At 40.2% G+C, this 54267-nt stretch carries 34 protein-coding genes and 2 pseudogenes; 8 read left to right on the top strand and 28 right to left on the bottom strand.

The window, feature by feature from the left end; all coding sequences use genetic code 11:
* Window positions 1-272 precede the first annotated feature (272 nt).
* Window positions 273-473 carry a heavy-metal-associated domain-containing protein gene (locus V7K42_RS17820; protein ID WP_094332697.1) on the top strand — a complete coding sequence of 67 codons (201 nt, stop codon included), beginning with the start codon at window positions 273-275 and terminating at the stop codon, window positions 471-473.
* A gap of 211 nt (window positions 474-684) precedes the next feature.
* Here the strand turns inward: V7K42_RS17820 and V7K42_RS17815 are convergent, their stop codons facing one another.
* Both V7K42_RS17815 and aroF read right to left on the bottom strand, forming a co-directional pair.
* Complete coding sequence (locus tag V7K42_RS17815; protein WP_334918323.1) at window positions 685-1647, bottom strand: general stress protein; 963 nt, start codon at window positions 1645-1647, stop codon at window positions 685-687.
* Between the two features lie 347 nt (window positions 1648-1994).
* The gene (gene aroF / locus V7K42_RS17810; RefSeq protein WP_334918321.1) at window positions 1995-3095 is read right to left on the bottom strand and encodes a 3-deoxy-7-phosphoheptulonate synthase; all 1101 of its coding nucleotides are present in this window, start codon (window positions 3093-3095) and stop codon (window positions 1995-1997) included.
* Window positions 3096-3153: 58 nt separating this feature from the next.
* On the opposite strand from aroF, the gene V7K42_RS17805 reads away from it, so the two are divergent.
* Window positions 3154-3294 carry a hypothetical protein gene (locus V7K42_RS17805; RefSeq protein WP_334918319.1) on the top strand — a complete coding sequence of 47 codons (141 nt, stop codon included), beginning with the start codon at window positions 3154-3156 and terminating at the stop codon, window positions 3292-3294.
* Window positions 3295-3353: 59 nt separating this feature from the next.
* Here V7K42_RS17805 and trpD read toward each other — a convergent pair whose 3' ends face one another.
* The 17 genes from trpD to V7K42_RS17720 form a co-directional block, all read right to left on the bottom strand.
* Complete coding sequence (gene trpD, locus V7K42_RS17800) at window positions 3354-4445, bottom strand: anthranilate phosphoribosyltransferase (protein ID WP_334918327.1); 1092 nt, start codon at window positions 4443-4445, stop codon at window positions 3354-3356.
* A 60-nt stretch (window positions 4446-4505) separates the two neighbouring features.
* Complete coding sequence (gene trpB / locus V7K42_RS17795) at window positions 4506-5735, bottom strand: tryptophan synthase subunit beta (RefSeq protein ID WP_334918317.1); 1230 nt, start codon at window positions 5733-5735, stop codon at window positions 4506-4508.
* A 71-nt stretch (window positions 5736-5806) separates the two neighbouring features.
* Complete coding sequence (locus V7K42_RS17790; protein WP_334918315.1) at window positions 5807-7039, bottom strand: tyrosinase family protein; 1233 nt, start codon at window positions 7037-7039, stop codon at window positions 5807-5809.
* Window positions 7040-7394: 355 nt separating this feature from the next.
* On the bottom strand, window positions 7395-8228 hold the full coding sequence (gene trpA / locus V7K42_RS17785) for a tryptophan synthase subunit alpha (RefSeq protein ID WP_334918314.1): 834 nt from the start codon (window positions 8226-8228) through the stop codon (window positions 7395-7397).
* Window positions 8229-8539: 311 nt separating this feature from the next.
* Window positions 8540-9367, bottom strand: coding sequence for an indole-3-glycerol phosphate synthase TrpC (gene trpC / locus V7K42_RS17780; RefSeq protein ID WP_334918313.1), 828 nt, complete (start codon window positions 9365-9367; stop codon window positions 8540-8542).
* Between the two features lie 45 nt (window positions 9368-9412).
* A complete protein-coding gene (locus V7K42_RS17775; protein ID WP_334918312.1) occupies window positions 9413-11617 on the bottom strand; it encodes an anthranilate synthase in 2205 nt (734 codons plus the stop codon).
* Window positions 11618-12217: 600 nt separating this feature from the next.
* The gene (locus V7K42_RS17770; protein ID WP_334918310.1) at window positions 12218-13402 is read right to left on the bottom strand and encodes a 3-dehydroquinate synthase; all 1185 of its coding nucleotides are present in this window, start codon (window positions 13400-13402) and stop codon (window positions 12218-12220) included.
* Window positions 13396-14043, bottom strand: coding sequence for a DsbA family oxidoreductase (locus tag V7K42_RS17765; RefSeq protein WP_334918308.1), 648 nt, complete (start codon window positions 14041-14043; stop codon window positions 13396-13398). Before V7K42_RS17765 ends, V7K42_RS17770 begins: the two co-directional genes overlap by 7 nt.
* 12 nt (window positions 14044-14055) lie before the next feature.
* A complete protein-coding gene (gene tyrA / locus V7K42_RS17760) occupies window positions 14056-15147 on the bottom strand; it encodes a bifunctional chorismate mutase/prephenate dehydrogenase (RefSeq protein WP_334918306.1) in 1092 nt (363 codons plus the stop codon).
* A gap of 14 nt (window positions 15148-15161) precedes the next feature.
* On the bottom strand, window positions 15162-16451 hold the full coding sequence (locus V7K42_RS17755) for a glycosyltransferase family 4 protein (RefSeq protein ID WP_334918304.1): 1290 nt from the start codon (window positions 16449-16451) through the stop codon (window positions 15162-15164).
* Window positions 16452-16604: 153 nt separating this feature from the next.
* Window positions 16605-17801: a scytonemin biosynthesis PEP-CTERM protein ScyF gene (gene scyF / locus V7K42_RS17750; RefSeq protein WP_334918302.1), complete on the bottom strand. Its 1197-nt coding sequence runs from the start codon at window positions 17799-17801 to the stop codon at window positions 16605-16607.
* 156 nt (window positions 17802-17957) lie between these two features.
* Entirely contained in the window at window positions 17958-19256 is a 1299-nt protein-coding gene (locus V7K42_RS17745; RefSeq protein WP_334918300.1) for a ScyD/ScyE family protein, read from the bottom strand.
* An 89-nt stretch (window positions 19257-19345) separates the two neighbouring features.
* Window positions 19346-20611, bottom strand: a complete 1266-nt coding sequence (locus tag V7K42_RS17740; protein WP_334918298.1) for a ScyD/ScyE family protein — start codon at window positions 20609-20611, stop codon at window positions 19346-19348.
* Between the two features lie 49 nt (window positions 20612-20660).
* Window positions 20661-21632 carry a scytonemin biosynthesis cyclase/decarboxylase ScyC gene (scyC, locus tag V7K42_RS17735; RefSeq protein ID WP_334918296.1) on the bottom strand — a complete coding sequence of 324 codons (972 nt, stop codon included), beginning with the start codon at window positions 21630-21632 and terminating at the stop codon, window positions 20661-20663.
* Between the two features lie 25 nt (window positions 21633-21657).
* Window positions 21658-22719, bottom strand: a complete 1062-nt coding sequence (scyB, locus tag V7K42_RS17730; protein ID WP_334918295.1) for a tryptophan dehydrogenase ScyB — start codon at window positions 22717-22719, stop codon at window positions 21658-21660.
* 299 nt (window positions 22720-23018) lie between these two features.
* On the bottom strand, window positions 23019-24890 hold the full coding sequence (gene scyA / locus V7K42_RS17725; RefSeq protein WP_334918293.1) for a scytonemin biosynthesis protein ScyA: 1872 nt from the start codon (window positions 24888-24890) through the stop codon (window positions 23019-23021).
* A 98-nt stretch (window positions 24891-24988) separates the two neighbouring features.
* Window positions 24989-25141 (bottom strand): hypothetical protein, encoded by a 153-nt coding sequence (locus V7K42_RS17720; protein WP_334918291.1) that lies wholly within the window; start codon window positions 25139-25141, stop codon window positions 24989-24991.
* Between the two features lie 1842 nt (window positions 25142-26983).
* Between V7K42_RS17720 and V7K42_RS17715 the strand changes: the two genes are divergently transcribed.
* The gene (locus V7K42_RS17715) at window positions 26984-28942 is read left to right on the top strand and encodes a scytonemin biosynthesis sensor histidine kinase (RefSeq protein WP_334918289.1); all 1959 of its coding nucleotides are present in this window, start codon (window positions 26984-26986) and stop codon (window positions 28940-28942) included.
* A 355-nt stretch (window positions 28943-29297) separates the two neighbouring features.
* The gene (locus tag V7K42_RS17710; protein WP_334918287.1) at window positions 29298-30167 is read left to right on the top strand and encodes a response regulator transcription factor; all 870 of its coding nucleotides are present in this window, start codon (window positions 29298-29300) and stop codon (window positions 30165-30167) included.
* 193 nt (window positions 30168-30360) lie between these two features.
* Here V7K42_RS17710 and V7K42_RS17705 read toward each other — a convergent pair whose 3' ends face one another.
* The 5 genes and pseudogenes from V7K42_RS17705 to V7K42_RS17685 all read right to left on the bottom strand — a co-directional run.
* Window positions 30361-31563 (bottom strand): AAA family ATPase, encoded by a 1203-nt coding sequence (locus V7K42_RS17705; RefSeq protein WP_334918285.1) that lies wholly within the window; start codon window positions 31561-31563, stop codon window positions 30361-30363.
* Window positions 31564-32331: 768 nt separating this feature from the next.
* Entirely contained in the window at window positions 32332-33495 is a 1164-nt protein-coding gene (gene argJ / locus V7K42_RS17700) for a bifunctional glutamate N-acetyltransferase/amino-acid acetyltransferase ArgJ (protein ID WP_334918283.1), read from the bottom strand.
* A gap of 147 nt (window positions 33496-33642) precedes the next feature.
* Window positions 33643-35160, bottom strand: a complete 1518-nt coding sequence (locus V7K42_RS17695; RefSeq protein WP_334918281.1) for a hybrid sensor histidine kinase/response regulator — start codon at window positions 35158-35160, stop codon at window positions 33643-33645.
* Between the two features lie 11 nt (window positions 35161-35171).
* A pseudogene (locus V7K42_RS17690) lies at window positions 35172-36185 on the bottom strand (sensor histidine kinase); the annotation flags it as partial.
* Between the two features lie 135 nt (window positions 36186-36320).
* Window positions 36321-37145, bottom strand: a pseudogene (locus tag V7K42_RS17685) (PAS domain-containing protein); the annotation flags it as partial.
* 716 nt (window positions 37146-37861) lie between these two features.
* On the opposite strand from V7K42_RS17685, the gene V7K42_RS17680 reads away from it, so the two are divergent.
* The gene (locus tag V7K42_RS17680; protein ID WP_334918279.1) at window positions 37862-38710 is read left to right on the top strand and encodes a hypothetical protein; all 849 of its coding nucleotides are present in this window, start codon (window positions 37862-37864) and stop codon (window positions 38708-38710) included.
* Between the two features lie 129 nt (window positions 38711-38839).
* Here V7K42_RS17680 and V7K42_RS17675 read toward each other — a convergent pair whose 3' ends face one another.
* Complete coding sequence (locus V7K42_RS17675) at window positions 38840-39244, bottom strand: hypothetical protein (protein WP_334918277.1); 405 nt, start codon at window positions 39242-39244, stop codon at window positions 38840-38842.
* A gap of 137 nt (window positions 39245-39381) precedes the next feature.
* Window positions 39382-40164, bottom strand: a complete 783-nt coding sequence (locus V7K42_RS17670; RefSeq protein WP_334918275.1) for a glucosamine-6-phosphate deaminase — start codon at window positions 40162-40164, stop codon at window positions 39382-39384.
* Window positions 40165-40578: 414 nt separating this feature from the next.
* Between V7K42_RS17670 and V7K42_RS17665 the strand changes: the two genes are divergently transcribed.
* The gene (locus V7K42_RS17665; protein WP_334918273.1) at window positions 40579-44718 is read left to right on the top strand and encodes a non-ribosomal peptide synthetase; all 4140 of its coding nucleotides are present in this window, start codon (window positions 40579-40581) and stop codon (window positions 44716-44718) included.
* 167 nt (window positions 44719-44885) lie between these two features.
* Window positions 44886-48140 (top strand): non-ribosomal peptide synthetase, encoded by a 3255-nt coding sequence (locus tag V7K42_RS17660; RefSeq protein ID WP_334918271.1) that lies wholly within the window; start codon window positions 44886-44888, stop codon window positions 48138-48140.
* Here the strand turns inward: V7K42_RS17660 and V7K42_RS17655 are convergent.
* The gene (locus V7K42_RS17655) at window positions 48137-48607 is read right to left on the bottom strand and encodes an alpha/beta fold hydrolase (protein ID WP_334918269.1); all 471 of its coding nucleotides are present in this window, start codon (window positions 48605-48607) and stop codon (window positions 48137-48139) included. The two genes, V7K42_RS17660 and V7K42_RS17655, sit on opposite strands and share 4 nt — an antisense overlap.
* A gap of 260 nt (window positions 48608-48867) precedes the next feature.
* On the opposite strand from V7K42_RS17655, the gene V7K42_RS17650 reads away from it, so the two are divergent.
* The gene (locus V7K42_RS17650; RefSeq protein ID WP_334918267.1) at window positions 48868-53580 is read left to right on the top strand and encodes an amino acid adenylation domain-containing protein; all 4713 of its coding nucleotides are present in this window, start codon (window positions 48868-48870) and stop codon (window positions 53578-53580) included.
* A gap of 323 nt (window positions 53581-53903) precedes the next feature.
* Here the strand turns inward: V7K42_RS17650 and V7K42_RS17645 are convergent, their stop codons facing one another.
* Window positions 53904-54104 (bottom strand): hypothetical protein, encoded by a 201-nt coding sequence (locus V7K42_RS17645; RefSeq protein WP_334918265.1) that lies wholly within the window; start codon window positions 54102-54104, stop codon window positions 53904-53906.
* Window positions 54105-54267: the final 163 nt, after the last annotated feature.

Raw genomic sequence — 54267 nt, 5'->3', positions numbered from 1 at the left:
ATCCCAGAGATAGTAAAAAATAATAGCTATACTTAAATTATTTTGGAGAAATTTTGTAGTCAGTGAATTTTCATAGATAACTTTATAGGTTTTGGCATTTTATTTCATTTCACTGCCTACAAAATTTCTCCAAAATAATTTAAGTATAGCTATTATTTTTTACTATCTCTGGGATGCTTCATTCCCTCACTATAGTAAGATGTGCGCTGATTATCTAAATCGTTATTATATTTATGAAATAGAAATTTTAGTCGAAGTAATGAGGTTAAGTAATGGCAATCAAATTGAAAGTTCCGAATATTAAAGGCGATGAGTGTGCCAAGAAAATAACTAAATCTATTTTGACTATGGAATCTGATGCCAAAGTAGATGTGAACGTTGATACTAAAACTGTAACTGTAGATACTGCGGCTTCTGAAGAGTCTATTAAACAGATAATTCAATCTGCTGGTTTTACAATAGAAGGCTATTAATTTTACTTCTAAATTTCTGAAGAGATTTAGATGAAGTAATTTAGCCAGGACAATTGCTTAGTCATATATTCGCCCGGTTTCCGGGCAGAATATTAATAAAGAGTATTTTCCTCTTCTGACGCGCTTGAATTATCAGCTGCAATATATACAGCATTGCTATATATTTGTTTGCTACGACAAAATTGTTAAATTTTCCGGTAATAGTTTTCAATCAAGAACGGATTAACATGGGGTCATAAATTTGATATTCCTGAACCCCAGAATTGCCTAAAATCAAGCTAGCTTGCTCAAGCTCTTTGTCTGTGCCACTAACAATGAATATGTAATTGCCTTGAGCAATTTGCTCGTTGTAAAAGCGTGCCCATTCATCTGCTATTCCTAGCCTCATCGCGTCAAAGCGCTCACTTAAATTAATACCATTTAACCCAATCAATTGAGAAAAATCTTTGCAAATTAAAGACATCTGATTTGCTGAAAACCCTGCGACATACATATCGTTAATTGCGGCTTTAGCGTTATCTATGTTATCAAAACAACTAATAGCATACTTGCTCAAAATCCCACTTTTATTAGGAGTGGCAGTTGTGGAAGTTGTCGTGGATAGATAATTTGCAGGTAATTGCTCACTATTGAGAGGCTCATAAATACCAAATTCTTCAATACCCCAACGGTGTAGAATTGCTTCTACTTTAGCAATTTCAAAAGATGTGCAATCTACGATTATGAAATAATGCCCATGCTCTACTCGCTCGTTATATGCTTTAGCTTGCTCTTCGGATATTCCCCAACCAACTAGCGCACCAGCAAAAGTCCCAGTAGCAGCACCAATACTTGCACCAACAAGGGTTGTAACCAAAGCAGTTGCAGCCGCGCCAGCCAGCATTATTGGCCCAACTCCAGGGATTGCTAAAGTCCCAAGACCTACTAATAAACCAGTCAACCCGCCAACCGCGCCCCCAGAAAGTCCTCCTACTGTTGCACCTTCGTCGGCTTTATCACCAGTGCGCTCTTTAATTTCATCATCGGTAATCTGATGATTGCGGTCTGCATTCTGTACAACTACAGATACTTTTTCCATCGCCAAGCCAGAATCTCTCAACTCATGTAGCGCCTGTTCTGCATCTCGACGATGAGTAAATACGCCTATAGCACGTTGATTTTGACTTAAAGCCATTATTACTCCTTAATAGCAGGGGAAATTAATTTCCCATAAATCTAGTTTTTTATTACCTGTAATCTTAAATACTACTTTATTTAACTCGAAACTATCCTAAGTAATAAAAATCATTACGGTTAAGGTAAGAGACGCGATGAATCGCCGTCTCTACAATAATTAGACTGATGAAAACCCGACCAACGGATTCTTTTGTTTAAAAAATCTGTCGATCGGGTTTAGGCATTCATACAGGACTTACGCAAGAGTTACAGAATAACGAACCACAGAGGACGCTGATTAATGAGGGTTTGAGAGTTTTTTTGCGTAAGTCCTATCATAAAAAATTAGCTGAGATTACACTCTGTCTACTTTGATAGTTCTGGCGTGAAGAGAATGCGCTTGTCATTTATGCTATTAAATGCAGGTGTAGGCCAGCGATCGCCTACTTTGCCCAGAATTGACATTTTCTGAACTAAGCGGTCAAATTTATCAGGGGTGAGAGATTGGGGGCCATCGGATAAAGCCTTAGCTGGATTGGGGTGAACTTCAATCATCAAAGCATCTGTACCAGCTGCGATCGCAGCCATTGCCATTGATGGAACATATTCTGACCTACCTGTACCATGACTAGGATCGATCATAATTGGTAAATGGGTCAGCGATCGCAATACCGGAAGCACTGATAAATCTAGAGTATTGCGGGCATATTTGCCATCAAAGGTTCTGATTCCTCGCTCACAAAGAATTACATTTGGGTTTCCTGATGCCAAAATATATTCTGCTGCCATCAACCACTCGTCAATTGTGGCAGACATCCCCCGCTTCAGCAGCACAGGTTTATCTTGAGCGCCTACCTTTTTCAGCAGCGAGAAGTTGTGCATATTCCTAGCACCGATTTGGATTATGTCAGCTGTTTTCGCTACTGCTGATAAGTCCGCAGCATCCATCAGTTCTGTGACGATACCCAAACCAGTAGCTTCCCGCGCTGCTGCTAATAAATCTAAAGCGCTTTCACCATAACCTTGAAAGGCATAAGGTGAAGTGCGAGGTTTGTATGCTCCGCCACGGAGAAATTGCGCTCCTGCTGCTTTGACGCGTTTTGCCGTTTCGACAATCATCGCTTCATTTTCAACAGAACAAGGCCCAGCTACGATTACAATCGGGTGATGTTCGCCAAAATACACATCACCGTTGGGTGTAGGTACGACAACTTCGCTAGCTTCTCCATCTCGGAATTCTCGGCTTACCCGCTTGAAAGGTTGTTGCACTCGTAATACTTGCTCAATCCAAGGGCTGAATTCTTGAACCTGCAATTTATCAATGCTAGAGGTATCGCCAATTAGCCCCAGCACAACTTTATGAGTGCCAATGCTTTTTTCTACTGTGACTTTCCAAGTTTCACTTAGTTCTTGGCTGATGCGAGTCATTTCCTCAACAGGCGTACCGCTTTTAAGTATGATAATCATCTGTTTTTCCTTGTGTATAGTTTGTGGGTGTAAAAGCTAATCATTACAAGTTGATGCATTGACATTGCAGGTCAATGCATTGGCATTACAAGTTGATGCATTGGCATTGCAAGTTGATGCATTGGCATTACAGGTCGATGCATTGGCATTGCAGGTTGATGCATTGGCATTGCAGGTCAAGGATATAAGGCAGCTTTAGAAAACTTGTCTGTAAATCGTAGCCTCGTAGAAGAGTGAGGCTGGGTGAAAAAGATTCGTCTAGCGCAGAAATTCAGCAAGTTGTTCTAGTTTTGTCCAAGCCGCGCCGCTTTGCAGAATTTCCTTAGCAAGGACAATACCTTTAACACAACCGACTAAAATATCCGTTTCTCCATGAATGGCTTCACCAACTTGGAGTGCCAGGGCTGTATTTAAAGCGACAACATCTTGCTGCGCTTGAGTGCCTTTACCTTGGAGAACTGCCTTCAAGATTTCGGCATTTTCTTGGACATCTCCACCGTGTAACGCCGCAGTGGGGGCAAAACTCAAACCAAGTTCTTGAGGGTTTAGCGTTAGAGAACGTACCTTTTTATCTTGGAGTACAGCTAAATCAGTGACATCTGCTAAACCAGCCTCATCTAAACGTTCGCGTCCATGAACTGCGATCGCTTGCTGACATCCCAATTGCGATAAAGCTTGCACAATCTCCTCTAATAAAAGCGGATCGTTCACACCAATAATTTGCCCTGTCGGCCGCATGGGATTTACTAACGGGCCGAGTAAGTTAAAAACAGTCCGCACCTTCAAAGTTTTTCGCAAAGTTGCGATCGCTTTGAGTGCAGGATGCCAACCGGGAGCAAACAAAAAGGTGATTCCAACTTCACCCACTGCGGCTTGCACTTTCTCAGGAGTGGCGTTGAGATTTATCCCCAAAGCTTCCAGCACATCAGCCGAACCAGTCTTGCTAGATGCCGAACGATTGCCATGTTTGGCAACTTTTACCCCACAGGCGGCAGCAACAAAGGCGACAGCAGTAGAAATATTAAAGGTGGAAGCGCCGTCTCCGCCAGTTCCGCAGGTGTCAATTAGGGGGATTGGGGACTGGGTACTGGGTACTGGGGATTGGGATTGTAAGACGCTAGCCATGCCTACTAATTCTTCTGCGGATACGCCTTTGGCTTGAATTGCGGTTAAAATCGCTCCTGATAAAACATCGGGAATGGCATCTGTGAGCCAACCTTGCATCAAATCTGTAGCTTGGGAAACCGTCAACGATTGCCGATTCAGCAATTGTTGTAATAAAGCTGGCCAGTTGTAGAACTCAGAAGGGATGAAGATATTATCAGGTGGAGTTTGAGTTACAGCTATCATTTTGGTCATTTGTCATTGGTCATTTGTCATTTGTCATTAGCAAAGGACAAGAAGAGAAAATTAAGGAATAAGGACTTTGGCGACGGTTTGCACGTCTTTGTCACCTCTACCAGAACAATTGATGACAATGCGGGGACTGCCTTCTAACTGAGGACAAAGGGTTTCGAGATATGCGATCGCATGAGCAGTTTCCAAAGCTGGGATGATCCCTTCTAGTTGCGAAAGTCTTTGAAAAGCTTCTAAGGCTTGCTTATCAGTCACACTGTAATACTCAGCGCGACCAAGATCCATTAAATAACTATGCTCAGGCCCAACGCCAGGATAGTCTAATCCGGCGCTAATTGAATGAGCTTCGATGACTTGACCATCATCATCTTGCAGTAAATAGCTCATTGCACCATGCAATACACCTATTTTTCCTTTTGTCAAGGTAGCGGCATGTTTTTCTGTATTTACACCTTCACCTGCTGCTTCTACTCCAATTAGGCGTACCGAAGTTTCATGCACAAACTCATTGAATAAGCCGATCGCATTGGAACCTCCACCCACGCAAGCCAGTAAAATATCTGGTAATCCTCCCCATTTCTGTTGGGATTGAGCGCGAGTTTCTACACCAATTACCACGTGAAAATCACGGACAATCATCGGGTAAGGATGAGGCCCAGCAACAGAACCCAGGATGTAATGGGTTGTTTCTACATTTGTCACCCAATCTCGAATTGCTTCAGAAGTTGCATCTTTGAGAGTTCCGGTTCCAGCTTCCACTGGGCGTACTTCTGCTCCCATCAACTTCATCCGAAACACGTTAAGAGCTTGGCGTTCCATATCCTGGACACCCATGTAAATCACGCATTTCAAACCAAACCTAGCACACACAGTTGCAGTCGCTACGCCGTGTTGTCCTGCACCTGTCTCAGCAATAATCCGTTGCTTATTCATGCGTTTAGCTAGCAACACCTGAGCTAAAGCATTATTAATTTTGTGAGCGCCTGTATGATTTAAATCTTCGCGCTTCAAATAAATTTGTGGCCCTGTGCCATCTGGTCTAGCGTAGTTTGTTGTCAGGCGTTCAGCAAAATATAATGGGCTGGGTCGTCCCACATAATCACGCAGTAAGTTTTGCAGTTCTGCTTGGAAACCTGGCTCATTGCGATATTGATGATATGCGGTTTCTAACTCACTTAATGCAGGCATTAAGGTTTCGGGGACGTATTTACCGCCGAATTTTCCAAACCTGCCTAAAGAATCTGGTTGGACAGTTACAGTCTTGATGTCTTGTATGCTTACCATTGTTGAAAATCCTTTTATGTTCAAGTATTTTTTACTTTCGTTCTAACTTTTTAGAACTTATGTCACTGAAATTATCTTTGCGTTTTCCTTTCCCAGGTGTCGTAGGTATAGCCTAGTTCTCTGTGATTCAAAACGTCTATGGGGCGCACCAAATCGTCAGGCTTAAATTTTGGTAATAGGGATAGTAAATCTCCTAACGCCGTAGCTTTCGGGGTAGACATACCGCCGTCCCAAGGCCACATGAAATCTTTAAGATTGTGTCTATAAGGCAGACTATTACCATCGGGAGGATAAAAATCGCTACCTTTATGACCGTTGTCTTGCCATTGTGCCCAGAGGCGGTCTGCGTTGGCATGATGCAACCAAAACACTGGGTCATAAGGTGAACTTGGTATATTGCTCATGGTTCCCAGACTTTTAAATGTTATAGGTCTGGTACTTACGTCTATTTGTACCCCACCGACTAAACCATGAATGTAATTGTGGAGGAATCCTCCTGCGGTGATTTTACCCTGGTCATCTATAGAGATAAATCCTTCCAAAGCAGTACGAAATAGAGAATAGTCATTAAGAGCAAGGACACGCTCAATATCTTTTTTGGGCAAAGGGTAATCAGTGGCGGGAGGTAGTCGGAGAAAGCGTACAAGTGATGTACCTAACGATGTTCCGGTATCTGTGTCAATGTTTAGTGCCGGATTCATAACCCAGCCATTTGCAGCCGCAAAAGCCCCAGACTGTACAGGCCCACCTGTAAAATCTCCCTGATTGGGAATTTTGATGGTTACTCCTTGACCATTAGAGCCAAGAAAATCATCGTTAAAAATTACATCAAGGGCTTTGGCTTCTGTCCAATCCCAGTATGGCAGAGTAACAGTTCGGTCTACTGCTTGCAAAGCTTGTTCAAATCTGCGGATATATTCTCGATGCCAAGGGAAAAATGCCGGATTTTCATGAGCAAGTTCCTGAGCAGAACCATCAGAATGCCCTTTATGATTATGAATCAAGCGTGTTGCCCCTAGATGGACAGCAACGAATTGGTCGTAAATACTGAGCTTGCTACCTGCGGGAATTACTGTTTTTAAGGTTTTGATAGCATTGACAAAGGCTGTTTTCTCTCTTTGTGTCAGGTCAGTTACGTTTTTTCTGACAGCTAATTGAGCGTATTGTCCTCGAAGATTTTCATACCTATAGTGTTTGTCTTGTCCGTAGTCAATGCGATCGTGGGCAAAGACTGTAATAGCACAGGCGCTAACTATAAGTAAGCTATAAATTAATATTTTGACAGATTTCAGCAGGAGTTTCATAGTCTTAATGGAAATAGAGGGGCATACTTCGACTGCGCTCAGTGACCGGCACTTCGACTGCGCTCAGTGAACAACACTTCGACTACGGTGTACACACAAGTCTGAAATAGCTAATTAACCAAAGTTTTACCCCACCCTAACCCTCCCCTTATAAAGGGGAGGGAACTAGATTTCTTTTTTTCCCCCCTTTATAAGGGGGGATTAAGGGGGGTAATTCGACACCATAGCTCCTAAGAGGAGAGAGGCTTTGAATCTTACTCCCCTTTCCTAGCAGGGAAGGGGTTGGGGGTTAGGTTTGTATTGGACTCAACTGCAAACCGCTATAATTTCCTACTCCCCAAGTCTGCGGGTGAATTTATCTCACCTCTTGAAGAGATGGACTTTCGCGCCGACTTTCTGTAATGGCTGTTTTAAGTTCTTGACAAAGCTTTTCTACTGCTTGCAGTCCTTCAATTGGGCTACCTTCAGCTAACCTTTTAACGAAGGCACTACCAACAATCACCGCATCTGCTCCCCATTCCCTTACTTGATGCGCTTGTTCTGGCCCTGAGATGCCGAAACCAACGCCAATGGGTTTATCGGTAACGCTTCGCAAATCTGTAATTAAATACTTTACACGGTCTTGGATTTGAGCGCGGACACCTGTAACACCTGTAACGCTTACCAGGTAGATAAAACCTTGAGATTGACGAGCGATCGCATTTATTCTATCTTGAGAACTGGTAGGAGCTACAAGTAAAATTACCTCAATCCCAAAAGATGCAGCAGTTTTGATTAATTCTTCTGCTTCTTCTAAGGGCAAGTCTGGCACTACCAACCCTTGCACCCCAGCAGCAGCAATTTTTCCTAAAAATGACTTAATACCCCGGTACAAAATGGGATTGTAATAAGTAAATAGAATTATTGGCGCTTTCAGGGTAGGAGTTACAGCTTCCAACATCTCTAATACTTGCTCTAATTTCGTGCCTTTTTGTAAAGCGCGGGTTGCAGCTGCTTGAATTACAGGCCCATCTGCGAGAGGATCGGAGTAAGGAATGCCTAACTCGATGAAGTCTGCACCATTGCGATCTAAGATGCGTAAAGCTTCGGCAGTGGTTTCTAAATCAGGATCGCCTGCTGTGATAAAAGGGATTAAAGCACACTGTTGGCGATCGCGTAAAGTTTGAAAATCAGCAGAGATAGAAGTCATTCTGAAAAATAGTTAATGATTAGTTAATAGTTCCGCAAGAATCAACATTTAGCAATCAGCGATACCCACGCTATATTTGTTGTTGTCGAGTCTTTTAGCTCCGTGAACGAGTCTTTTATACTCGTCAACGAGTCTTTAATCCTCGTGAATGAGTCTTTTAGCTCCATGAACGAGCCTTTTATACTCGTGAACGAGTCTTTTATACTCGTGAATGAGCCTTTTAGCTCCGTGAACGAGTCTTTTATACTCGTGAATGAGCCTTTTAGCTCCGTCGTTGAGTATTAGAGCTTCATTTTTATTAAGTAATAGATTTAAGGACGACTTAAAAGACTACGCACAGCTTGTTCTACATCGCTTTGTTTAACTAAAGACTCTCCGACTAAAACCGCACGGACACCAGCTTCAGCAACAAGAGATAAATCAGCAGGTGTATAGAGTCCAGATTCACTGACGACAGTGATATCCACACTTTGCAAATATTGGTGACGCTGTCTTAAAAGTTGCTGTGTTATTCCCAAATCAACTGTAAAATCTTCTAGATTGCGATTGTTGATTCCGACTAAATGTAAGTCGTCAAGCTTTAGCACCCTATCGAGTTCAGCTAAAGTATGGACTTCCACCAGTGCATTCATGCCCAAATCGTGAATCACTCGCAGAAAGTCTTGCAGTTCTTGGTCTGATAAAATAGCCGCAATTAACAAAACTGCATCTGCGCCTGCTGTCCGTGCTAAATAAATTTGATAGGGGTCAATGATGAACTCCTTGCACAGTAGAGGTAATGCTACTTGCTGACGCACACGCCGCAGATTGTCAAAACTGCCCTGAAAAAACTTATGATCAGTGAGAACTGATAGACAAGCTGCGCCACCTCGTTCATAAGCAATAGCGATCGCTACTGGGTCAAAATCTGCCCGAATAATCCCACGGCTAGGTGATGCCTTTTTTACTTCGGCAATTAAGCTAGGTTGGTTAGGATTTTGTTGTAAAGCAGTCAAGAAATTTCGGACAGGTGGAGCCGTAATTAACTGTTGTTGCAAAGAAGCTAAAGAAAATTCCTGCTGCATCTGTGCAACTTCTTGCCTTTTATGCAACACAATCTCTTCAAGAATATGGCGAGAAGTTGTAACTTGCTTAATCATAAAATTCTTAGGGAAGAGCAATAATTTCCTACTCTTGACAAATGACTAATGACCAATGACTAATGACTCTTCAACCTGAGTATATGCACGCACCACATTTTTAATGATTTCTAAACCGACTTCTCCGGCTAAAGTCATGATTGATTCTGGATGAAACTGAACGGCGGCGATGGGAAGTGTCTGATGTTCAATGCCCATAATTATGTCGTCATCAGAAATCGCTGTCACCTTCAATTCTTTCGGCAAATGCTGCGGTAGAGCAAATAATGAGTGATATCTACCGACTGTAAAGGATTCTGGTAAATTTTTGAAGGTAACAGAATCGGAATCAGTAACGAAAATCCGTGAAGATTTACCATGTTGAGGATAGTCGAGAACTCCCAATTCTCCATCAAAAGCTTCAACGATGCCTTGCAGTCCTAGACAAACTCCGAAAATAGGAATTTTGCGATGAAGAAGGGCACCGACAGTCTGGGGAACACGAAAATCACTTGGTCTACCAGGGCCGGGAGATAAAACAACTAAGTCAGGGCGTTCTGTATCGAATAGCGATTCTGAGAAACCATGACGGAGTGTAGTGACGGTAGCACCTGTTTGGCGAATGTAATTAGCTAATGTATGAACAAAGGAGTCTTCATAATCTATTAGTAAGATGCGTTTGCCCTGTGCCGCCTTTGGAAGGATTTTAGCTGATTTGATAGAACTGGATTCATCATTTTTCTGACTGCTTTGCTTAACACGGCGAATCGTTTCAAATAAAGCAGCAGCTTTAGTAATTGTTTCTTGTTCTTCTGCTTGCGGTATGGAGTCATAAAGGACAGTAGCCCCAACTCGCACTTCGGCGATGCAGTCTTTTAATCGGATTGTCCGCAGAATTAATCCGGTATTTAAATTGCCATTGAAATTTAAATAGCCGACTGCGCCACCATACCAACGTCGGGCGCTACGTTCATGCTGTTCAATAAAATCTATGGCGGCTTTTTTGGGTGCGCCGGTGACTGTAACCGCCCAAGTGTGGCTTAAGAAGGCATCTAAGGCATCAAATTGCGATCGCAGTGTACCTTCAACATGATCTACTGTATGAATCAGGTGGCTGTATAGTTCAATTTGGCGACGACCAATCACTTGTACTGAACCAGGTTCGCAGATTCGGGATTTGTCATTGCGATCAACATCAGTACACATGGTCAACTCAGCTTCATCTTTGTGCGAGTTGAGTAAATGACGAATTTGCACTGCATCATCGAGAGCATCTAGTCCCCGGCTAATAGTGCCACTAATGGGACAAGTTTCTACCCGCTTCCCTTCAACTCGCACAAACATTTCTGGAGATGCGCCAATTAAATATTCTCCACCTAAATTAAAAATAAACCCATAAGGACTAGGATTTATATCCTTTAAAGTCTCAAATAGTTTGCTGGGTTCATCTTCATAGCCTTCAAAAAAGTTTTGACTAGGAACAACTTCAAATAAATCGCCTCGGCGGAAATAATCGAGTGCAGACTCAACTTTTTTGGCATACTCACCTACTTTATGATCAGCCGTTTGATTTGGGAGAAGATGTTTTCCACGGTAATCAACAGACTCACCTGTTCGAGGCAGATTCTTCGTATTGCCATGCGCTGTTTCAAAATCATATTTTAAACGAAATGCGCTTTGCTGATAATAGTCAACAACTATCAATTCATCAGGGAGATAAAGTACCAAATCGCGCTGATCTGTAGCACGTTCCAGACGTTGATTAATTGGTTCAAACTGAAAAACTAAGTCATAACCAAAAGCCCCATACAATCCTAAATGCTCATCTTCTTGGCTAGAGAAAACGTGTAAAATTTCGCGGACAACTGTAAAGGCTGAAGGTTGCTTACTGCGTTCTTCTTCAGTGAATAATTTTTTGGTAGATTTAACAAAGCCGATGAGATGGTTATTATCTAGGGTAACATTCTCAAGTTGTTTTGAATTTGATAAACACTCTAATAGTAATGGTAGGAGTACCTGACCACGTTCATTCAACGCTATCAAATTGAAAGCATTTTCTTGTGTACTTAATTCTAATGGTGGATTGACAAATCCGATCGCCCATCTTTTATATCTCCCTGGATATTCGTAGCTGCTTCTTAGCAAGCCTCCACGCTGAGAATTTAAGTGAAACAGAATATCTTCTAGGGCTGTGTCCATCTTCACTTCGGTGATGGAGCGAGAAACACTTACACCACCAAGGGTTTTATAAGAACGGGAATCAAAAATCATGGGAATTTCTCTGTAAGAGTTATTAGTCATTAATCGAAAGCTATTAATAATTATTTGTATTTGTCTATAAATAACAAATTCTGATAATTCAAGATCAATCTCAATCAACTTATTCTAATCTGCGTATTATTTATTGAGAATATAATTAAAAGCTTTTATTTCTTATTTAAGATTACTAGATATCAAGCAGATAATACATTGAATAATTTTTCGATTGGGTGTCAATTTATTCGCTTTTTATACTGCTTTTTTTAGTTTTTATAAAAACGTTATTGGACATTATTCGCCTCCCTCAAAAGTAGTAGATTATCTCAAAAATTTGCATTTATTTCTCAGTCATCTTTATATGACTTTGGCTATTAGAGAATGTTTGAGAATTCATGATTGATGTATCAAATATTATTACCCTACCCTAACCCTCCCCTTATAAAGGGGAGGGAACCGGATTTTCTTATTTCCCCCCTTTATAAGGGGGGATTAAGGGGGGTAATAATTCGATTAAAATCACAATATACCACTTTTCAAATAACCTCTTAGACTCAGAATAAATTCTGAGGCGGGCTAGATGAGAATGAAATAGCCCTGGCTAATCCTACAATTCTAAAACTCCTGTAAAAGTGATATTGCTTGCCTATACAAAAACAAATCTACCTCATGAACCTCAATTCCTTTCCCAATCCTTTGTAACAACATTAAAGTCAACTCTCCACCCAAGTGTTCGCGGAACTCAGTTAAACCCCTGAATAAACAATCAGGATGCTCCAATTGTGATAAATTCTGGGCCATTTCTGGCACATACAGTGTGAAACCCAACGCCGACAAAGTATTTAATATTCGTTGCCATTCTGAGCAATCAAGCAATCCGATTAAATAAGAATAGGTGCTATCCAAAGCGATACCGATCGCAACTGCTTCGCCATGACGCAAGCGATAATTTGTCAAATGCTCCAGTTTATGAGCCGCCCAATGTCCAAAATCCAGGGGACGAGACGAACCCATTTCAAAAGGATCGCCACTATTGGCAATATGTTCTAAATGCAACTGGGCGCAACGATAGATAACCTGTTCCATAGCATCCATGTCTCGCCGCCCAAGGGCTTTGCTGTGAGAGTGGATAAAATCAAAAAAGTTAGCATCCTTAATCAGCGCCACTTTCACGGCTTCTGCAATCCCAGAACGCCAATCGCGATCGTCTAGGGTTGTCAAAAAGGCAGAATCATTTACAACTGCATAAGGTGGCGCAAATGTGCCGAGAAAGTTCTTTTTACCAAAGGCATTAATGCCGTTTTTTACCCCAACCCCAGAATCATTTTGTGCTAACACCGTTGTCGGAACCCGAATTAGGCGAATTCCCCGGTGAGCAGTTGCAGCAGCGTATCCTACCAAGTCCAATACCGCCCCGCCCCCAATTGCTAACACATAAGAATGGCGACATAATCCGGCTGTTTCAATGAGTTGCTGGATTTGCTCTACTAAAGTGCGATCGTTTTTGGCAGCTTCTCCTCCCGAAATTATCATGGGTTCGGCTGCGATCGCTAGCACCTCTCCATAAAACTTGGTATACGCAACTAATTGCTTCACCAATTCCGGTTGATACTTTAATATTCCTGCGTCTACCACTGCAACTAATTTCTTCGGCTTTGTCTCCTCATCTGCTGTAATCACTTGCGCTAGTGTGGGGTTTTTCAACTCAAATAAATTTTGGGTAAAGTAAACCTCGTAGTTAAAAATAACCGAAACACGTTGATGAATTAATCTACTTTTTTGCTTGATGTCAACTACCATATTTTTGCGCGTATATCTAAAAGTGCAGCACGATTAAAAGCTTGTAGGAACATTTCTACCGAGTGAGAACCATTTATCTTGACTTTATTATTGATAATGAAGAACGGCACACTGTTGATGTCATTCGGCCGACTAAATATTGATTCAGCCACAAAACCTTTAACCGTAGCATCATCACTCAATTGCAGCCATAATTCTCTATAATCCATTTTGTAAGCTGTACCTATGGCAATAAGAACATCAATATCTCCGATATTCAAACCATCTTCAAAGTAAGCTTTATAAATGGCTTCTACAACATTATTCTTTACCTTTTCTGGTGCGAGTGTAATCAGTCGGTGCGAAAGCTTAGTATTGACAGCCAAATTGATTTTTTCAAAATCTAATTTGACTCCAGCTAACTCACCTGCATATTGCGTATAATCAAACAAATGTTGCAGTTCTTCCGCTTTTATACCTTTTCTAATTTGCATAAAGCTACGAAACTCGTACCCCTCAGCAGGAATAGTGTTATCCAGAATAAAGGGATGCCATCGGATATGTACTTCTTGTTCTTGCCATTGTGCTAGTGCATCAAACAGATGCTTTTTTCCAATTCTGCACCAGGGGCAAACGGTATCGTGAAAAATGTCTATCAGCATAGTTTTTGCTATTTAGATGCTAATATTTGTATGCATTTGTGGTTTAAAATCTCGTTGGATAGCCGTTGTATTTAAAGGCTGTAAAAAAGTAGTAATTTTTTCTTCAAAAAAGCTTTGAGTATTTTCAAACTCTTTAATTAATGCATCTCTATCCTTCCTCATAACCAATCTAGCCAAACGACTGTAAGTATTAGCTAAAAAGCTAATTGCATTACACCTTTCTTCTGTAGCTAGCATAATATCGACACATAAATTAGGATTTTGGGAAAACAAACGTTTTAAAATATCGATTTCTTGACGATAGTTAGGAGTAGACATTGTTAAGCTCTGTTCTACGTCCACTTTTGCTTGTGCTAAGAAAACACCAAGACTAAATCTACAGAAATGCTGGGTTGCTTGAATAATCACCATCATCCGATCGTGTTCTTCAGGCGTACAAGCAATTAACTCACCACCTTGACTTTTAATCAAGTCTAATAACCATTGAAATGAATCATCGTTTCGACCTGGACACACTACCACTTTTTGCTCTAAAAACGATTTAATATTTGGGCCAAACATTGGATGTAAACCCATAACTGGCCCAGAATGGTGTTCGAGCATTGCTTGAGTTGGCTGAGTCTTAATACTTGTGATGTCACACAAAGCTGTAGTTGGGGCAAGATATTTTGCTGCCCGCTTGATAACATCAACCGTATATTGAATAGGAACACTTACTAATACTAATTCTGCCTGATTTAACAGTTGTTCTGCGTATTCCCAATCATCATGTTCGAGAACAGTAACATTATGACCTACTACTGAAAGCTGTTCTTTAAATAATCTTCCCATCCTGCCGCGTCCACCAATGATGGTAACTTGTCTGGGAATAACATGATTTGTAGCAGATTTAGGGGTAAGACTGGCATAGCAACTATTTACTACACCCGCCCAAACAGACTCAGGAATACCAGCTTGAGCCAGTAGGGGAGCGACATCAGCGAGTTGTTCATCTAAAGAAGGCTGTTCTGATGCTGCTAATAATGATATGCGATCGCTTAATAAGGCGATCAAACTCTGGTCAGTTTTTTTAAGCCGATCTGAATAAGAGGATTGCAGAGGCATTTTTCTTCCAATTTTCAAATATCAACAAGTGATTCCTTAGAACTCATTTCTGGTAAGATATCCAAAGTTGTTGCTTTTTTGGCGATCGCATCAGCAAATAACTCTTCATACCAGTCTAGCGCTTGCTCAAAGGAGTAGTTTTCTATTGCAAACTTTCTTCCTTTACGCCCTAGTTGCGCTGCTAATTCCGGCTGATTATATAAATCCAGCACCGCCGCCGCCAAAGCATCTGCTGACTCAGGCTCAACGATAACGCCACCGCCACTTTCTCGGATGGCTTTGGCAGCAGTCCCGACGGCAGGAACAGAACCCACAATCGGGCGACCACTGGCTAACAACAGTGGTATTTTAGAAGGCATATTGAAAGAAATTACATTGCGCTTTTGCACAATCAACCCGACATCTGCGGCTGCTAACATTTGTGGTAGTTTTTCTCGCACTTCCAATGGTAAAAGTAAAACGTTATCTGCACCACAAGCAAGACAATGTTTTTGCAACCTTTCGAGGGCTTGAGATTCGCCTGCTATGACAAAGACAATTTCTTTTAGATGACGCAAATGGGCTGCTGCTTCTATTACTGTTTCCAAACCTTGCGTGAGAGCAATATTACCAGAATAAAGCACTACAAATTTACCATTGAGTTGATGAGTAGCTCTCCAATAATTTTTCTCCTTCGGTAAAGGGCGGATAAAATTTAGATTCACCCAATTGGGAATGCAGGCAATTTTATTAGCAGGTACACCTTTATTTATTAAATTATCTACAAAGCCATCGGCAATTACGCTAATGGTATGTGCAGTTCGGTAAGCAAATTTTTCTAAAGCTTCCAGAGCTTTAATCATCAACTTATTTTTAATTAGCCCAACACGCACAGCAGCTTCTGGAAGGATATCTTGCACATTCAGCACTACTGGGCAGTTGTATAACCAACCTATCAAAGTTGCAGGTAAACAAACTAATAACGGCGGTACTGTTAAGAGAATTACATCAGGTCGCTCACCCTTGAGTGCTTGTGGCAAACTTGTAAAGACAAAGCTCAACTCTAGCAGTAGCCGATCTATCAGGTTGGGTTTAGACTTAATCCGCAGATAACTACGCTGAATTTTGACACCGTTTTTCTGTTCAGTAACATATAACTTACCTCGATACCCGTCGTAAATCTGACGCTGAGGATAGTTAGGCATACCTGTAATTACCCGCACTTGATGTCCTCGCTTCACCAGCCCTTCTGCTAGTTCAGTCATCAAAGGTGCAATACCAATTGGTTCTGGATGATAGTTGTATGAATAAATCAGAATGTGCATGAATTATTAATTTCCTGGAAGCACCTCGATTTGGTAATTCGTAATTACAATTAGTAGGATGTGTTACTGCAAAGCGTAACGCACCAAAATTATTGAGATGGTGCGTTAGCCAAGGGCATAACGCATCCTACTAAACTACGAATTAGTAATTATTTAGCACTGTTTTTGCAGTTCTTTTTCTAAACTGAAGACTGGCTTTTGTTGTCCACGTTTCCGCAATATGATGGTAGCAGCCCCAAGTCCAAGCAATGCAAAACCCAATGTTGAAGAAGGTTCCGGCACTTGCTGTCTGCCTTCTACGTTTAACACTTGGACACGACCTTGAAAGAAATCGCCCACGTAAAGTTTGCCATTTTTATAACTTGTGCCACCCGTCCAGTTAAATCTGCCTGGTGTGAGGTCGAGGGGATTGCCAAATGGGGGGTCAGTTAATCCTGGAGGCGAGACTGGGTTGCCTGATGCATCTAGGGCTGGTTGACCGTAGGAAGTCAAGAAGTTACCGTTTTTATCAAACACCTGAACGCGGCTGTTGATAGAATCAGCTACATAAACATTCTCAAATTCGTCCACTTCGATGCCAATTGGCTGAAGAAGCTGTCCAGGTCCGCTACCTGCTGAACCAAATGTGTACAGAGGTTTACCATTTGGATCGAGTACTTGAACGCGGTTATTATACTGGTCAGCTACAAAGATATTTCCACTAACTGGGGAAATTCTTATACCTGCTACACCTTGGAATTGCCCAAGTGCAGTGCCCACAGTGCCACCAATGACACCAATTTGCTGTCCGTCTGATGTGAATTTAAGGATTCTTTCGCCGTTAAAATCACCTACGTAAACGTTACCAGCTTTATCAAATGTTACACCAGACGGCCCAAAGAAAATCCTACCTGATATAAGACCGGTAAAATCCCCATTGGCAAAGGATCTAATAAAGTTACCCTGAGAATTGAATTGATTGATGCGGTTGTTGTAAACATCACCTGCATACAAATCCCCTGTCACGGGATTAAAGTCTACAGTTGTTGGCTCGTCAAACTGTCCGGGCCCTGTGCCGCCGGAGCCAATTGCTCCAATATACTGACCGCTTGGACTAAATTTTTCAATTTTGTCACCGACGTTGTAGTTAGGAGTACCATCTGGGTTAACACCGCGTCCGTTAGCTATGTAGGTATTCCCTTGGTCATCCACTGTTATGCCTTGAGGTACAAACAGTTGCCCTGGCCCAAAGCCGGGGCTACCAATGCTCGTGTTGTAAGTTAATGTTACAGCCTTAGCTTGGGCTACTGTTGCCAACACCATGAATCCAGTACCGAGAATTCCGATTGACAAATTTTTGACTAATCCCATGAGTTTGAAGTCTTAGTTGTATGAGTTATACTCTTTCCTAGACTAATTTTGTTCCCAGTCCCAGTTTAGGAACCCGAAAATTTGGGCTACTGCCTCTTGTCTGAAATGCAACTTTCTCTATGAGGCAGCAGCCTATTCTGTAAGCTTTACCAGGAATTAAACAGTTTCTACTTTGACTAATTCTTTGCTGCGTTTGCGCTTTAACACCGAACTTGCACCTAAAGCACCAACAACTATCAGACCGATTGCAGAGGTGGGTTCGGGGACTTTGGTTACTCTGGGATCGATCTTGATAATTTGTCCTGTTCCTGCGAGTCTGGCTCGATTTGAGATATATAAATCACCATCAGGCCCATAAGTGATACCAGAAGCAGCTTCTAGTCCATCACCACTCCAAATAGTTTCACGAGTCCCATCAGTGCCTATTTTTATCAAAGAACCACTAATATCACCAGTGATAATACCGCCCTGTTGAATCTCCTTCCATTCGGAATGATTGATGTGTTGCAAGGCGTATAAGTTGCCATCAGGGTCATAAGCTACACCAGTCAGTTGTGTGAAGCCATCGTCGATAACTTTTGACTGCAACGTATTAGGGTCAAAGCTAAAGATTCGCGCTTCTTTCTCTGGATAGGGGAAATAAGTGTATTCACTGACTGTTAAACTGCCATCTGGAGCGATCGCAATTCCAGTTGGTACTGATTGCTGGGTTACAGGAAGTGTAGATGGATCTACACCAGGCCCAAGATCGGGAAACTCAAGTTTGCTTCTATCTATCACTTTCTCAGGAACTGCGGCGACGTTCTTAATCCCACTGCCATCAAGTCCTACAGTATAGATACTGTTTCCGCCCCCATCAACTACATAAGCAGTCTCGCCTTTAATTGCAAAAGCATAGGGGTTAGAAATTATATCAGTACCATCAGGATTAAATGCAGTTTCATAAGCTCCAAAATCCGCAAGAGTTGTTAACCCCCCAGTTTTTAAGTCTACTTTGTATAATTTTCCGAGGTCGGGCGATTTTAAAACGGTGTCACGGTTGGTTGGATCGCCTGCAAGACCTGTCAAAAGATAAGCGTTACCTAAACCATCGAATTTGATATCCGCAGGCCCGGCTGCTTGTTCTCCAGAAGGCGATAATGCTAAAGAAGTTAGATTTGAAATAATACTTGTTTTTGTACCGTCCTGACCAATTTTGAGCAGGGAACCATTCTGACCAGCACATAAAGGAATATACCCGGCGCTAGGTGATGCAATACATCTTCCGTCTTTTCCATCACCGCCAGAACCACTTTCTGTAACATAAAGATTGCCAGTAGAATCAAAGCCGATGCCACGTGGATTACTAAGACCATCGGCAACTACCGTTAGGCTTGCAGCTTCGGCAGCTTTGGGTGCAGAAACGGCAGCAATGCAAACAGTCAAAAGTGTAAGAGTAAATGATTTGAGTTTCATACCTTTGGAGATTGAGAATTAAGTAAGTGGAAAACTTTATGGATTTAAACGCGCAATTGGTTTGAAACTCTTTACTTGAGCATTCGTAATTACGAATTACGAATTAGTAATGGGGTTCTTTTCTTGTGCAACCAACCAACGCCCAAGGCTGCGATCGCTAATACGCCTAAAGTAGAATCAGGTTCAGGGATAGATTTGGTATTCTCAATTCTGAGAACTTGGCCAAATCCTGGGCGATCGCTTCGGTTGGTGACGTATACCGCACCATCAGCACCAATAGTCAAGGCGCTAGGTGCCTCTAATCCATTGCCACTCAGCAGAGTTGTGCGAGTTCCATCAGCAGCTATTTTGATGACAGAACCATCCAGATTACCCTTCCAGGCTGACTGATTGGCGTACTGCAAAGCATATAAGTTGCCCTCAGCATCAAATTTCAAGTTTGTGAGTTGGGTAAAACCGTCGGCAAAAACTGTTGGTATCCCATTAGCACCAACTCGATAGATTTTTGCCCCACCTTCAGGGAAGGGAAAACCAGTAAATTGGCTGACATAATAAGCACCATCAGGGCCTTTGGTCACACTTGAGGGGACTGCCTGGCTTGCAAACTCCGATGGCACCTCTTCACCTTGAGATGGCACTTGTGCTGGTTCATTGGATGGAGTACCAGAGGGTGGAAAGATGGGATTAGCTAATATGTCTTCAGGGAATGTAGTAATAGCTTGCAAATTACTACCATCAGTATTAACGCTGAGTAAGTCATTTGCACCTGCATCAACTGCGACTAACTTATTGCCATCTATTGCCAAACCCAAGGGATTACTACCGACATCACCACCATCGGGATTGTTGGCGAGTTCATAGTTAGCTAAATCGGCAATAGTCGTCCAGGAGTTGGTATTAAAATCGGGAGCGATGATTTTACCGAGGTCAGTGTAACCTAAATTGCGATCGCGAAAGACCGGATTCGCCCCATACCCAATCAGAACATAAGGTTTACCTGTAGCATCAAATTTGATGTCACGAGGGCCAGCGCCTCCAGTGCCATCTGGTAATGCTAAGGAAGGAAGTCCTGTAAGTATGCGTTCGGTTTTACCATTCTCAATTTTAGTAACTGCTCCAGTTGCGCCATAACATAATGAATCGCCTTGACCGCTTGCTGGTGGAACGCAACCTCCACTTCCCCCGATTCCCGCCTCTGTGACATAGAGATTACCATCAGGCCCAAAGCTCAGACCTCCGGCATTGTATAAACCATCGGCGATTACTGAAAATGATGTAGCTGAGGCAGTTTTCATTCCAGAAAAAGCGGCAATACAAAAAGTGAGGATAGTAATAGTAAGTGGCTTCAGTTTCATATTTCGTTCTTTGTCATTAGTCATTCGTCCTTTGTTATTTGATCAATGACTAATAACCAATGACTAGTTCCTCTTGAATTTTTGGCAGATAGCTCATTCCTCGGTCAAATGATTTTAGATTGCCAGCTTTGGCTTCGAGTAAACGTTTGATGTTCATGCTTTCAGCACCAAAATCTTCAATTTGAAGTTTGCCGTGGCTAACAGTTCCATCTGTTTTCCAGAATGTAATTCGATGCAAAATAAAACCAGAAGCTTCGGGGTCAGCGAAAGAGTATGCGGTTGGGATAAGTAAAGCTACAGAACGCTGATAATATTCGTACTCTGGATAAAAATGCTCTTGTTCAAGCAAGTAGTATTTACTCAGACTATGAACTCGTACAGAAACTTTTACATTTTGATCATATTCATCTTTGAATTCACCTGATTCGGAAGTAATATCACCATTTGGACGGAGTAAATGCGCCCACTCATCTACATTTCGTAAGTCTTTTAAGTATTCAATGCCGATTTCAATTGGGGCATCAACATAAATTGTGTCGGTATCAATAAAGTGACTTCCTTTCGCTGCTGAGGTCAGACCAGCTTTACGTTCCAAATTACCTTTGAGAGAACGACATTCAGAAGTGTGTACTGTATGAATTCCCTGCATAATCATCTGAGTCTGTCGTTTGGGATCGACAAAACTCAGCCAATGGAAGTACACACCTTTTTCATCTGTCCCTGGTTCAATGTATTCGGTGGGAAATAGCAGAACAGGGTAAACTTGAAAATATTTTTGATACTCTAATCCACAGTGCCATTCAATGCCATAGAAAAGTGGATTTTCTAGTTTTTTAACGTGATAATAGAGATTTTTGTGATAACCTGATGCAGTTCCTAGCCAGGTATCTTCGTCAATTTGCTCTTTCATCCGACTATAAAGTGTCCATTCATCCAAGTTTTTTAAACTACAAAGATAGTTAAAGGCATTCTCTGGTGAAGTTGCAATATAAGCTGATGTCGCAAAAGTATTTTTTTCCACTTTTCCCTCCTGAAGATAATAAAAATTAAGCTGCGATCGCCTGAGTCTTGCTTCGCTTACTATTGTTGATACGGTCTTCGGCTAATCGTTTCGCAGCATCGTTGGTAGTAACTCCCTGCTCTTTGGCGATATCAAAAATTGCTAACAGCGTGTCATAAATGTTATGTACTTGTTTGAAAGCTTTTTCTTCGTCATAACCGATCATTTCGTTGTAAACGTTGATTAATCCTCCGGCATTAATTACATAATCTGGGCTGTAAATAATCCCCTTTTTGGTAAGCATTTGACTATGTAATTGCTCATTCTCCAATTGATTATTAGCTGCACCAGCAATAATAGAAGCTTGCAGGAAAGGAATTGTATGACTATTAAGAATTCCTCCTAAAGCACAAGGAGAAAAAATATCTACATCAAGGGAGTAAATTTCAGTTGGTTCTACAATAGTTGCGCCAAAAAGCCGTTTTATCTCTTCTGCTTTTGCTGGATCTACATCGCTAACAAAAAGCTTGACATCATGCTCATGTAAGTGCCGACAGAGATTTTTTCCGACATTTCCTAAGCCTTGAACGGCAACTTTCATACCATCAAGTCTTTTGCTCTGCCAACGAGACTCTACAGCAGCTTTAATTCCGAGAAAAACTCCTAATGATGTTATGGGAGCAGGCCCACCAGATTTTTCTGAGACTCCAACAACATATTTCGTTTCTTGACTGATTGTTCGGACATCATCAGGGGTAATATTGACATCTTGCCCGGTAATAAAACGTCCATTGAGGCTGTTAACAAAACGTCCGTAAGCTCTTAACAGTTCTTCTGTTTTATTTTCAGGATTAGCAATAATAACTGCTTTGCCACCACCAGCCGGAATGTTTGCACAGGCAGCTTTATAAGTCATCCCCCGACTGAGACGAAGTGCGTCTTTTAAAGCAGCTTCTTCGTTGACATAGGGCAAGATTCTTGTAGCTCCCATCGCTGGGCCCAAAGTTGTGTCATGGATAGCAATAATTGCCTTAATTTCAGGATTTTTACCATGACAAAACAAAACTTGTTCGTGGCCCATTTCTCTAACAGTTTCAAATAGCAGCATCTTGACCTCAAAGTAATTAGAATTACGAAATGTAAAGAAATAGAAAAAAAGCAGTCTCGAATATTAAGATAGGATGAAGTAAGAATAAGTAAGTCCTTAAAAATAAAAAAATCAAGCTCCAGTTTAGTGGTGTAGTTGTTAGCTGGAAAGGCTTTTTCGGATTATAAATTCGTACTTCATCCTTGTCCTTTGGTGAGTAGACTAAGACTGCGAATGTATCAATCAGACATATATTACAAAGTCCGTTTGTTGGGGTTTCAGTGTCTATAACAATTGAATGAAATTGCCAGCTTTTCAAATCAAACCATTGGAAATGAAACTTGCTTGGCTGCACTTTTAGCTGGACTTGATTTAACTCCTTGTGCCGCCAAACTCTTATTACGTCCACCAGAAGGTGCTGGTCGATCGGCATCAATGACTACATCAATGAGAAACGGAACAGATGATGCGATCGCTTGTTCTAATGCCGCTTCCATATCCGACTCTCTAACAACCACGATCGCTTCTGCTCCCATCCCACGAGCAATCATGGCGAAGTTTGTCGGTGGAAGTGTTGCATCTGCGCCCTTTAATCCCAAGATTTTCATCCCTTGATGGCACATGTTGTAACGTGCATCATTGAGGACAATCCAGATTGCGGGAATTTTGTATTTCACGGCTGTGCTGATTTCGTTATTCATCAGCATTGCTCCATCGCCAACAATCCCTACAGCCTTAGTATTGTTCGCCAGCGCTGCACCCAACACTCCAGTAACAGCGTGACCCATTGCGCCGACTCCGGTGCTGACTCGATAACGATTGGCTTGGGCAAATTGCAATAAATGAGTTGACCAAGTAAAGGAGTTACCACACTCCGCCATTACTATCGCATCACTACCTTCAACAACGATTTTTTGAATGGCAGCCATCAATACTTCTGGCCGCACTGGATAATCTACGTCTGGTGCAGGTTCAATTGCTTTGCGTTCTGGACGAGGTAGCGATATTGCGGTATCAGGAGCATCCGGTAATTGCTGCAATAACTCTTCCACAAAAGCTTTGATATCAGACCGAACCCCGAAAGTTTCAACGTGTGGATAGGCTACACCTGGCACTTCTGGGTCAATATCTACATGGACAAAGCCTCCTTTGGGAACTAGCGCCGAACTCCAAAAGGAAGTCGGTTCGCCAAGGCGGGTTCCTAATACGAGTGTGTGTAGTGGAGGTTGTTCTTCCATATAAGTTAAGACAGAAGCATGACCCCCTAAACCTGTGACACCCACAAACTGGGGATGATCTTCGGGAAAGATACCTTTACCACGGGGTGAGCAGATGACGGCTGCTCCAGTTTTTTCAGCGAGTTTGAGGATTTCGTCTGCTGCATGACGCGCACCGAAACCAACCCAGATAGCAAAGGGCCCAGATGATAATAACTCTACAGATTTAGCGATCGCTTCTTTTGAAGCAGTCATCGGAAACGGAGAAACATCTAGTTGAGGCAAAGCTACATCCTCAACTAAACTTGTCTGCACAGCAGTAGGAATGCTCAAATGGGCAACAAATCCGCCTGGTTGCGCCATCGCTAAAGCAAGTTTGCGGAAAATCTGCGGAAGTTGAGCCGGAGATTCAATGGTGATTGCATAGTTGAATAGCGCTCCTGATGTAAAAATTCCTCCACTGGGCAATGTATAAGTGCTGGTTTCTTGAATTGCCCAGCGTCCCCGCTGCGGTGCTGAGGTACAAGCCGATAACAAAATTACCTTTGCACCTTCACCACGAGCTGCAAATAACCCAGTCAGTGCGTTAGTGATCCCCGGCCCGGCTGTGGTAAAAACTACAGTGGGGCGATTATTCGCAAAGTAAGCTTCGGTGGCTGCAAAGGCTGCTCCTGCTTCATGGCGGAAGTTCAACACTTCTATACTGCTATTTGACAGCGCCCCCCAAAGGCTCGCCATTGCACCACCGGCGACACCAAAAGCGTAGCTTACTCCCAAATTTTCTAACATCTGAGCGATCGCATCAGCAACTGAGAGCGTTGCGGGTGTTTCGTCATTTAAAAAAGGCTGAATTTCCTCGTTATTCTCCGATTCATCAAGCTGACGAGAAGATTCTACATATCTATTTGCTGGAAATTCTTTGTATGGCTCAGTGGTGATGAGATGAGAGTTTGAACCAGTATAGTTTTGACTCATTGGTTTCACGCAATTACATAAAGTTACACAAAGGATTTTTAGTTTACAATCACAGCGCTAGTAATATTTACTATGAACAACTCTGTTGTTTATGACAGCTATGACTGAGTTTTAACAATGGTAGAAGCGGTTGATTGCTGCTGATTGGTGGTTGTGAGCGCACTACCAAAAAATTTTTGCAAAGCATACAGCAAGTAAGGCTGTGCTTCTAGAAACCACAATAGAGGGGATGATGACTGATGTGCAATCAAAAATCTTTTGATGGAGGTGTCAAATTTTTCGCTTCTACTGTAATGACTAAAGTACTTAAGTAGATTTGCGGAAAAAACTAAACCATATAAAGGTATGTAAACAAGCAATTAAGCTTAACTCAAGCACATCTCAGAATGTTTACAAAGCTTTACATAGTTATCTTTAATAGTACCAACTTACTGATTCAACCACTTGCAGAGATTCTTAACTTCTGATCAATACTCTAATGAAAGCATATCTGCAATGATAATTTTTTTGATAAATTTTGATAAAAGTGTCAATTCTTTCGCTGTTGTCGCGATTGCGACATTTTCAACTTAGTAATTCTGAAAAACTGAGAAGCTGCGATCGCTACTAAAACACATCACCAAATTTACAATAGAAAATCTTTTGATTTAGCTGTCAATTCTTTTGCTTTTCTTCTTTCAGGTAGTTCCCAATGGGCGACTACCTTTAACTTTCCAACTTGCCTTAAAAGATGGGTTGAACTAAGTTGTCGCGCCTACAAGTTGCCTCATAATCTTTTAGGTAAAACCTATAAACCCTCTCCTCTGCTCCCCCACTGTCTCAATGTGCAAATTAAAAACACAACAGCTTACAACAGTTTCGCGCTCCTTATACTGCCACCAAAAACTTATCGAGTCAATTCTTTGTAACGAGAAAGACATAAGACCTTAATTTTTTATGTGTCTTTTGAGGGATGACAAAGCGCTGAATATATAAAACTTGATAAATAACTAGAAAAATTTTGCTCCCAAGTCGTTCCGAGTGAGGCGATTTCTGAGTCAACAACATCATCAAATCTATTTTTTATGACGCATCGTTTATCAAAACTTACTTAGATTTTCACTAAAATGTTGCTTTTTGACAAAATCATACACGAAATTATACAAATTACTTTAGTACAGTTGTATTTTTTGTATAGATGGCCTTTCGTTCTGAAAAAGTCAACGTAAAATTATCCGTGTTTTTGCAAAATATATGTATTCCTTACGACGGATGACTAAGCATATTCTTCTGTAGTTAAATCCCTGAGAGAGTAAGTTAAGATAAATTAAGAAAATGAACCAATAAGTCAAAGTTTGTTGATTCAAGCCAAGCCAAGCTCGGTAAATTCATTTATGTTGATAATCAAACGACTCTACATGAGTAGTTGGTCAAAGTCCTTGGTGAGAGAAAAGGTAAGAGACAAAAATTTTTCTTATTTAACCTTTTCCCAGTCGAAACCTCGCAACTTTGGGTTGATGAACCATTCCTTAACTATGGTGCAAAGGCTACCATCTCTCCCGGTGTTAAAGGTACGTAAATTTATGCAGTGCTGTAATATATAGTTTCGCGCAAATAAACCACCCATTTTAAATGTCCAAAACCTTTACGTAACGGTAATTACGTTGGTGACACGAAAAAGCGAGTCCGCATAATGAAGAAGGAGAAGCAAGCTACGCGCAGCGTCTCGTAGAGAGCATCATTACGAATTACGAGAAGCGGTATTAGTTGAAATTTAAAATTTATTTTCTACTTATAGATCGAGAGTTCTGAACTTTTGTCTAATAAGGTCTCTTGACTAATCTTAATTTGATTTGTCTATTTTTTGCATTCATAAAAAACTGTTTAAGTCAATCATAAATTCCAGGTTACATCTTGGGGGATTTTAAGAAAAATTGGTTAAATTATTCCTTTTTTATTGGTACAATAAGATTTGTTAAGTTAGTAATATTTTTAATTTACTAACTACTTCTATTTATTAATTGCCTAACACTGCACCAAAGATTTTAGTCAGTTATGACTATTGACTCATTAATGGCTATGGTGCTAATTAATTACCAGGAGCAAGTAGAGATATGAATTCTGGCGATTATAGATTACCTAGATCAAAGACTCAATGGCCACTACAGCCAGAAGTAGAAATGAAGTTTGCTCACTTTTTAATAAATCAAGCTGTAGATGCTGCTTTTTGTTTAGGAGAAAATACACAGTTTCTCTACGTCAACGATGCTACTTGCCAGATGACTGAGTATTCTCGTGAAGAATTACTCTCTATGAGGTTGCATGATATAGACGTAGATTTTTCTCTACACAATTGGTCAAATATTAGCTCAGAAGGTTCTACTACCTTTAAATCTCGCTACCGGACAAAAGGAGGTCGGATATTTCTGGTAGAAATATCTATTAGCTATCTAAAACAACAAGATTTAGAAATTGGCTGTGCTTTTGCTCGGGAAATAAGTGATGAAATAGTAGAACTGAGCGTGCAAAAGTGGACTAATGAATTAAAGGATGCCAAAGACGATTTGCAACAGGAATTTTCTCAACTAAAAGCAAAAGAGCTAGAACTAGAAACATCTCTTTCTTTACTTCGTTCTACTCTTGAATCTACTGCCATTGGTATTGTTGCAGTTAACTTTGAGGGAGATATTCTGAGCTTGAATCAGAAATTTGTGGATATGTGGCAGATCCCCCAGTTCCTAATATTATCTAAAAAATGTCCTCGATGCAAAGCCTTTTTTGAGAAGCAACTTAAAGATCCACAAGCCTTTAGTCGGCTAATTTGGGAAGTGTCTAGCCAATCCGATTTCGAGAGCTATGACATTCTGGAATTGAAAGATGGGAGAGTTTTTGCACACTACTCTAAGCCTCATTTGTTGGATGGCAAAATTATTGGTAGAGTCTGGAGTATTTGGGACATTACTGAATCGAAACAGACTGAAGAAGCATTGCGGCTAAACGCAGTTAGATTTCGGACAATAGCCGAAACGACAGATACCAGCACTTTTCTGATTCAAGGCACACGGCTTTGCTACATAAATCCAGCAGTAGAGCAACTTACTGGCTACACAAAAGAGGAACTATTAACAGGTTTTGATCTTCGCCGACTGATTAAGAGCAAAAGAAGCAGACAGGTACGTAAGCAAAATGAAGCAACTAACTTTGAATATCAGGAAATGAATATTCTGACAAAAAACGGTACAGAGCGCTGGCTAGCTTGTGCAGTTGTAATGTTGGATGGAGTGCTAGATTTTGGAGGAAAACCAGTAGAAATGATTGCGGGCGTTGATATTACCGATTACAAATATGCAGAATTAGGTCTTAATCAAGCTTTAGAACAAGCAAAACAACTTAGCGAACTTAGAGCGCGTTTTCTTTCTATGGTTTGCCATCAATTCCGTACACCGTTGAATATTGTTTCATTTTCTAATAGTTTACTAAAGGAAGAAGTAGACAAACGTACACAGAAGAAAATTCAACCATTACTAGATCATATTCAAAAAGCTACCGAACAACTCGGTCAGATGTTAGATGATATTCTATTTTTCTCTAAGGCAGAAGCAGCAAAAATAAACTGTGAACCTAGACCCCTTGAATTAGTTGATTTTTGTAATGATTTAGTAGCACAAATGCAGATGAGCATTAGGCAAATTCCAATTCAGTTTGTTAGTCAAGAAAATTATCTAAAAGCCTGCATAGACAAAAAACTTTTAGAGCCAATTTTAAAGAATTTGCTCGATAATGCAATCAAATATTCCCTCTCAGGTATGACAGTTGAATTACAACTCTCTTGTGAAAAAGAGCAAGTAATTTTCCAGGTTAAAGATAGGGGGATCGGTATTTCAGCACTGGATCAACAACGAATATTTGAGCCATTCTACCGTGGTAGTAATATCGATCATATACCTGGCACTGGATTAGGATTATCGATTCTTAAAACCCTTGTAGACCTACATCATGGTCAAGTTGTTGTAGAAAGTCAAATTGGTGTGGGCACTATGTTCTCTGTGATTCTGCCATTAATCAAATCATAATTTACTATTTCCGAGTTATGAATGTTCAAATCAAGATTAGTTATTAATTAATAACTTAACAATCACAACTCTTGGAACCAAATAATTGAGCTTATGCCTATTTACATACTCACAAAAAAAATGAATGCAGCACAGTATAAATCCAACTAAGCCAGATTAAGAGGATATTTTAAAATCTGCTAGCGATTTATCAAATACTTTTAGATCCTCCTAAATTCCCCTTAAAAAGGGGGCTAGGGGGGAACGAAAAGCCTAAAAACACAGCCAAACACTTTTAAAACATCCTCTAAAGATAGGCAAAGTTCGGCCACAGTCTAATAGGAACTAGCTTCTGCAAAAAGTTATGGGAATAAAAATGATCCACGAATCGCCAAATAAAATTCTCGTCATTGAAGATGATAATGTTACCCGCGATCTTTATTTAAAAGGTCTTAAGGCTAAAGGTTTTGATACAATCAGTGCAGACACCGGTTTTGCTGGTATCCAACAAGTACAAGAGTGTATACCCGACTTAGTGATTTGCGATATTACGATGCCCGATATAGATGGTTATGGCGTTTTAAGTACGCTACGCCAAGATCCTCTGACAGCAATTATTCCCTTTATTTTTCTGACTGGGAGTAGTAACAAAGCAGATGTTCGCAAAGCTATGGAATTGGGAGCAGATGATTATCTTACCAAACCCTCTACACTAGACGAATTGCTCAGAGCGATCGCTATCCGGCTACAAAAACAAGCTACTCTGCAAAACTGGTGTACGATGAAATCTGAGAAAGCTCTAAAATCAGTATTTGTAGATAAAACCTCAGCTGCGATCGCACCTGTAGAAACCCCTGAGAAAGAAGCCACGATCCCTTCTCAATCAATCTTTCCCTCCATTCCCCAATTAAAAGAAGTTTTCGACTTTATCGAAGCCCATTATCATCAAGGAATTACTTTGTGTGATGTGGCTGTTGCTGTTGGTTACTCACCTGCTTACTTAACTAACCGAGTTGCAAGACAGACGGGAGAGACTGTAAACTGCTGGATTGTCAAACGCCGGATGGCGGGCGCTCGTTTTTTACTCCAAAATGATAATCAGACAGTCGAGAAGATAGCGAAAGCATTAGGCTATCAAGATGTGTCTCATTTCTCCCGCCAGTTTCGCCAGCATCACGGTTTACCTCCCCAGGCTTGGCGCAAGCAGCATCAGCTTGGATCGCAAAAACAGGTGAAACTCTGGTGAAAGAACTGAAACTTAAAAGGGTGGTTATAAGCTGCGTCTATACAGACAAAACCCACCTCCGTGAGTTTGAAAACCTCAATTTCTGTTCAGTTTGTGTAGCCGCGTTCACGCAGTATGCCGCAAGCAATTCGATTCCCCCTGGTTAGGATAAACCTATATGTATCAAGGTTTGTGTGAAATCACATTACCCAATTTAAATAAATAGTTGCGTAAACTCATATATTAAATCCACCCGCCCCTTACGTAACATAGCTGGATCTAATCTTTCAGTAGTATTACAAGTCATCAAGATAACTAACCGTTGCTGCATCTGAATACCAGACTCATCAATGACACTTTGATACAAAGTGCCATCCAGTAAACTGAGAATATGTTCGGTTTTATTGTTGTATTGCGCTACCTCGGAAGCGCGATTTTGCGCTAGATTATCAGCTTCGTTAATAACGATACAAATACGCTCTATGTAAGTTGGGGGAACGAAATTAGCGATCGCATCATGATCTAAAATAAAAATTACATACCCTAAAGGTACAAGAATTTCTTTTGCTACTGCTTGTGTCCAGACTGTTTTACCAGTACCTGGTTGACCATGTACAACAACCGCTAACTGGTTTTGATTCAGAATCGCTTGCTGTACAGAATCAGTAAAGTTTTGGATATCTGTCGGAAATGTGCGGATGTTAAATTGGCTGTGAACTTTACCTACACGACTTTGATACCCACTCAGCATTACTGCTAAGTCATAAGTCGCTTTGTTAATTAGTGGTGCGAGATTTCTGGCCATTAAGCTATATTGTCGTCGCCCGCGATCGTAGGGATCGATTTGCAACCAAACGTCATACTTCGCCCAGTAAGCATAAACAGTATTAATAACGTCTAAGCGCTCCCAGCTAATAAATCTATCTATAGGAAAATAAAAATCTCTTTCTGAATAATACTGAGTAATAATGTCAGGATTACCTAACACACCCAAAACTCGTAATACAGTAATTTCTTGCAGTCGGTTCAGAACATAATCAATGGGAATGCTACTACGACTAACAAATTGGACAATGGGCGTTTCCGTACTCAAAACATCTTTGTAGCGATGATCTGGTGATTGAGGATCTGGGGTAATGTAATTCCAAAATTTTTCCACTTCGTAGCGGGTATTCTCAGATACAATATTTAAGAAATTAGCCCACCAAGCATAATTATTTCGTCCCAAAATATCAGCAACATTACTCGCTAAATTCAAACTTTTTTGAGTTAATTCGCGGGAGTCACTAGACAAAAGTTGCCACAAAAACCCCCAGTCTAATTCTCGGTTAAACGGTCGCCAACCACTAGCAAGCAAGCTTTGTCGGGTATTATTTGCAGGAGTGCCTTCATTGCTTCTAAAATAGTCAAAATCCATATTTGTTTAGTTATGCAGCGTTAATAAAGTTATTTGGTGTTAAGGATGAAATTGTAAAAAATTTTCTTGTAATATCAACTATTTATACCAATTCTCTGTGAAGCTGCACATGATTTTTACCCCTCCCAACCTCCCCGATGCCTTGGGGAGGTGCCGCAGGCGATGGGGTTCTTTCTATGCGTCTTCATCTAGAAATGGTATTACGTACAAGTGTTAATTTTATTTCCACCGTGTTGTACTGGCTAGGAAGTCTTTTTAATCTAACCCATTATTTATGTAATATACTGTATTACAATATTACTACCTGCGTCAACTTTTTTGACAAAGCAATTAGCTCTTGATGTACAGCACAAGCCTTGGTGGTTAGGACATCAACAGATGATGAAACTTAGACACAAAAAGACTTTTCACCCAGTCCCCAGTCCCCAGTCCCTTACTATACTTGCGCTACTATATCCATCTCTAGATGACGACTAGTACCGCAAGTAGGAATTCAAAATTCATGCAGCATAAGTGTTTCGTTGATTTGGAATGGTCTGTTTTTTTCCAGCGTGTTGTACTAGTATCATCACTGTGGATTTTTTTGTAACCTAAAGCACATAACTGCACTTTTGACTAACACCAAAGTTTCTCTCATTTCTGGAAGGGCTAACCTGTATACACAAGTCAAAAAACATAATCCAGTCTTGAATCTCGTAGGGTGTGTTCTGATGAAGCTGTAGCATCAACTGATGTAGAAACGCAGAATTTTGTATCTCTTCTTGTTAATCAAGTTGAGTATTTGCCATTAATTTCTATATAACCCTCCGAAAGATCGCAACCCCATACAGTTGCAGAAACCTCGCCAATATTGAGGCTAACATGAATATCTACTTTATCTTTAGACATAATTTGGCGTAACTGTTCCAGATTTTCACTAGTTAAGCTATTAGGATAAACTTTAACATTATCAAAACTGATAACAATTCGTTCTGGATTTATATCTTGCTCATTTTCACATTTACCTATAGCCATAGCAACTCTTCCCCAATTTGGATCTGCTCCATAAACGGCGGTTTTTACTAATGGGGAATTGACAATTGCTTTAGCTACTTTTTTAGCTTGTGCATAGTTAATTGCTGAATCTACAGTTACCTGAATAATTTTGGTAGCACCTTCTGCATCTCTAGCAATTTTCAGCACCAATTCTTGTGCAACTTCTTGCAATGCACTGGCAAAATCCGCTTCTGAAACTTCACCAGCTATTCCATTAGCTAGAATCACGGCGGAGTCACTAGTAGAAGTGTCAGTGTCCACACTCAGGCAGTTAAAGGTTCTATCTATAGTAGAGCGAAAAATAGAACGAAGGCTATTTGCAGAAATCGCAGCATCGGTAAAAAAGAAAGTTAGAAGTGTAGCCATATTAGGCTCAATCATCCCGACACCTTTGGCAATTCCTACCAGCTTGGCATTACCTATTTGCCGTGTAGCTATTTTCGGTACTGTATCGGTGGTCATAATACCACGGGCTGCGGCATTAAAATCAGCAGGAGTCAATTTTTTTCCTAATCCTAATAAACCTGCTCGGATTTTTTCAATCGGGTAACGTCTGCCAATCACGCCTGTAGAAGCGATCGCAATATTATGTGCAGCAATTCCAGTTTCAGTTGCAACTAATTGTAGAACCTCTTGGGCATCAGCGATGCCAACAGCACCATTAGCAACATTTGCATTCTTAGATATAACGACAATTCCTTCTATTTGTGAATCTTTTAAGTTCTCGCGGCTAATAGTAACACTTGGCCCGACGAAAAGACTTTGAGTGAAGACTCCATCTGCAATACAAGGAACTGATGATTTAATAAATACAAAATCATCAGTTGCATCGCGGATTCCTAAATTTGTAATAAATGCACTAAAACCTTGAGGTGTGGAAGATAAATTTAATGACATTTTTTTGAATCTAGTAAATTGTTTTTATTATCCCATAACATTTATAGAAATATTTGCTATATCAATTATTAGAGGCGTATGGATGTACGCATCTAATAATTGATATGTCGGATAAATTTTATCAAATTTTTAATAGAAGCTAAAAGCCTATAATAAATCAGTTAATGTAAGGGTAAATGTTGTCCAGCCGTTACCGCTTTCTACTTTAATGTTTCCTTGCAGTTGTTCGACTAATTTCTGTACTATAGGTAAACCTAATCCAGAACCACCTTGATTCCAGATGTCTGCATTGGGGATGCGATAAAACTTATCAAAGATTCGTGGTAACTCTGTTGCGGGAATTTCTGCGGAATTACTGGTAGTAATAATAGTTTTTGCAGGCGTTTCCAAGGAGTTGTAGCTGACACTTAGGATAATTTCACCACCCGCAGGTGTATATTTACAGGCATTATTGAGCAATTCTACTAAGATTCGTTCTAAGCTTATGCTATCTGATAACAATGGCGGGAGATTTGAAGGGAGATTTAACTGTAGATTTTGCTGCTGTTGTTGAACGCGGATTTGAAATGGCTGAATCATCCAAGTTAACCACTGGTGTAAAAGCAACGCATCAGTTGTAATAACTGGATATGATGAACTTTCTAGCCGTTGTAAGTCTAGTAGATCGTTAATTAATCCTAACTCGCGATCGCACTCGGCTTCCATCAGCTGTAGATAGCGTTGAGTTTCCTCAGTACTAGTAGATAATTGTATAATTTGAATCATTACCTTTATATTACTCAGAGGCGATCGCAGTTCGTGGGAAACTAAATTCAAAAAGTCATTTTTAAGTTTATTTATCTCCTCCCATTTCATCACAAGTTGCTCTTGCTCAATTTGCTTTTGACGCGCCTCAATCGCTCGTTTGCGCTCAGTAATATCTCTAAAAACTAACACAGCACCCGTAATATTATCTTTATCGTCTTTAATAGGTGCGGCACTGTCATCAATTGGTATTTCTCCACCTTCTCTAGTAATCAGAATAGTTTCTGCTGGGAGACTAACGATAATACCATCTTGAAGGACTTTTACAATCGGACTTTCAATAGAGTTATGAGTTTCTCCATTGGCAATATTGAATACTTCTGATGAATTTTTGCCATAAGCTTCTTCCTGTTTCCATCCAGTCAGATTTTCAGCAACGGGATTCATAAAAGTTACCAATTCTTGCAGATCGCTGGCAATCACAGCATCGCCTATACTTCTTAAAAGTGCATCCAGCCATTTTTTATTTATTTTTAATTGCCTTTCTAAACCATGTTTAGTTAGAGTTATTTCAATATTTGTTCGTAGTTCTTTTTCTTTGAAAGGTTTGAGTAGATAGCCAAATGGTTCAGTTATCTTAGCTCTTTCTAATGTTTTATCATCTGCATAAGCAGTCAAATAAATTACTGGAATATCTAAATATTTATGGATTTCTTGGGCAGCTTCTATCCCGTCCATTGAACCTTTGAGCTTAATATCCATTAGCACTAAATCTGGAGATATTTCTACTGCTTTACTAATTGCTTCTTCTCCTGAAGAAGCAATAACAGGAACTGTATAACCAAATTTTATAAGTCGATATTGTAAATCTTTGGCAACAATAGCTTCATCTTCTACAACTAATATTTTTGCGGTTGTCATGTTTTAGTTTTTTATATTAATGTAAATGTCACCTGACACTCTACTCCCTTAGTACCTTTAATATTGATATTTCCTGAAATTTGATTTATTAAAGCATCTACTAACTGCCAACCTAAAGAAGCTATATTTTTGAAACTAAAATTTGGTGGTAAACCAATTCCGTCATCGCCGACTACAAGTGTAACACAACGCTCTTGATTTTGGTGAATTTCGATATATATAATACCATCTCTACCTGATGGAAATGCATATTTCAAAGAATTGGATACAAGCTCATGGATAATTAAGCTACAAGGAATTGCTGTATCTAAGCCGAGAAATACGCCATCGTCAATATTTATGTTCAGAGCGATCGCATCTTCATTGACTTCATAAGCAGTAAATAAATCTGTTACCAAATCTCGAATGTATTCACCAAAATTAATCCTTGCTAAGTCTTGAGACTGATACAATTTTTCATGTACTAGAGCCATTGATGCAATCCGTTGCTGGCTTTGTTTGAATATTACTAAATCGTGTTCGTCTTTGATATAAGCAGATTGCAAACTTAACAGACTGGAAATAACCTGTAAATTATTTTTGACCCGATGGTAAATTTCTTTTAATAGCACCTCTTTTTCTAAAAGCGATGTTTGGATTTGCTCTTCCCATTGCTTGCGATCGCGCAGTACAGCTTGCCGTTCGCTAATATCTTCGACGACAGAAATAAAATATATTGGCTCCCCGCTAGGTTCGCGCACTAAAGACACGGTGAAATTAACCCAAACGATGGAGTTATCTTTGTGGAAATAGCGCTTTTCGATTGAGTAAGTTTGAATATTACCTGCTATAATTTTATCAAAATATTTTAGATCGGCGTTAATATCATCTGGGTGAGTAATATTTTGGAAAGTTAGGAACTGTAATTCTTCAGGTGTATAACCGAGAATATCGCAAAGCCTCTGATTAACTAACAACCACCTTCCATCTATTGCTACATGGGCGATGCCAACAGCAGCTTGATGGAATGTAGCACGGAATCGTTGTTCGCTTTCCCGCAATGCTTCTCCTATTCGGTGGCGCTCACTAATTTCTGCCTGTAGTGATTTATTAATTCTTGTTAACTCTGCTGTTCGTTCCTCAACCATATTTTCTAGCTGATTAAGTAGATTGCTTACTGCCTCCTCTGCTTGCTTGCGCTCAGTAATATCAGTATGTGAGCCTACCATCCGCACTACTTTAACATCTTCATCCCACAGTGCTTGACCTCGATCCAAAATCCATTTGTAAGTACCGTCTTTACATAAAACTCGATGCTCAGTAATGTAAAACGGTGTTTTCTGAGCAAAGTGATCTTGAATTGCTTGTGTCACCCAGTTGAGATCGTCTGGATGTACTCGTGTTATCCTTTCATTTAAATGGTTAAAAATTTCGTAGTCTTCATAACCGAGCATTTCCTTCCACCGAGCCGAGAAGAAAATTTCATTGGTTTTAACATTCCAGTCCCAAATTCCATCATTATTGCCGCGCAAAGCTAATTGCCAGCGTTGTTCGCTTTCTCTCAACACCTCTTCAGTTCGTATGCGTTCAGCAATTTCCTTTGCTAGTTGGTAGTTTGCAGCCTCTAACTGGGCAGGACTTGGTAGAGCTAGTGCTTGGGGTATTAATGGCACAAGTTCTATAGCTGTCAACACGGAAACAAAAGCGGTGATAGCTTTGAGTAGCCCTGATAGCCAATAGGTAGGATACCAAAGCGTCCAAACATCCATCAAATGCGTTGTGCCACAAGCAACGATGAATGCGCCAAACATCAGAAACATCCAGTCGAAAGGCACATCTCGCCGTTTACGGACAAAATAAACTAGCATAACTGGAATTGAATAATAAGCAAATCCAGTTAACACATCTGAAACCAGATGCAACCACACCAATCCTGGTTTCCAGAGATAGCAATGTCCGTGAGGAATAAACTGGCTAGCAGAGAAAAAATTATTTAAAAATTCCATTATAATTTAGGAATGGTATCAAAAGTAACGACACTCCTCAAATTTTAGCTAAATAGTGGTGATTCACCGAACCGAGTATATTCTTGTATAACTTTCGCCAGAGAATAATCTAGTACCGCTTGGCGGAAGTAAGCAGACCATTAAAACCTACAAAAATTCGGCGGACTGCAAGGCTTAAAAATGGTATGTGTATTTCCGCCGTGCTGTACTAGAATGTTGCTGAAATCTCGGTACAGAAATTTTGATAGGTAAAATAAGCGTTTTTCTTTGTTTTCTAGACTCATTTTAATGAAAAAATAATTCCTGGGATAGAATTTTTTTTACTCTTATGGTAGAAGTTAAATAAAAAACTAGATGTTATCCTAAATTTAACGATGAGAGAATAATTCATAATAAGTAATTAAAATTTATGATGCAAGTGTATATAGCTTTATTTTAAACCTTGCTTTTTTTGGGAAAGCGGCTCTAGTCGTAGGTTCTGAATCATAAATAAGTAATTACTAATTATGAATTAGTTTGGGTATGACAAATATTCAGGTGTTATGGAAGCATCAAATGGGTTTAGTTTTTTCTCCAACACTTCCAACACAAAATAGGTGAAAGAATCCTCAATCTATACTATTTTTCCAAATTTACCTAACTTAGCACTGGATTGAGTAGAAAATATCAGTTTTGAACATCAATCAACCACAGAAATCTAAAACATAAAAGAAACCATGACTATAAAGCCTTTCGATTTATCTAAAACTGTTTTGGCTACTGTCTTTGCCATCAGTTTCGCCTCTATATCCTTACCTTCTTCTGTTTTTGCCCAAAGTGGAGGCTCCGGTAGCGGAGGTTCTAGTGGTGGTAGTAGCTCAGGTAGTAGCTCAGGTAGTAGCTCAGGTAGTAGCTCAGGTACTGGAACCACAGGTAGTGGAACTACAGGTAGTGGAACTACAGGTACTGGAACCACAGGTAGTGGAACCACAGGTAGTGGAACCACAGGTACTGGAACCACAGGCACTGGTATAAATGGCAGTGGAACCACAGGTAGTGGAACCACAGGTACTGGAACCACAGGTACTGGAACTACAGGCACTGGTATAAATGGCAGTGGAACCACAGGTACTGGAACCACAGGTACTGATTCCACAGGCAGTGGAACTACAGGCACTGGTATAAATGGCAATGGAACTACAGGTACTGGAACCACAGGTAGTGGAACTACAGGTACTGGAACCACAGGCGGTGGAACTACAGGTACTGATTCCACAGGTAGTGGAACTACAGGTGCTGGAACCACAGGCAGTGGAACTACAGGTACTGATTCCACAGGTAGTGGAACTACAGGCACTGATTCCACAGGTAGTGGAACTACAGGTACTGGAACTACAGGCACTGACACTACAGGTACTAATAGGAATACAGGTGTCACAGCTTCCGAAAGAACTAGCGATCGCGGTTTTGATTGGGGTTGGCTGGGTTTATTTGGTCTACTCGGTTTAGGCGGTCTGGCTCGTAATCGCGATAAAGTCCGAACTTATAATGATCCCAATGAAGTAACAGGTACTCGTTCTAGATAGTATTCACCACACTGTAAGAATCATACAGCCGTCATTTCTGTCAACTTCAGATTAGATTAGTAGGGGCACAATATATTGATATTGCGTCCCTATAATTACATCCGAGTTTGCTCAAGTGGAGCAACTGTCTTACACAATGAAGATTACATTTGCCAAAACTTGGATTTTTGTTAACGCTCGCACAAGACGTTGAGCTTGATGTTTATAAAGTGGTATTGGCAACACTCCAGGCAAATTATTCATCCATTGCCTAGCAGTAGCTAAACTACATCCCGTAATCAAGACTATTTCTTCAGCGCCATACATAACAGCATTTGTAGTCAGAGCTTTTTCAATCTGCACGCTCCATTGGCGAGGCAGCATTTCACCCCATTCAATTCGCTGCAAACTACTACTTGTGGCTAAAACAATCAAGCGATCGCCAGCATAAAGCTTAACATCATACCAAGGCATCAACGAGTAATTATCTCGCCGATATTTATGGTAGAGAATCGGCACAACACTGTAGCCAGATGCGATTTCGGATAGAAGCAACCCATTGAGGGTAAGTCTATCTCATTAGTTATGAGGGGTAAAGGAACGAGCCGCGTTCGCGCAGCGTCTCGTTAGAGAAGGACGAAAAGAACGCAAAGGAAGAAAAAATAGGAGAGATTGAAAAATTAATTTATCCCTCAATTAAATTTTGACAGACTGCTAGCAGAATTGGCATCTAAAAATAATGTCGCTTGGGATTGTTGACGGAGAACAGAAGCCGGACAGTCTGTACTTATAGCTCCTTGCAACATTTGTTTTACCACATTCGCTTTACGTTTTTCTGGAGCGAGACAGATAATTTTTTTAGCTGAACAAATCGCTGAGATAGTGACAGTAAAAGCATATTGTGGGACAGTTTCTAGATTTGGAAAGTGACCTGTGCTTACTTGTTGCTGACGGTTCACTGTATCTAGTTTCACTAGTTTCACACTGTAAGGATCTTGAAAATTTGCTACTGCTGGATCGTTAAAAGCTAAATGTCCATTTTCGCCAATACCAAGACAGCATAAGTCAATTGGTTGTGCTTGCAATAATTTGGTGTAGCGATCGCACTCGTTTACTGGTTGCAGTGTATCACCTTGTATATAGTGAAACTCTTTAGGAGCAACCCGCTTCTCTACACGTTCTCGCATATAGCGCCGGAAACTTGCAGAATGGTCAGCAGTAATTCCCAAATATTCATCTAGATGGAACAGAATAATTCGTGACCAATCTACACCACCCAATGCAATCAAAGCATCAAGAAATTTGAGTTGGGAGTTACCTGTTGCCAACAATACAGCAGCTGTATCCTGTCGTTTGAGAACTTGCTGTAAATGCTTTTGGGCGATTTCGGCAACATCCTGGGCCATTTCTGCTTCAGAGTTGTAAATCTGCACCAGTAAATCATCAACGCGAAAAAAGTTTGTAGCGGTTAGCATTTGCTTACATAGAAGGTTATCAATAATTCACAAGGGGCTTAAGTTCCTTATCTCAACTTCCAATCTCATACCCATAACTTTTTTCTCCAATGCACCACCTTCTATTTTGGCGCATCTTCATACAGAATTGGTATAACTAAATTTATACCTTGGAAACCATATCCTACTTGGAGGATGTACATCCTCAACGCTAATGGCAAAAAACGTCAAGGTGTAAATTTACTTAAAATACCTTTTTAGAATGTCGATTTTTATATTGACTTCTGGTTGTCCTATTATCTGTGCTAGGAGCCATCATTTACAGTGATAGGATGTAAAATATGGGTTGCTTATAGCAAATGCATTATCGTTGTGGAAGAAATAACTTTATCAGCCCTCTCTCTTCATACTCTTTTTTTGGGGGAAGATATTCTGATGAGCAAGTATATTTTTAGTAGCCTTACAGATGATGAACTTAATTTTTCTGAAGATGCAGAGGTTTTTATCTTCCCCACCTCTTTCGCCCAGCAACGATTGTGGTTTCTCGATCGTTTAGCACCGGGCAATCCATTTTATAATGTGTCAACAGCACTTCGTCTGACAGGTTCTCTGAACTTCACCGCCTTTAAGCAGACATTCAATGAAATTATCCGTCGCCACGAAATCTTACGCACTAGGTTTGTGATAGTAGACCAAGAACCAGTACAGGCGATCGCTGCACAAAGCTGCCCTAACGCACCCAGCTTAAGCATACCTTTTCCCCTAATAGATATACGCAATTTCGAGAGCCAAGAACGTGAGACACAAGTGCAGCGAATCGCAACCGCAGAGGCTCAATATCCTTTCAATCTCGCTACTGAGCCATTGCTGCGAGTGAAGCTGCTACAACTAGATGAAGCAGAATATGTGCTGCTGCTAAATCTACATCATATTGTTGCCGATGGCTGGTCAATTGGAGTGTTAATTAGAGAATTGGGGGTATTATACAAAGCTTTTGTAGAAGATCAGCGATGTCTAATGTCTACGCCTCTGCCAGAACTACCCATTCAGTATGCAGATTTCGCCCAATGGCAACGGGAGTGGCTACAAAGCTTAGAGAGAAACGGGTATTCACCCTTACAAACACAGTTAGCTTATTGGCAAAAGCAATTAGACGGGATTTCAGCGCTAAATCTCCCCACCGACCGACTAAGACCAGCAGTTCCAACCTACAGGGGTGCAAAACAATTTTTAGAGCTACCACAGTCCTTAACTCAAGGGTTAGAAGCACTGAGCTACCAAGAAAATGTTACGTTGTTCATGACAATGCTGGCAGCCTTCCAAACTTTACTCTATCGCTACACGCAGCAAGAAGATATTGCAGTCGGTTCTGCGATCGCTAATCGCAACCGGAGCGAACTAGAGGGGTTGATTGGTTTTTTTGTCAATAGTTTGGTACTGCGTACAGATTTTTCAGGGAACCCGACGTTTCAAGAATTGTTAAATCGAGTGCGAGAGGTAACTTTAGGAGCCTACACCCATCAGGATTTGCCCTTTGAAAAGCTGGTAGAGGAACTTCACCCAGAGCGAGATTTGAGCCGCCATCCTTTATTTCAGGTTGTATTTAACCTGCAAAATACTCCTATTGAAGCGCTAGAGTTACCTGGGCTAAAGCTTTCGCTATTCGACTTCGACAGCAAAATTGCAAAGATTGATTTAGAGTTCCATCTGTGGCGAGACTTGGAAACTCTCAAAGGAGAAGTGGTATATAGCACCGATTTATTCGATCGAAGCACTATTACGCGAATGCTAAGACATTACCAAATACTGTTAGAAGGTATTATTGTCAATCCCAAACAGCGTCTTTCAGATTTGCCTTTGCTTACTAAAGGAGAACGACAGCAATTATTAATTGATTGGAACAACACTAGAAAAAAATACTCAGATAATAAATGTTTTCATCAGTTATTTGAAGCACAGGTGGATAAAAATCCAGATGCAGTTGCACTTGGATTTGGTAATCAGCAACTCAGCTACAAAGAGTTAAATATACGCAGCAATCAACTTGCACATCATCTCAAAAAAATAGGTATAACAATTGAATCTTTAGTTGGCATTTGTATAGAGCGATCGCCAGAGATGATAATCGGGTTATTAGCTATCCTCAAAGCTGGTGGCGCATACCTACCTTTAGATCCTAGTTATCCTCAAGAGCGTCTTAACTTAATGTTGGAAGATGCCCAAGTTTCAGTATTGCTAACACAACGAAAATTACTTCAGCATTTTACAGAATTCTCAAAACCAATTATTATTAATATAGACAAAGATTGGGCAACTATTACACAACATAGCCGAGGAAACCCAAAGAGTTGTGTAACACTTGAAAACTTAGCTTATGTTATCTACACTTCTGGCTCAACAGGACAACCAAAAGGCGTTTTGATAAAACACCGGGGGCTGTCTAATTTGGCAGCACAGATTGAGGTTTTTAACTTACAACCGAGTAACCGCATTCTGCAATTTGCATCATTGAGTTTCGATGCCTCAATTTTTGAGATTGTGATGGCATTGCAAATAGGAGCAACTCTTTATTTAGCAGATAAAGAATGCCTTCTACCTGGAAAAGCTTTACTCCAACTATTACGCGAAAAAGCTATTACTCACGTTACCCTCCCACCTGCGGTTTTGGCAGTCTTACCTACAGAATCACTCCCCGCATTGCAAACTATTATTAGTGCAGGCGAATCATGTTCCGAGGATATAGTAAAACGTTGGTGGAGTTCTAGCCGGAAGTTTTTTAATGCTTACGGCCCTACTGAAGCAACCGTTTGGTCAACTGTTACAGAAATTAAATCTGTGAGTGAAAAACCTCCCATTGGTTGCCCAATTGCTAACACTGAAATTTATATATTAGATAAGCATTTACAACCTGTACCAATTGGTATTCTAGGCGAATTATATATCGGTGGTAATGGGTTAGCACGAGGCTACCTAAATTGTCCTGAATTAACTGCCGAAAAGTTTATTCCCAATCTTTTTAATGATAAAAAAGGATCAAGACTTTACAAGACAGGTGATTTAGCCAAATATCGACCAGACGGTAATATCGAGTTTTTAGGACGCATCGATAATCAAGTAAAAATTAGCGGTTTCCGCATTGAGTTGTTCGAGATTGAAACAGTTATAATTCAGCATAAAAATATACAAGAAGCAATTGTAATTTTTCAAGGTAATCTATCTGAAAATAAGTATTTAGTAGCTTATATTGTTTCTAAGTCACCGCAGGAGCAAACAATTATTGAACTACGTGAATTTTTAAAAGAAAAATTACCAGAATATATGACACCAAAGGCTTTTGTAATTCTGGATTCTCTACCGCTAACAGCTAATGGCAAAGTGGATCGTTCTGCACTAAAAGCAGTTGATATTCGGAGCCGCTCAATAGATAAAACCTTTATTCCTCCTCAGACTTCAACTGAGTCAACCTTAGTAAAAATTTGGGCTGAAGTTCTTAACACTGAGAATATAGGTATTCATGACAATTTCTTCGATTTGGGAGGTAATTCGCTGCTAGCTGTCCGTTTATTAGACCAGATAAACAAACAGTTTGAACGCGATCTACCTTTATCTAACCTGTTTTTAAATCAAACGATTGAAAGTTTAGCAATTGCTCTATCTTCAAAAACAGATTATCTGGCCTGTTCTCCTTTGGTTCAGATTCAACCGAATGGTTCAAATCCACCTTTTTTCTGCGTTCATCCAATTTTTGGTGTTGTCTTTCCTTATTATGAATTAGCTCATCAATTGGGCAATAATCAACCATTTTATGGACTACAGCCTATTGGACTTGATGGGGAAACTCCATTAAACCGCATTGAGGATATGGCTAGCCACTACATTGAAGCGTTACGCTCAGTACAACCGAAAGGCCCTTATTTTATTGGAGGTTGGTCTTTTGGAGGATGGGTTGCTTTTGAGATGGCCCAACAACTCCAAAATTCTGGAGAGGAGGTAGCTTTAGTTGCTGTGCTTGACACTATAGCACCAATTAAGAGCAATCTACCTTCTTTGAGTAATACTTTTAAGTTTATTCTCACAACAGTAATACCATATATGTGGCCCTTTTTCCTCGATTATTTGCGTCTAATTACCGCTTCTAACAAGAACCGGGATAACAGTTTAACTTCTGGATTGACTAATTTTAAGAAGCTGATGCGATCGCTAAAAACAAATCTCTTCTCGCAGTTCATCCAAAAGGAGGATGTCACAGCCGACCTTATATCTGAAGAAGCCAAGTTAAGGCTTGTAAGTGAGTCAGCAATTGTTCCTATGCTTCGTGTTTTTTACGCCAATAGCCAAGCAGTTCTCAATTACGTTCCGCAAGTCTACTCTAAGCGAATTAATCTTTTCAGAACAAAAGTTCAGTTAAACATTGCGGAGGGAGAGCCGAGTATGGGTTGGGATCAGCTAGCTGTGGGAGGAACGGAAATTCATCATATTCCTGGCAATCATCTAACTATGCTCAGAAAACCCCATATCCAGGTTCTCGCCGCAGAGTTAAGAGCTTGTATTGAGGAGGCACAAATTTTAAAATGAGGATCAATATTAGCAATCCTATATGATTTGTGAAAAAAATAATTTTTTATAACGAACCGCAGAGGCACAGAGAAGCCAGTGCGTTGCGGGGGTGGAGGAGTTTGTAGCACCTGGCGCAACGCAGAGAGAATAAAGAGATATTTTCACGCATAATTTAGGATTGTTATATGTCTTCTGAAGAGGTTTTCGTCTTTCCAATATCTTTTGCCCAACAACGGTTATGGTTCCTCGACCAGTTGATCCCTAACAATACTATTTATAATGTGCCGACAGTAATTCGCTTAACAGGTTCGCTTAATTTAATGGCACTGGAGCAGACTTTTAACGAAATTGTGCGTCGCCATGAAAGCTTACGTACTACATTTATAGTATTGGATGGGCAACCTCTACAGGCAATCGCACCCAGCTTGACGATACCTATTTCTGTATTAGACCTCCAACTACTGCCAGATGCTGAAAGGGAGATTGAAGCAAGGAGGATTGTTAACGCAGAGATAGAACATCCCTTCGATTTATCCTCTGGGTCATTGCTGCGAGTGAAGTTGCTTATGCTTTCTAAGACAGAACATATTCTATTACTTAATATGCACCATATTATCTGTGATGATTGGTCTATTGGGGTGCTGATTCGGGAACTGGGAACGCTGTACACAGCTTTTGCACAGAACCAGACTGCCCTGCTATCAGAATTGCCTCTTCAATATGCCGACTTTGCTCACTGGCAACGTGAGTGGCTACAAGGAGAAGTGCTGCAAACGCAATTAACTTATTGGCAGCAGCAATTAAATGGTATTTCTATGCTGCATTTGCCTACCGATAAACCAAGACCAGCGACACAAAGTTATCAAGGAACAACAGAATTTTTTGAGCTACCAAAAAAGCTAACTGATGCACTAGAAAAGCTTTCACAGCAACAAGAAGTCACCTTTTTTATGACATTGCTGGCAGCATTCAAAACTTTACTTTATCGCTATACACATCAAGAAGATATTGCGGTAGGTTCGCCAATTGCTAATCGTAACCGCAGCGAAATTGAAGGTCTAATTGGGTTTTTTGTCAATAGTTTAGTCCTACGCAGCAACTTATCTGGAAACCCAACTTTTCGAGAACTGTTAGGTAGAGTCCGAGAAGTCACACTAGGAGCTTATAGCCAGCAAGATTTACCATTTGACAAGCTAGTTGAAGAACTGCATCCAGAGCGAAACTTGAGCTATCATCCGTTATTTCAAGTAGTGTTTAGTTTCCAGAATGCGCCAATGTCGGCACTAGAGCTACCTGGATTAGTGCCTAGCTTTATGAATATTGAATTAAAAAAAACCCGCTTTGATTTAGAACTACATTTATGGAAGTGTTCTGACGATTTTAGGAGCTTGTGGGGTGCAAACTGGGAATATTCTGAAGGACTCCGTGGCGTAATAGTTTATAACACAGATGTGTTTGAGCAAGCTACTATTAGCCGAATGCTGGAGCATTTTGAAACTCTGTTGTCAAGTATTGTCACAAATCCAGAACAACGTATTGCAAATTTACCGCTATTAAGTGAAACACAGCTACATCAGGTATTAGTGGAATGGAATAATACTAAAGTAAATTATCCTCATGATAAGTGTATCCATCAATTGTTTGAGGAACAGGTACAGCATCATCCTAATTCTATAGCATTAATCTTTGGGAACGAGCAACTCACTTATGAAGAGTTGAATAATCGCAGCAATAAGCTAGCACAATACTTACAAAAAATCGGGGTAGGTTCAGAAATATTAGTAGGAATTTGTATTTCTCAATCTATAGAAATGATAGTTGGGTTATTAGGCATTCTGAAAGCAGGAGGAGCATATCTTCCTTTAGATTCGAGCTATCCTGAAGAACGCCTAAAGTTTATGCTGGAAGATACACAGGTTTCATTACTGTTAATAGAAGAAAAGTTACTCAAGTCTTTTGAATGGTTCTTAAATCCAATTATTTGCATAGATAAAGACTGGGAAATTATTACTCAAGGAAACAAAAATAACCTTAAAAGTAGCGTTAAATCTGACAATTTAGCTTATGTTATTTACACTTCTGGTTCTACAGGAAAACCCAAAGGAGTGGCTATAACTCACAAAGCTGTAAATCGGCTTGTGTGCAATACAAATTATATAAAATTGTCACCCTCAGATAAAATCGCCCAAGCCTCAAACATTTCTTTTGATGCAGCAACATTCGAGATTTGGGGAGCGCTACTGAACGGCGCTCAACTTGTGGGTGTTAGCAAAGATGTAATCCTTTCGCCTCACGAGTTTGCATTATATCTACAGCAGAAAGGCATTAGCATCTTGTTTTTGACAACAGCTTTATTTCAACAGATTGCTAGAGATGTTCCGCAAGCTTTTGCTTCTTTGCGATATTTACTATTCGGTGGCGAGGCTGTTAATATAAGATGGGTTAAAAAGATTCTAAAATATAGTGCGCCAAAGCATTTAATTCATGTTTATGGGCCTACAGAAAATACAACATTTTCATCTTATTATCATATACAAGACTTACCAGAATCAACTACACTTATTCCCATTGGTTGCCCGATAAATAATACACGAATTTATATATTAGATACCCATTTACAACCTTTGCCTATTGGCGTTGTTGGCGAATTATATATTGGTGGTGATGGTTTGGCGCGAGAATATCTCAATCGCCCAGAATTAACTGCTGAATACTTTATTACAAAATTTAGTAATAAATCCAAAACACGTCTTTACAAAACTGGTGATTTAGCCCACTATTTACCAGATGGCAATATTGAATTTTTAGGACGGATTGACAATCAAGTAAAGATTCGTGGCTTCCGCATTGAATTATCAGAAATTGAAGCGGTGTTGAGCGAACATCCAGCAGTAAAAGAAGCAGTGGTCATTGCTGATGAAGACATCGCTGATAATAAGTATTTGGTGGCTTATATTATTCTTAATGTAGTAGAAGTATCAAATTTGGCATCTATGCTATGTAAATTTTTGAAAGAAAAGTTACCAGAATACATGGTGCCAAAAGCTTATGTGGTACTAGAATCAATACCATTAACAGCTAATGGTAAAGTAAACCGTCGCGCTTTACCTAGACCTGATATAGTAATCGATAGATATGATTATGTGGCACCGCGATCGCAAGTTGAAGAGTTACTTGGAGAAATTTGGGCTAAAATCTTGCTAAAAGAGCAGATAGGTGTCCATGACAATTTCTTTGAATTGGGCGGTCATTCTCTATTAGCGACTCAGTTAATTTCCCGAATCCGAGATACCTTTCAAATAGATGTAACTGTACGCAATTTATTTGAAGCACCAACTATTGAACAACTTGCTAAGTGCATTGATACTATGTGTTGGGCAACAAAAGGTGCTGATAAAATTGAAACTACAGGGCAAAAGCGAGAAGACGTTGAATTTTAAGGATATGAGCAACTAGCGCAAAACGTACTGACTGCTTCGCTAAACTGCTGGTTTTGTTCCATCAATGCCATGTGTCCACCTGGTTTTAGGGTGACTCTTTCAGAGTAAGGCAATTCTGCTTTCATGCGATCGCTCGCCACAGGTTTAGTTGCTATATCTGAAGCCCCACACATTACCAGTACAGGAACGTTAATAGTTGCAAGTGTGTCTGTTTCGTCGAACTTCAACATTCCCAGCGTGCCACGAGCCAAAACACCAGGCGAACCCAATGCTGATAATAGACCTGCAAAACTTAGTTGACCGCGTGTTTCAGTACCCGTAAATCCAGACAGTTCTACGGTGATGTACAGCGAACCATTAAAATAGGAAAGCCAAGTCATCAACCAAAAAATTGGCCACAGCACAATAGTCAGGTACAACACAGGTTCGAGTAGCGGTTTCTGCAATTTCTCGTTCATACCACTCATAAAGAATGTAGATTCCTCCGCCAAGCACTCCAACAGACAGCAGTTGAACCAGCCATACAAATAGAAAATTATGAAGCATGAATATCATGAGCCTAAACCTTGCAATACCTTGTTAACTGCGTTGTCTTTTAACTTGATACCATAGTTACAATCATTCAACTTTCACTCTCAAGAATGATTTATATAGTGTTGTAAGTATGATAAAAATGCTGGGTTAGTTAATAACTACAAAGTAAAAACAGTTGCGAAGAGGTATAATTTTGGATACTGTTGAGTTTTTATCTTATCTTCGCAGCTTAGATATTCAAGTTTTTATTGATCGTGAAAAGTTTCGTTGTAACGCACCTGAAGGAATTCTGACAGCAGAACTACGTGCAGAAATTCAAGAGCGGAAAGCAGAAATTATTGAATTATTAAAAGTAAATAATCATACTAACAACCACAGTTTTAAACCTCTCCTACCTATTTCGCGGTCAGAAAATATTCCCCTCTCCTTTGCTCAACAACGGCTGTGGTTTCTTGACCAATTAATTCCTAATAATCCTTTCTATAACATTCCAGTCGCTTTACATTTAACAGGTTTGCTAAATTTAGGCGCACTAGAGCAAACTTTTAACGAAATTGTGCGGCGACACGAAGCTTTACGCACTACTTTTGTCATCCAGTCAGGGCAAGCAGTTCAGGTAATTAATCCGACGCTAACAATACCTTTACCAATAATAGATTTACGGCAATTGCCACCAGCCGAACGAGAAATAAAAGCACGACAATTTACTAACCAAGAAGCTCAACGTCCTTTCAATTTATCAACTGATTCGTTGTTGCAAGTAAAATTGCTGCGGTTGGATGAGGCACAATACATCCTGTTGCTGAATATGCATCATATTGTCTCCGATGGTTGGTCTATTGGGGTGTTAATTCAAGAAATAGCAGCACTCTATACAGCCTTTGCTAGCAATCAGCCTTCTTCTCTACCGGAACTTACAATCCAATATGCCGACTTTGCATACTGGCAACGCCAATGGTTGCAAGGAGAAGTATTACAAAAACAACTCGGTTACTGGCAGAAGCAATTAGACGGAATTTCTATTTTAAATCTGCCAACAGACAGACCAAGACTATCTGTTCAAACTTACCAGGGTGCAAGGCAACTTATACAATTATCAAAAAGTTTGAGCAAAGCACTTTTAGCTCTCGGACAGCAAGAAGGGGTAACTTTCTTTATAACCTTATTAGCAGCATTTAAAGTTTTACTTTACCGCTACACACAACAAGAAGATATTGCTATTGGTTCACCTATTGCCAATCGTAATCGGAGCGAAATTGAGGGATTAATTGGTTTTTTTGTCAATAGCTTAGTCCTGCGTACCGACTTAACTGGAAACCCAAGTTTTCGAGAATTATTGAATCGAGTCAAAGAGGTAGCTTTAGGAGCATACACTCATCAAGATTTGCCTTTTGAAAAACTTGTAGAAGAACTGCATCCAGAGCGTAATTTGAATCAAAACCCACTCTTTCAAGTGGTGTTCGCATTGCAAAATGCGCCGATGTCAGCATTGGAGTTGACTGGTTTAACTTTAAGCCCGCTACCATTTGATACGGAAACCACACGCTTTGATTTGGAGTTCCACCTGTGGGAACCAAATACTCAAAATGGTTTATGGGTAGATAGCTCAGAAGGAATTAGTGGTTTTGTAATTTACAGCACTGATTTATTTGATGATGCTACTATAACTAGGATGTTAGGAAACTTTCAAATATTGCTTGAGGGTATAGTTGCAAATCCCGAACACCGAATTGCACAATTACCGATATTAAGTGAATCTGAGTTAAATAACTTATTATTTGAATGGAATAATACTCAGTTAAATTATCCTCAAGATAAGTGTATCCATCAGTTATTTGAGAGCATTGCACAACAGAACCCTGATGCAACTGCACTAGTATTTGGCAATAAGCAACTCAGCTATAAAGATTTAAATATACGTAGTAACCAACTTGCACATTATCTTAAAAAACTAGGAGTTAAAACCGAAGTTTTAGTAGGGCTTTGTGTAGAACGCTCTTTTGATATGGTAATCGGGATGTTGGGCATTCTCAAAGCAGGTGGAGCTTATCTGCCTTTAGATCCTAGTTATCCATCTGAGCGTTTGAATTTTATGCTGGAAGATGCTAAAATCTCAGTTTTATTAACTCACGAGCAATGGCTTGAACGTTTGGGAAACAATAATTCAAAAATTATCTGTTTAGATAAAGATTGTGAAATTATTGCTCAACAATTTGAAGATAATCTTCCTAGCAAAGTTGTAGTAGATAACCTTGCTTATGTCATTTATACCTCTGGTTCAACAGGAAAGCCAAAAGGCGTACAAATTGAACATAGAGGATTATTAAATTTGGTTTTTTGGCATCAAAAAGCTTTTGCAGTTTCACCTATTGACCGAGTAACGCAGGTAGCTGGGATTGCATTTGATGCTTGTGGTTGGGAAATTTGGCCTTACCTTAGCATTGGAGCCAGTATCTATACTGTAAATGATGAAATCAGGCGATCGCCTGAATATCTCCGAGATTGGTTAATTTCACAAGAGATCACAATTTCTTTCTTACCAACACCTCTAGCAGAAAAGTTTTTATTATTAGATTTTCCTCAAAATGCAGCTTTACGAATATTACTTATAGGTGGAGATAAACTAAATCAATATCCTTTAGCTTCCCATCCTTTCCAGGTAATTAATAATTATGGGCCAACAGAAAATACAGTCGTGACAACTTCCGGTTATATTTCTGTGAAGAATAGCGATAATGTAGCACCTACAATTGGTCGTCCGGTTGCTAATACCCAAGTTTATATACTAGATAAACATTTACAACCTGTACCCATTGGCGTTTCAGGAGAGTTATATATAAGTGGTGATGGATTAGCAAGAGGTTATTTAAACCGTCCTGATTTAACTGCTGAATGCTTTAGTTTTCATCATTTTACTAATAAGTTAAAAGCACGACTTTATAAAACAGTTGATTTAGTCCGCTATCGAGTAGATGGCAACATTGAATTTTTAGGCCGCCTCGACGAGCAGGTAAAAATCCGTGGCTATCGCATTGAGTTGGGCGAAATTGAAGCAGTACTGAGTCAGCATCCAGCAGTACAGCAAACTGTAGTAATAAGTCGTGAGGATAAAGAAGAGGAAAGGCAGTTAGTAGCTTATGTAGTAGCGAAAGCTGAATATAAGAGTGAGCAGGAGAATATACAATTAATGCAATTGCAGAATGAGCAGGTTTTGCAATGGCAGATGCTCTATAACGAAACTTATAATCAACCTGCTGCTGATTCAGATGCAATATCCAATTTTATCGGCTGGAACAGTAGTTACACAAATCAGCCGATTCCAGCAGAGCAGATGCGTAAGTGGGTGAATAATCAAGTCGAGCAGATTTTGGCTTTGAAACCCAAGCGAGTGTTAGAAATTGGTTGTGGAACAGGTTTAATTCTATTCAGAATTGCACCTCACTGCACTAAATATTGTGCAACAGACTTTTCCCTAGTTTCACTTAACTACATTCAGCAGCAGTTAGAAAAGCAAAAAATGCCGCAAGTAACGCTGTATCAGCAAATGGCTACTGACTTCGAGAAAGTAGAAACATCAGCTTTTGATGCAGTAATTCTCAACTCAGTTGTACAATATTTTCCTACGATTGATTATCTGATTAGTGTATTGGAAGGTGCTGTGAGGGCAACTGCTCCAGGTGGCTTTATTTTCATAGGAGATGTGCGTAGTTTGGCACTATTGCAAGCTTTCCATGCATCAGTGCAACTGGAGCAAGCTGAACCTTCTCTTACCCGCTCTGAGTTACAGCAACGGGTTCAAATGCAAGTTTTTCAAGAAACAGAGTTGGTAATTGACCCAGCTTTTTTTAGTGCAATCAAGCAAAGCTTTCCCCAGATTAGCCATGTACAAATTCAACTGCTGCGGGGACGCGATCGCAATGAGTTAACTCAATTTCGGTATAATGTGATTCTTCAGATCGGTGATGAAATTATTAATACTGAAGTGAATTCAGTATTAAACTGGTCTGAAGATAATTTAACAGTCTCAGCAATGTCTGAGTTATTAATTAAGAATAAACCAGAAATTTTATGTATTAAAAATGTACCTAATGCGCGGGTGATGGCAGCAGTTAAAACAGCAGAATGGCTATCAAATGTAGAAGGTTTTAAAACTGTAGGTCAAATGCGTAAGGCTTTGCAAGAAATTGAAAATTTAGGAGTAGAGCCAGAAGATTTATATACATTGGATGTACCTTACGGAGTTGAGATTACTTGGTCACATTCAAATATTCAGGGACAGTATGATGTGCTTTTTGTACGGCAAGATGAAATAGGTAAGAGAACTATTTTTCCACATAGCACGACTTACTCTCGTCCCTGGCAATCTTACGCTAATAATCCCTTACAAGCCAAAGGTGCGCGGAAATTAGTCCCGCAGTTGCAGGCTTACGTAGCACAAAAACTGCCTGAGTACATGATGCCATCAGCTTTTGTAGTATTGGAATCTTTACCTTTAACAGCTAATGGTAAAGTCAATCGCCGCGCCTTAAGAGCATTCTATGATGCAACTAAGCCTAAATTTCCTGAAAATTACATTGCACCTCGCACTCCTGTTGAACAAGTGTTGGTGAAAATTTTTGCTGAGGTTTTGGGACTTAAGCACGTAGGAATTTATGACAATTTCTTTGAACTAGGCGGTCATTCATTACTAGCAACTCAGCTTGTCTCTAGAGTGCGTGATACCTTGCATGTGGAGTTGCCTTTGCGTAGCGTATTTGAAGCACCGACAATTGCACAAATCTCTAAGATAGTGGAAAGCTTTAAACAAAGCAATCCTCAAAGTCAAGCCCCACTTTTAGTACCACTCTCACGTGAAAGTCGGCGGATTAAGTTATCTTCCTTAAATGAAAAGAGCAAGGAGCGTTAATACTAGGAGCAACGCAAAAAAGTGAGCTCGGGGTTTGCTTCTCAATTACATCCCTCTATTCTCAACAAAAGCTGGTTTTTTAGTTGCGATCGCAATGGTGGACTGAATAATAAGGTATTCAATCCACCATTATTGAGTTACGAATCAGAGACGACCTAGTTAAACCTTAGACCTCTTACAAAAATCCTTGAATCACCCCTCCCCAACCCTCCCCAACACATCGGGGAGGGCGCAAGATTTCAAGTTTCCCCCAATATATCGGGGGGATTAAGGGGGGTCTATTCGACTTATGCAAGAGGTCTGTTGACTCGTTGGAGTCAGCTTTACTCCTGATCCCCATCAATTTTTTCGATATCATCAGGTGTACCAGTGGCAGAAATTTTTGATGTGCCAGATTTACCTGCACCCGAATTGCCGCCAGAAGCGCCAGCACCGCCTGAGTGTTTAGAATCAGTGTTGCCTTGTTCTTCTTGAAGTTGTTCAAGGCGGTTTTTTTCTTGAGCTTTATCTTTTTGGTCAGCCATATTTTCAAAACATTTTTAGCGTAGCGATCGCTATATACTCTAACATTTTCCTTATGGGCTAGTGCTATGGCATCAGTGAGAGGTTAAGATAATCGCACATTTGTCAAGAGGGTGCAGGAAAAGGCGATAAATCTAGCTTAGAGACTGGCTTTCGCAGATATTT

Origin of the sequence: Nostoc sp., from assembly GCF_036917455.1 — a bacterium.
GTDB lineage: Bacteria > Cyanobacteriota > Cyanobacteriia > Cyanobacteriales > Nostocaceae > Nostoc.
This window is presented reverse-complemented; position numbering and strand designations above follow the sequence as displayed.

Bases quoted from the DNA above. Each gene is read 5' to 3' on its own strand.
- trpA (WP_334918314.1), bottom strand. From the start codon at position 8,228: ATGACTTCTATCTCTGCTGATTTTCAAACTTTACGCGATCGCCAACAG.
- V7K42_RS17820 (WP_094332697.1), top strand. From the start codon at position 273: ATGGCAATCAAATTGAAAGTTCCGAATATTAAAGGCGATGAGTGTGCC.
- V7K42_RS17715 (WP_334918289.1), top strand. From the start codon at position 26,984: ATGAATTCTGGCGATTATAGATTACCTAGATCAAAGACTCAATGGCCA.
- V7K42_RS17660 (WP_334918271.1), top strand. From the start codon at position 44,886: ATGTCTTCTGAAGAGGTTTTCGTCTTTCCAATATCTTTTGCCCAACAA.
- V7K42_RS17665 (WP_334918273.1), top strand. From the start codon at position 40,579: ATGAGCAAGTATATTTTTAGTAGCCTTACAGATGATGAACTTAATTTT.
- V7K42_RS17745 (WP_334918300.1), bottom strand. From the start codon at position 19,256: ATGAAACTCAAATCATTTACTCTTACACTTTTGACTGTTTGCATTGCT.
- scyF (WP_334918302.1), bottom strand. From the start codon at position 17,801: ATGGGATTAGTCAAAAATTTGTCAATCGGAATTCTCGGTACTGGATTC.
- trpD (WP_334918327.1), bottom strand. From the start codon at position 4,445: ATGATAGCTGTAACTCAAACTCCACCTGATAATATCTTCATCCCTTCT.
- aroF (WP_334918321.1), bottom strand. From the start codon at position 3,095: ATGATTATCATACTTAAAAGCGGTACGCCTGTTGAGGAAATGACTCGC.
- trpB (WP_334918317.1), bottom strand. From the start codon at position 5,735: ATGGTAAGCATACAAGACATCAAGACTGTAACTGTCCAACCAGATTCT.
- V7K42_RS17765 (WP_334918308.1), bottom strand. From the start codon at position 14,043: ATGCTGATAGACATTTTTCACGATACCGTTTGCCCCTGGTGCAGAATT.
- V7K42_RS17775 (WP_334918312.1), bottom strand. From the start codon at position 11,617: ATGATTTTTGATTCCCGTTCTTATAAAACCCTTGGTGGTGTAAGTGTT.
- V7K42_RS17670 (WP_334918275.1), bottom strand. From the start codon at position 40,164: ATGCTAACCGCTACAAACTTTTTTCGCGTTGATGATTTACTGGTGCAG.
- V7K42_RS17815 (WP_334918323.1), bottom strand. From the start codon at position 1,647: ATGGCTTTAAGTCAAAATCAACGTGCTATAGGCGTATTTACTCATCGT.
- V7K42_RS17705 (WP_334918285.1), bottom strand. From the start codon at position 31,563: ATGGATTTTGACTATTTTAGAAGCAATGAAGGCACTCCTGCAAATAAT.
- tyrA (WP_334918306.1), bottom strand. From the start codon at position 15,147: ATGCCTCTGCAATCCTCTTATTCAGATCGGCTTAAAAAAACTGACCAG.
- V7K42_RS17680 (WP_334918279.1), top strand. From the start codon at position 37,862: ATGACTATAAAGCCTTTCGATTTATCTAAAACTGTTTTGGCTACTGTC.
- V7K42_RS17710 (WP_334918287.1), top strand. From the start codon at position 29,298: ATGATCCACGAATCGCCAAATAAAATTCTCGTCATTGAAGATGATAAT.
- V7K42_RS17740 (WP_334918298.1), bottom strand. From the start codon at position 20,611: ATGAAACTGAAGCCACTTACTATTACTATCCTCACTTTTTGTATTGCC.
- V7K42_RS17790 (WP_334918315.1), bottom strand. From the start codon at position 7,039: ATGAAACTCCTGCTGAAATCTGTCAAAATATTAATTTATAGCTTACTT.
- V7K42_RS17755 (WP_334918304.1), bottom strand. From the start codon at position 16,451: ATGCACATTCTGATTTATTCATACAACTATCATCCAGAACCAATTGGT.
- V7K42_RS17770 (WP_334918310.1), bottom strand. From the start codon at position 13,402: ATGGTAGTTGACATCAAGCAAAAAAGTAGATTAATTCATCAACGTGTT.
- scyB (WP_334918295.1), bottom strand. From the start codon at position 22,719: ATGCTGCTATTTGAAACTGTTAGAGAAATGGGCCACGAACAAGTTTTG.
- V7K42_RS17645 (WP_334918265.1), bottom strand. From the start codon at position 54,104: ATGGCTGACCAAAAAGATAAAGCTCAAGAAAAAAACCGCCTTGAACAA.
- trpC (WP_334918313.1), bottom strand. From the start codon at position 9,367: ATGATTAAGCAAGTTACAACTTCTCGCCATATTCTTGAAGAGATTGTG.
- V7K42_RS17695 (WP_334918281.1), bottom strand. From the start codon at position 35,160: ATGACAACCGCAAAAATATTAGTTGTAGAAGATGAAGCTATTGTTGCC.
- argJ (WP_334918283.1), bottom strand. From the start codon at position 33,495: ATGTCATTAAATTTATCTTCCACACCTCAAGGTTTTAGTGCATTTATT.
- scyA (WP_334918293.1), bottom strand. From the start codon at position 24,890: ATGAGTCAAAACTATACTGGTTCAAACTCTCATCTCATCACCACTGAG.
- V7K42_RS17655 (WP_334918269.1), bottom strand. From the start codon at position 48,607: ATGAGTGGTATGAACGAGAAATTGCAGAAACCGCTACTCGAACCTGTG.